Genomic DNA, 56,288 nt, shown 5'->3' on the forward strand with positions numbered 1-56,288 from the left:
CAAAAAAAAGCCCGGACACAAGGTCCGGGCCAGTCCAACAGGGAGGTGGTGATATAACCCGATCACCGGCGGGATGAGATAAGTTCCGGTGGCTGGGTTTGGGAGGCAACCCAACCACCGGAGGAGTACTACGCCACTAATCTATAGCCACCGGATTCGGTCACAAGAAGGCGGGCATTGGACGGATCTGGTTCTATTTTTTGACGAAGACGGTAAATATGTGTCTCTAATGTGTGCGTGGTCACACCTGCATTATAGCCCCAGACCTCGTGCAACAGTACGTCGCGGGCAACAACGCCTTCCGTGGCGCGATACAGGAACTTGAGGATATTCGTCTCTTTCTCCGTCAGGCGCACCTTCTTGTCGTCTTCGGTGACAAGCATTTTCTGGGCAGGCTTGAACGTATACGGCCCAAGCTGGAAGACGGCGTCTTCGGACTGTTCATGGGTGCGCAGCTGGCTGCGGATACGGGCCAACAGGACGGGGAACTTGAATGGCTTGCTGACATAGTCATTGGCGCCGGCATCCAGACCCAGAATAGTGTCTGCGTCACTGTCCTGCGCGGTCAGCATCACGATGGGGCATTTGACCCCCTGCTTGCGCATCAGACGGCACAATTCGCGTCCGTCAGTATCGGGCAACCCAACATCTAGGATCATCAGGTCATACAGACCTTCCTTGGCTTTCACCATTGCACTGGCGCCATCATCGGCTTCGAAGACGTCAAAGTCCTCGGTCATCAGCAACTGTTCACCCAGTGCTTCGCGCAGATCATCGTCATCATCGACGAGTAGAATTCTTTTGAGTTGTCCCATGACATCCTCCTTCGTTTCGAGACTAGATTTGTGCCGAACAGCGCGTTTGAGCAAGATGCGGTGCGAAATTTCACACGGACGTGTCTGTCCGCTGCCAATTGTTTCACTTTCGCACGGAATGAGACTATCTGCTGTAACAAAGGAAGGTATCACCAATGGGATTCTCGCCCGATGTTACAGAGCGTCTGGCCCGCGCCCGCGCCGATTTGCGCATGGGCGTGCCGGTTGTCTTTGACAACGGGCTGGTCATCCTTGCGGCTGAGACGCTCGATTCCACCCGGCTTACGGCATTGCGCAGTCTGCCGGGTGATCCGGTTCTGGTGATTACCGGATGGCGAGCGCAGACATTGAAGGCCCGCGCCTATGACGGTGATGTGGCCCGGATCCGGTTGCCGGCGGATGCGGCCTTGCCCTGGATCAGGGCTGTTGCCGACCCCGCCGATGATTTGCGCAACCCGATGAAGGGCCCTCTGCAATCCCTGCGAGAGGGGAGTGCGGCGATGCACCGGGCGGCAATTGCCCTGTGCAAGGCCGCCCGTCTGCTACCCGCCGCCCTGACGATTGAGGTTGCCGATGCCGCAGCATTTGCTGCTGCACAGAACCTGACATTGATCCCCGCTGACGCCATGGACAATGATGCGCTAAGCCCGTTGCATCCGATCATCTCAGCCCGTTTGCCGCTGGAGGTGTCCGACGCAGGCCGGCTGCATATCTTTCGGCCCGATGACGGGGCAGAGGAACATTACGCCGTCGAAATTGGACACCCTGATCGGGCAAAGCCGGTTTTGTCGCGGTTGCACTCTGCCTGTTTTACTGGGGATCTGTTGGGGTCGTTGAAATGCGATTGTGGTCCGCAATTGCGCGGGGCGCTGGCCCAGATGGGGGCCGAGGGGGCCGGGGTCCTGCTCTACCTCAATCAGGAAGGGCGGGGCATTGGGCTGGCCAACAAGATGCGCGCCTATTCGTTGCAGGATCAGGGGTTTGACACGGTTGATGCCAACCATCGCCTTGGATTTGAAGACGATGAACGGGACTTTCGCATTGGGGCCGATATTCTGAAACGCCTTGGGTTTGATGCAGTCCGTCTACTGACCAATAACCCTGCCAAGGTTGACCGCATGCAAGCTTGCGGGATTCGCGTGTGCGACCGGGTGCCCTTGAAGGTCGGGGAAAACCGGCACAACCACGACTACCTTGCGACAAAGGCCGCGAAGTCGGGGCATCTGCTGTAAGATCGTTTGCGGCATGGTAAATGGCATTTCTGCCGCTGACAGGCCTGACACATCGCGATATGACGACAGGCATGAAAGCTACCGATCTCGTTGTGACCCCGACCCATTTGCGGTTTCTCAATCGCCGCTTTCCCTGCACCATTGGCCGTGGTGGTCTGACCGACACAAAGGCCGAAGGTGACGGTGGCACACCGCGCGGGGTTCACCGCCTTGTGGGCATGCTTTACCGGGCGGACAGAATGGGAAAGCCCGCCGATTGGGCCTTGCCAATTGGGCCGCATGATCTTTGGTCGGATGATGTTTCCGATGACGACTACAATATGATGGTGCGGGCGCCGCACCCGTTTGGCCATGAAAAGCTGCGCCGGTCTGATCCGATGTATGATCTGATTATTCTGACCGACTGGAATTGGCCTTATGCGGTCAAGGGACGGGGATCTGCGATTTTCATACATCAATGGCGTGGTCCGGGGCGGCCAACGGCCGGATGTGTCGCACTTGCGCGCAAGGATCTGCGGTGGATTGCTCCGCGTATTACCTATGGTACACGTCTTGTTATTCGATAACGCGCAGGTTGCGCGTATCATGCTGTCAAACACAATAAAGGCGGCACAATGAAAGACGAAGGCCCAGTTATGACCTCCCAGGATATTTCCCGACTTCCCTACCGGCCTTGCGTCGGGATCATGCTTGCCAATCCGCGTGGGCATGTCTTCGTCGGGCAGCGGATGGACCGGGATCAGGACGCATGGCAGATGCCGCAAGGCGGTGTCGACAAGGGGGAAGGCACCGTAGATGCCGCGCTGCGCGAGCTTGAAGAAGAAACAGGCGTGACCCCCGACCTTGTTGCGGTCGAGCGCGAATCGACCGGTCTGATCCGCTATGACCTGCCTGCGGCGCTGGTCCCGAAGATGTGGAAGGGCCGGTATCGCGGGCAGGAGCAGAAATGGTATCTGATGCGCTTTCACGGCATGGATACCCAAATCAACATCCAGACCGCGCATCCGGAATTTTCCGCATGGAAGTGGTTACCGGCTGATCAGTTGGTCGGCGCGATTGTGCCGTTCAAACGTGCCGTCTACGAACAGGTCCTTGCGGAATTTGCCGCCAGCCTGTGAGCATAGAGCAGATGAAGGGATTTGCGTGATGAAATCAGCGATACTTGCGACATGTTTCCTTGCGATTGGCAGCCAGGCCGTGGCGCTGAGTTGTGTGCGTCCCGATCCCATAGCCACCTTTCAGACAGTGGCCGCCGCGCCTGAGCCGTATTTTGTGCTGCTCGGTGTGCTTGAGACAGGCGACAGCAAATTGCCGCCATCCATTCGGAATGGCGGCGAAGGCGAACCGGAACCGATCAGCGGGTATTTCCGGGGGAAGGGGCTGACCAAGCAGGGCTTTACCGCCGATTTCATGCGCCCTTTGGATTTGCAGATCGGCTGTGCGGGCCCGTGGTGCGGGGCGGCACCGGGAAATGTCGATGCGGTTTTCTTTGTCCGCGCCGATCAGGACCCGATCACCGCGATCGCTGGCCCTTGCGGCGGCATGATCTTCCCCAACCCCGATCAGGCGACGCTGGATGCATTGACCACCTGCATGCAGGGTGGGCCGTGCTCAGCGCAAACGCTCCAATAGACGCAAGGATGCGTAGCCGTCAGCAGGCAGGCCGACGCTTTGTTGGTAGCGCCTGATCGCGGCGCTGCTATTGGGGCCGATTTTTCCATCGACCCCGCCGGTTGAGAAACCCGCTGCGGTCAGGCGCTGTTGCAGCTCGACACGTTCAGCCCGGCGCAGGCTGCGCTCGCCCGCGGGCCAGGGTGTCTGCAGCGCGCCCATGCCGCGAATCCGGTCACCCAGATGGCCAACCCCGATGATATAGGCCTGCGCGTTGTTGTAGCGCGAAATCACCGTGTAGTTCCGAAAAATCAAAAAGGCGGGACCGCCCGCACCTGTGGGGGTAATCAACGAGGCATCACCATAATTCGGAACAACATTGCCATTGGTTCCCCGGACGCCCAATTGTCCCCATGCGGCCGGTGATCTGCTGCCGGTCTGCCCGTAGTTGAACCCGCCCGGCAACCGGACCTCGACCCCCCATGGTTGCCCCTTGCGCCAGCCAAACCGGCTGAGATAGGCAGCGGTTGATGCCAGTGCGTCGCTTGGATCATCTGACCATATGTCACGCCTGCCATCGCCGGTGAAATCGACGGCATAGGCTTGGTAGGACGTGGGTATGAACTGCGTATGGCCCATCGCACCGGCCCAGGACCCTGTCATGTTCTGTGGTGCCACATCCCCGCGCTGCAGGATGGCGAGGGCGGCGATCAACTGCTGCTCAAAAAACCGACCCCGGCGGCCGTCAAAGGCCAAAGTGGCCAATGTCGATATCAGTGGTACATCGCCGCGCCGCTGCCCGTAATTGCTTTCCATCCCCCAGACGGCAGTGACGATATGGGGGGGCACGCCATAGGTCGCCTCGATCCGGGAGAGAAGATCACTGAACTGTTGTACCAGAATGCGCCCGTTGGTGATCCGGGCGTCAGATGCGGCGGTTGCCATATATTCGGCCAGCGGTTTGACGAATTCAGCCTGGTTGCGGTCGCGGCGGATGCTGTCAGGCAGATATTGCACATTGGCAAAGGCCGCGTTGAATGTCCGGTCCGAGATGCCAGCCGCGCGCGCCCGCCCGCGAAACCGGTTGATCCAATTTCCGAAACCATTTGCATGGGCGGTGGCAAGGCCCGGCGCAATGATACCAAGCCCTGTGGCTACGATAAACTGCCTGCGATCCATGTCGAACCTCTGTTCGTTATTTTTGACAACACCTAGCGCAACGGCAGGACGAGTAAAATCAACTCTGGGCGCTGTCGCGGCTTTCTGCCGTCATGGCAGAAGGTTCCGGCCAGCATGATGACAACACGTCGATTGCTTCGCGCAGCATGGGGATCCGACGGGGCCGGAAACTACGGCTTGTGATCGCAAGATTGCGCATCCGATCAAGCCGGAAATTCCGGTAGGCCTTGCGCAGGTGGCACCAGCCGATCAGGTTATGAGTTTCCTTCAGAAACACGATCCCCAGCGGATCGACGCATCGCTGGGTTGGTGTGCCGTGGACATCAACGTAATCAATCTGGATTGTCCGTTCGTCCCAGGTGGCCTGCCGCAATGCGCGCACATCAATGGTGGGCTGTGGCGGGCGGATGATCCGATCCGCGGCCAGAACCGCATATTTCAATCGGTGTGCCTGTGTGTCGGGCAACCGCGCCTGCAGCTTGGTCAGCGCGTTTTTTGCAGCCCGCGCCAGATGCGGGTCCGCGATGGCCTGCACGTCGCGTAGCCCCAGCACAATCGCTTCGATTTCCTCGTCATCGAACATCATCGGGGGCAGGGCGGCATCTTCGGTCAATGCATATCCGTAACCTGCGGTGCCGTCGATGATTGCGCCCAACCCGCGCAACGCCTCGATATCGCGGTAAAGCGTGCGCAGCGAAACGCCCGTGTCCTCGGCCAGTTGGGCGGCTGTCACAGGCGGCGCGTGGCGGCGCAGTGATTGCATCAACTGAAACAGGCGGGCGGTGCGGGACATACGATGACGATATCATTCCTGCCAAAAACTGTCAGTACCCGGCTGTAGGTAGGTGTCAATCAATCAGGAGGTCTCGATGATCACGCTTATCACCTACCAAACCGGCTTTGGCGAAAGCAGTTTCAGTCCGTTCTGTGTCAAGGCGATGTGGCTTTTGAAGGCAGCAGGTGTTCCATGGGAAAGAGAGGACAGCAACGATCCGCGAAAATTCCCGAAAGCAAAGCTGCCCGCAATCCGTACAGAGGGGCAGATCATCGGCGACAGCCACAATATACAGGCGTATCTGGAACGCGGCGGCGCTGACTTTTGGGGACCGGTCGCTGCGCGTGACCGGGCTGCCGGGCATGCGCTGATCCGCATGGCAGAGGAGCATATGTATTTCCACGTCGTGCTGGACCGTTGGGGTAATGACGACTTTTGGCCATTGATCCGAGAGGCCTATTTTGCCGCAATACCCGCGCTTTTGCGCAAACCCATCACCGGTCGGATCCGCAAGAACCTGTTGCAGGGGCTGTCCGCGCAGGGCCTTGGCCGGTTCACAACCGAGGAACGGATGGCGCGGCTGGAACCGGATTTGGCGGCCATAGCCGCGTTTCTGGATGGGCGTGATTACCTGCTTGGGGATGTGCCGACCTTGCCCGATTATTCGGTTGCGGCAATGCTGTCTGCAGGTCTGGCCGCACCTATTCAGACGCCGTTGCGTCGCCGGTTGCAAAGCGATCCGGCGCTGACAAGCTACGTCAAGCGGATCAGGGACAGGATGGATGGCGCATGAGACAGTGTTTTGAAAGTGATGCGGTCAGGGCCGTTTTTGACGGCATGCCCGCGCATGATCGCGAAACGGCGCTGTGCTTGCGCGATCTGATTTTTGCGGTTGCGGCAGAAACGCCGACCGTCGGGCCGGTGGAAGAAGCACTGCGTTGGGGGCAGCCCGCCTATTTGACCCCGAAAACGAAATCGGGATCGACGCTAAGAATAGGTCTTATTCAGCAGGGTGGATGTGCCATCTTCGCACATTGTGCGACGGATATCATCAGCACCTATGCCGCCATGTTCCCCGGATGCGACCAGATCGAAGGGAACCGCGCGGTAGTCTTCACATCCGCCGACGCCATCGAGCCAGCGCGGCTGCGGTTTTTGATCTATCATGGGCTTACCTATCATCTGAAGCTGTCCTGACTTCAGCATTGGCGCCGATTGCGGCAAGACAGTGACTGCCGCTACCACCAGTCATGGCAAAACCATGGCTTTGTTTCGAAATTGCACACAATTCCCGTTTTACGTGCAATACTGTCCCGATGTGAAGCGTCCGTGAGTGTTGGCTTCAGATATTGTCGTAGGAAATCGGCGCGTAGATTGCAGGGCGATTCTCACGCATTGTCAGCTTGTTCCCCTGCATCACCACATCCCTGGTGATGCCAAGCAATGCCGCGTCCAATTGAACGGTGCTGCAATCATCACAGCCGCCCACCGCATCAAGCCAATGCTGGTTCGACTGTTGCTGTACCATCTGACGTCCAACCATCTCCAAATGGCTGTTCCGTTCGCTGGCGCTAAAATCAGCATGAGCATTCATAACGGCTCTCCCGACTGGTTAACTGACCATCAATGTCACCGGACAATGCGGCCTTTCCGTGTCGGGCATGGAACCGAATTGGACAAAGTTTGCGGCTTTTGAGGTCGTGGCCCCGCCCAAAATAGGAAAATCCGAACAGTGAGAGTAGGAGGTTCCCATTGTTGCAGGAACGCTGACAGATGCTGGGCCGCCCCGCGCAGCAGCGGGCAGCGACCTATTTGCGGGTCCGCTTTACCTTGCGCGCGGTCTTGGCCGCCTTTTTGCGCGCGCTGCCGGCCTTGCGGCGGGCGGGTTTGCCACGCCCGCGTGTCGGGCCGCGCGGCATTGTCCGCCCCTCGAGCCTGATCAGTTCGACGATCAGCCCGCCGGTTGTTGGGCTGACTTCGGCAAGTCTGACGCCGACGCGCTGGCCAAGTCCGATGATCTGCCCGCTATCTGCCCCCATCAATGTCTGGGTGTCGGGGTCATGGTGAAAATACTCTGACCCCAGCGTGCGGATGGGGATCATTGCATCTGCGCCGGTTTCATCCAGCTTCACAAACACCCCGAATTTCGCGATGCCACTGATCCGGCCTTCCATTTCGGCGCCGACCCGATCGGCCAGAAACGCAGCCAGGTATCTGTCTGTCGTATCGCGTTCGGCTGTCATGGACCGGCGTTCGGTGTCGCTGATCAACTTGCCGGTATCCGCAAGATGTTCCACATCCCAAGGGGACAGACCGTCATCACCCCAACCATGTGCGGTGATCAGGGCCCGATGCACGATCAGATCAGCATAGCGCCGGATGGGCGACGTGAAATGCGCGTAAGCCCGCAGCGCCAGCCCGAAATGCCCGAAATTTTCGGGATTGTAGTAGGCCTGCGTCATGGATCGCAGCGTGGCCATATTGACCAATTCGGCCTGTTCGGTTTCAGCCGCCTGTGCCAGCAACCGGTTCAGATGGGCGGTCTTGAGAACCTGTCCCTTGGCCAGCACCAGGCCTGACGCATTTGCAATCTCGCGCAGGGCGTCCAGCTTGTCGGGGCTGGGTTCCTCATGGACCCGAAACAGCAGTGGCGACTTGCGCCCGATCAGTGTCTCGGCGGCGGCCACATTGGCCAAGACCATGAATTCCTCGATCAGTTTATGCGCGTCGAGCCGTTCCTTGAAGTTGACCGACGTCACCTTGCCATCATCGCCCAGAACGATCTGGCGTTCGGGAAGGTCCAGCTCTAGCGGGGCGCGCTTGGACCTGGCTTTGGTCAGCGCATCGTAGGCCGCGTAAAGCGGATGGATCACATCATCCATCAACGGGGCTATCTTGTCATTGGGGCGCCCATCCATGCCTGCTTGCACGTCTTCATAGCTGAGCGAGGCGGCCGATTTCATAAGCCCGCGGTGGAATGCGTGCGATATCTTGGTGCCGTCCGCGTCGATCCGCATGGCGACGGCCAGACAGGCCCGTTCAACCCCTTCGTGCAGCGAACACAGATCACCTGACAGTCTGTCCGGCAGCATGGGTACAACCCGGTCCGGGAAATAGGTAGAGTTGCCGCGCTTGCGCGCTTCGCGGTCTAGGTCTGATCCGGGCGTGACATAGTGGGCCACGTCGGCAATGGCGACCCAGATGACGAAACCGTCGCCGTCGCGTTCGACATAACAGGCATCGTCATGATCGCGCGCATCCCAAGGGTCGATCGTGATCAGGGGCAGGTCACGCAGGTCCTTGCGGCCATCCAGTGTGGCCGGTGCTGCATTGTCGGCTTCGGCGACGACATCATCAGGGAAATGGTCGAGAATGCCGTGCTGATGAATGGCAATCAATGAGACCGCGCGCGGCGCAGACGGATCGCCAAGACGCGCCACGATCCGTGCTTTGGGCAGCCCCATGCGCCCCTTTGGGCCGGCCTGTTCAGCCTCGACCAACTCCCCATCCTTGGCGCCACCGGTTGCATCGGCTGCAATGGTCCACTGCTTGTCTGACCCCTTGTCGATGGGCAGGACGCGCCCGCCCTCGGATCCTGCGCGGAAGACCCCCAGAATGCGTTGCGGATTGGTGCCGATGCGGCGGATCATGCGGGCGGTGTGGGAATGGGTCTCGGTCGCGTCAACGGTCAGGCGGCCCAGGATACGATCGCCCTTGCCCAACGCAGGGTCCGAGGCGCGAAGCATCATCAGGATCACGGGTTCAGGCCCCTTGCCGGTCCATTCCAGTGGCCGGGCGAACAGGTCGCCATCTGTATCGGGGCCGGTGATTTCCAGCACCGAGACCGGGGGTAATTCCTCGGCATCGCGGTAGGACGACCTGCGCTTGGCCAGCTTGCCGTCTTCCTGCAGTTCCTTCAGCAGCCGCTTGAGGTCGATACGCGCAGCCCCTTTGATCCCAAAGGCCTTGGCGATATCGCGTTTTGCAGTCTTGGTTGGGTTTTCAGAGATCCATTGCAGGATTTCCGATTTCGAAGGGATGCGAGTCATGTCCCCGCCTAACATGGGTCAGACGGGGCGTCATCCAATTTGCTGAAGATGGCTCAGAACAAGTCGATACGCGGGCAGGGTTTGGTATCACCCTTTGCCCAAGCCTGAATTGCGCGTGTGAACACACCGTCGCCAATCGGGGCATAGGTGGTGACACGCGCGCCGGATGCTGTTGGGACGACATCGGCCATAACGCGCGGATACCAGCCCGGATTGCCAACATTATTAGGGCTGTTATGCTCGACGACGAAACTGCGCCCTTCCGTGCGCGTCCGATAATTGTCAAAGAAATTTGCATTCATCGTGATGCCGCGCGTCATTTGCGTATGTGACCCAAAGTTCATGCAGGACCGACCGCGATTGGCGATCGTCGACATCACGGCAGAAGCGGAACGCGCAACTTCGATGGTCTCGCTGCGCACGCCTGTATGGTTGCGGAGTTCATCGGTCGTTTGAGGGAACGAAAGACATCCAGCCAGGGTGGTGCAGGCGGCGGCAAGAACAAGTTTTTTCATCATCATCGCTCGTTTATTGGTGTCCATATGCGGGCTAGCCCCGTAAAATGGCGAAAACTTGGCAGGGGTGAGTTGATTTCAGGCGCCTGTCTGACCGCCTGATCAGGCGAAATAGTTTGTCAGAATACGCTTGTAGATCGCCTTTAACTGGCCGATCTGGTCCACGGCCACCCGCTCATCCACCTGATGCATGGTTTTACCTACCAGACCAAATTCAACCACGGGGCAGTGGTCTTTGACAAAGCGGGCATCTGATGTCCCACCTGATGTTGACAGCGCCGGTGTCACGCCTGTTTCCGCCGCGACGGCGGCGCTGACAAGGTCGGACAAATCGCCCGGCGGCGTCAGAAAGCTTTCGCCGGAAACTTTCACCTTGATATCCACATCGACGTCGAATTCCTCGGTCACACGCCCTGCTTCTTCGCCCATCCAATCGACAATCGCCTGGCTGGAATGGGCGTCATTGAACCGGACATTGACTGCCGCTGTGCAGGATGCCGGAATCACATTTGTGGCCGGATTGCCGGTATCCATCGTGACGACCGCAAGCGTTGAGGGGTCAAAATGCGCCGTTCCTTCGTCCAGCACATGGGATGACAGGCGGTCAACCAGTCGGGCCAGCGCAGGGATCGGGTTTTTGGCCCGGTGCGGATAGGCCGAATGCCCCTGCACCCCGCGTATCGTGAACCAGGCGGTCAATGACCCACGCCTGCCGATTTTCATGGCCTCACCCATCACGTCAGGGCAGGTGGGTTCACCCACCAGACAGACGCTCATCGCTTCGCCCTGCTGCTGCATCCAGTCCAGAAGGGCGGTGGTGCCGTGCAGCGCATCCCCTTCCTCATCCCCGGTGATCGCCAGAACGACAGCCCCGTCGGGCGGTGTTTCGGCGACAAAGTCAATGGCGGCGGCGGCAAAGGCCGCAACCCCGGATTTCATATCCGTCGCGCCCCGCCCATAAAGGTAGCCGTCCTTGATTTCGGCCCCAAATGGCAGAACGGACCAGTCATTTTCATTGCCCAGCGGAACAACATCGGTGTGGCCGTTAAAGCCGAATGTCCGGTTTGCCCCCTTCCGGCCCCAGCGCGCATAAAGGTTCGGCACGCCGCCGCGATCCACCCGTGCGCAGTCAAACCCGTTTTCGGAGAGTAACTTTTCCAGCAAAACCAGCGCGCCACCCTCGGCTGGCGTGATGGACGGACAGCGGACAAGGTCAGCGGTCAGTGCGACAGGATCAATCGGGGGCATGCGCAGTCTCCTTTTCGACATCGCTAAAGGCAGGTTGTGACGGATGCAATTCCTGATATTGGACGTCAGAGAACTTTGGTCTTCACGCCACAAGTCTGACCTGAATTCAGACAACGACGACGGCGACCTTCGGGCAGATCGCGGTGAAGGCCTCAAGAGAGCCCCATTCAGCCGAATGCTGCGATCTGCACGAATGTTAGTTCCTGACCATTGCGATTTGATCGTTTGCGTTCAATCGCTACAATCAGCGAATGCTAAAGTTTGACGAGAAAACGGCGGAATTGCTCGAGATCGCGTACCAGGGTGGCGACGTAACGCGACGCCGACGTAAAGCATTTGATGCGCTGCATCTTTCAAAGGGTGACACAGTCATTGATATTGGGTGCGGAAACGGGCTTTTGACCGAAGAGATTGCGCGCGCTGTCGACCCGACTGGTCGGGTCATTGGTATTGATCCAAGTGAAGATATGCGTTCTCCAGCTTCTGCACGCTGTGCTGCATTTCCGACCGTAGATATCAAGGGTGGCTTCGCCGATGAGCTTCCATTGCAGGACGGAGAGGCAGACAAAGCCGTCGCGGTACAAGTCCTTGAGTATCTCTCGGATATTCCATCAGCTATTCGAGAAGTTCATCGCGTATTGCGCGCAAATGGCAGGTTTGTCGCGGTGGATACTGGATGCAAAACACTTGATTGGTTCTCCGAGGATGAAGATCGGATGCGACGCGTTCAGAAGGCGTGGGATCATCACTATAAAGAGCCGCGGGTCGCGGCCCTTTGGCCTCGCTTCGTGCGGGATGCCGGGTTTGTTGCCGTTGAAGTCGAGCCCTTCACATTTTGCGATACAACCCTTCGTCCGGACGGCATTGCTTTCATGCTTTTGCATTTGATGTCGCGATATGCGGCGGAGAACGGGCACCTAAGCGCTTCGGAAACCAAACAATGGTTTGATGAACAAATTAGTCTGGCACAGCAGGGGCGGTTCTTTTTCTCACTGACTTATTACCGGATGAGTGCAATCAAAGCCTAGAATGCCGCGGAACAACAGCGAGGGGTCGATTTGACAGATACGATTTCAGGTGGGTGCAAATGCGGCGCAGCTCGTTATCGCGGAGAACTCGCCGATGTTTCAATGTTTCGTTGCTATTGCCGCGATTGTCAGCAACTTACCGGAGGCGGGCATTCTGAAATGGTCCCGTTGGTGGCAGAGACATTTAAGGTCGATGGCCCCAGAACTGAGTATCAGATGATCGGAGGCTCAAATCGCCCGACTTGGAGCAGCTTTTGCCCCACCTGTGGCTCTCCACTGACCCGTCGCAGTGAGCGAATGGCGCAATGCGTGTATGTTCACGCGTCATCACTTGATGATCCGAGCAGATATACGCCGAGCCGGATAATCAATGCCAATGCAGCACAACCATGGGACAAGCCTTGTTCGAAGCAGTAGACAGGGTCGCGAAGCTAAAATTCATACGTTTTTGCCATAGGCGCAAAACCGCAATTTCTGCGGCGCCAACCGAAAGCTGACTTTCGCACAACCGCCGCGCACGGCTGGTTTGTTCCGCTCTGCTGCTATTGGCGTGGGTGTTGATGAGATTCAGGAAATCTGCTGCACCCTGTCAAAGGTGCCCGGTGTTCCACACCTATTTGCAACGCTCTGCCACTTATGAGTATCGGCGCGCCATCGGTTCAATGGTCTGGCCTATGTCAGCTTTTCAAGCATCCTGCGCGCATAGTCGGGTTCGACTGACCACGCGCATGCGACCTCCCACGCGATGATCGCGCGCTGCTCTGCCGGCGAAATCGCCGCAAGCTGACCGATGTCGAAAACCGCGAGGTCCCGCCGACATTCATCCCAGTCCAGAACCGCAATGCGCCCGTCCGAGGTTACGAGCAGATTACTGCTATTCAGATCTCCGTGCACAATCGTCTGTGGCCATCCTTGCAACTGTCCCCAGGCCTCGCGGCATTTAATCACGGCGTCGTTTGGCATGGCTGTCAAGTCCACATCGCCGCCGATTTCGTCGCGCAAGAGGTCTTGGGATGACAGAAAGCCGGGTCGTTGCAGGATATCCCGTGCAAGCGCGTGAAAACGCGCAACCTGATCCGCGATCGTACTCATTTCATCTGGACCGGGATGCGCGCCGGCCACAAAGGGTTCGCAGGTCCATCCCTGTTCCACCAGCCGTCCTGCGGCGCTGCGCTTGAGCGGTGGCACGATGAACCCACTTTGGCGCGCGCAATCCTGAACGGGGGTTAACCAAGCGAGGGCCTCGGGGGCGCGGCGGGTTGATTTGAAAACCCAATTGGGTTCCGGCCCAACTGTGCGATAGACGATATTTCGATGACCACCGCCGAGCGGCACGCGTTCGGCGGCAATGCCCCATTCCGCCATGGGCGGGTATTGTGCCATCATATCAGCCGGGCCGGTCACGGCATTCCGACGGTTTTTTTATGTTTCGTCTTCATCAAAGAACGGGGTCATTTGGGCCACGATCACGCTGTTTTCATCCAAGGCGCGCTGCATCAAGGCGCGTTCCTCGTCCGAGATATCATGCCCTTCGGCCAGACGTTCATCCAACGTGCCATAGCCCGAGACATCCAGCGGGGCCAGGTCGGCCTGCTTGAGGATGGCGACGGTTTCGCGCACGGCTTCGGCTTCGTCCACGCCGCTGGCGTAGCACATCAGCGCGCCGCCGGTTGCATCGGCGGGCAAACCATCACCTGCATTTCGGCCCACTTCGACCAGCAGGGTGTAGACCTTTTGTTTTGAGATTTTTTTCGCCATTGCAATACCCTGGTTCCGGCTACTGCATGCGCTGCAGGCCAGCCGGTGTCAATCAAGGCAACTACTGCTTGCATTGACCATAGGTAAAGGGGAGATAGGTGAGCAGGGGTAGAGGAGCATCAATGTTCAGAAGTTTGCTGTTGGCCATCATGCTGTGGTGTGGGCTGTCGCTGGGCGGGCCGGTGCTGGCGCAGGAGCCCGAAGGCATTGATCGGGAGCTAACCGTCGCCACGGTGACCCGCGCGCCGTTTTCGATGGTTGAGGATGGCAAGGATGTCGGCTTTTCCATCGCGCTGTGGGAAAAACTGGCCAGCGAAATAAACCTGTCCTACCGTTTTGTCCGATACGAAACGTTCAGCGAAATGATTGCAGCCGTCGAAAACGGTGATGCAGATGCGGCCATCGCAAATATCTCGATCACCGAAGACCGCGAGACCCGGATGGATTTCACCCAACCGATCTTTGAAACCGGTCTGCAGATCATGCTGCGCGGCGAGGGGAATGGCACCTTGTCCTTGATCAAATCCATCCTGTCGCCAAGGCTGCTGCTGGCCGTTCTTTTCTTTCTGGCCGTGACCTTGGGGATCGGCATGCTGATGTGGTATTTCGAACGCCGCAAGCAGGACATGTTTGGCAAGACGGCCCGCGATGCGGCTTTCCCGGCCTTCTGGTGGGCGCTGAATGTGATCATCTCAAGCGCGCACGAAGAAGAGACCCCGAAATCCCCCATGGGCAGGGTCTTTGGGACGATCATGTTGATTTGCAGCCTGTTCCTGATCTCCTTTTTTACCGCCAACATCACGGCTGCGTTGACCCTGAACGCGATCTCGGAAGATGTCAGCAATATCAGCGACCTGGATGGGCGACGGGTTGGGACGACGGCCGGATCGACGACCTCTAGCTATCTGGATCTGCGCGGTATCCAGCATCGCCAGTACGACACGCTGGACGCATTGTTGCAGGCCTTCGAGACCGATAGCATCGACGCCGTTGTGTTTGATGGCCCGATCCTTGCCTATTACCTGCGCACCACCCAGCCCGAAGATGTGCGCCTGATCGAACGGTTCTTCCGGCGCGAGGGCTACGGGATCGCGCTGCCAACCGGATCGGTGCTGCGCGAACCGCTGGACCGGGCATTGCTGAATGCGCGCGAGAACGGGGCCTATGACGAATTGCGCGCCGCGTGGTTTGGCGCGGCATATAGCAACGATTAGGCCTTGGCGTCGTTTATGGCTTTTCTTCCCAGCGTGATCGGACGGCCCAGATCGTCGAGACGATGATGACGATCTGGAAGGGCGCGTAGATCAGCACCATCAGCAGCAGGATGCGCCAGAACAGGGTCAACTGCATGATGATGGTCAGCGTCACAGCGGGCAGGAACAATAATGCCAGCAACAGCGATATCAGGACCACATCTGCGGCGACAGGCAGCCATGCCTCTTTGAACGAAGGCCGGATGCCCGCAGCGATACGCTTGCGCGCGATTATGCGGCTGATCAGCACCTAGTCGCGCAGCAGTTCGTTGATACCGGTCTTGGAGCGCGTCCGCGCGTCCACCCGTTTGACGATCACCGCGCAATAGAGATTGATGTCATTCTTGGACGGCATGGAGCCGGCGACCACAACCGAATATGGGGGGACTTCGCCATACATGACCTCGCCAGTGTCGCGATCCACGATCTTGGTGGATTGCCCGATGAACACGCCCATGCCCAGCACCGAGCCTTCGCGCACGATGCAGCCTTCAACGACCTCGGACCGGGCGCCGATAAAGCAATTGTCTTCGATGATTGTGGGTCCGGCCTGCATCGGTTCCAATACACCACCAATGCCGACGCCGCCGGACAGATGCACATTCTTGCCGATCTGGGCGCAGGATCCGACCGTGGCCCAGCCGTCAACCATGGAACCTTCATCCACATAGGCGCCCAGATTGACGAAAGATGGCATCAGGACCACGCCTTTGCCGATAAAGGCCGACCGGCGCACAATAGACCCGGGTACTGCGCGAAAGCCGGCCTCGCGCCATTGATTGTCACCCCAGCCGTCAAATTTTGACGGCACCTTGTCCCACCAGGTCGATCCGCCATTGCCGCCCGGGATCTGTTCCATGTCGTTCAGGCGGAAGGACAGCAAGACGGCTTTCTTGGCCCATTGGTTCACGTGCCAACTGCCATCATCCTGCTTTTCAGCAACCCGCAAAGCACCACTATCAAGGGCGTTCAGCGTATCCTCGATCGCTTCGCGTGTTTCGCCTGTAGTGGCGGGAGACACGGTATCGCGGGCCTCCCATGCGGCTTCGATGGCGGTCTCCAGGGCAGCGTTGGACATCAGTGTCTCCGTTCATGAATTTCGGCGCTATGTAGCCCGGCGTTGCCAATCATTCAACGCCACTTGATTGAACAACCCATCGACGGGGTCTGATCAGCAGGGCCGCGTCCTGTTGCAGCAACAAGCTGCATGGCATTCAGCAGCTCGGGGACCCGATTTGCAGGATCTTTCATGCCTGCATCATCAATACGGCCCCGATATTGCAAGCCGCCGCTGGCGTCAAAACCAAAGAAATCGGGCGTGCAGACCGCGCCATAGGCCTGCCCCACAGATTGATCTTCATCCACGAGATAGGGGGCGGTCAGGCCATGCTGCCGGGCGAAGCTTTCCATGTTGTCAGGACTGTCGGCTGGATAGGCGGCATAGTCGTTGGACATGATGCAAGCCACACCAATCCCGTCTGCCTGAAGGGTTTTGATATCTGCAGCCAATCGGTCGATCACAGCAATAACATAGGGGCAGTGATTGCAAATGAAGGCCACCAGCAATCCCTTTTCCCCCATGATGTCGTCGCGTGTGTGGCGTACGCCGTCCGGCGTTTTGAGGTCGAAATTCGGGGCCTTCCAGCCAAAGTCGCAGATCGGTGTATTCAGCAGCATCGTGTCCTCCGGTGGTTTGACCAAAATCCGTCATGGACCAGTTTGGCCGCGTGGGCCGCTTGTTTGCAACCGCATTGCATCTTGCGCCCGAAGCGGCGACGTTAGACGAAAGCGATTTAAGGAAAGACGCGCAATGAAAGACGACAGGCACCATCCCTTCCGCGATAGCCATCAAGACCGCGAGGCTGCCAGCCATATTCCCGATACGCCCCAGACCCGCGCGCCGTCCTATGCGTTGGCCTTTGCCGACGAGGATTTCATGTGCCGCGAAGAATTGCGCCCGGTGCGGCTGCAATTGGAGTTGCTGAAACCGGAAATGCTGATGAATGAGGCGGGGATCAACTCGACCATCGTTTTATTTGGTGGCGCGCGGATCCCTGAACCAGCAAAGAAAGAAACTGCCCGCACGCAAACGCTGGCTGATCTGACGAAATACTATGCCGAGGCGCAGCGCTTCGCCGAAATGATGACCCGCCGTTCCATGGAAAAGGGCGGGACCGATGATGTCATTGTGACCGGCGGCGGCCCCGGTGTGATGGAAGCAGGCAACAGGGGCGCGGCCGAAGCAGGCGGCAAATCTATCGGTCTGAACATCGTGCTGCCCCATGAACAGGCCCCAAACCCCTATGTGACGCCGGATCTGTGCTTTAACTTCCACTATTTTGCGATCCGCAAGATGCATTTCTTGATGCGCGCGTCGGCGATATGCGTATTCCCGGGCGGATTTGGCACGCTGGACGAGATGTTCGAGGCGCTGACCTTGATCCAGACCGGACGTATGGCCCGGGTGCCGTTCCTGCTATTCGGGCAGTCCTTCTGGGAAAAGATCATCAATTGGGATGCGCTTGCCGATGCGGGGACAATATCGCAGGACGATCTGGCGCTTTTCCGATTTGTTGAAACCGCCGAAGAGGCGATCAGCGCGCTCGATAATTGGGAACATAAAGGCGAAAAGCGCGGGGTGATCCCCGGGCGCTAAGCTGCGGCCTTACGCGGTGGTCGGCACTTCGAGGCATTGCATCGGGGGCAATTCAGGGTGGCGGATCGCCTGAATTGCGGCCTTTGCCAGAAAATCCCCGGCGGAACCCACGGATTCCGCCATCGTCAGGATGTCAGAGCGGACCAGTTTCAGAAACGGAACGGCCTCTTTCGCAAAAACGTCGGTTTCGCGACCGACGGTATGTCCGGCCGCCTCCAGTCCAGCAACTGCGGCGAGCGCGGCACCGGTTGATGCGGTGATGATCGCGTCGGTCTGGGGGTGTGCGCCGATATGTGCGGTGACACCGGACGCCACGACATCATTTGGGCTGTCGCTTGTGACATTGTCGAGAATGAACAGGTGTTGACCATTGGCCTGCGCCCGGTCGCGCAGACCCGCCACAAGATGCAGCGCATAGCTTTGACGCAGGGGCGGGGCCACAACGGCCACATGTTTGCGGCCACGGGTATGCAGCAGATCCATCGCCTGCCGGCCGTAAATCTCATTGTCAAAGTCGTAATAGGGGTGCTGGTCGGCCCAATCGCTGCGCCCATGTGTGGCGAAGGGAAATTTCCGCTCCATCAGGTAGGATACGCGCGGGTCCTGCGGTTCGATCTGGTTCAGGATCACGGCGTCAGCGGATTCTGTTTCGACGACATAGCGCACGGGCTTCATGATATCGCCTGAGGGGGCATAGGGGGTCACGTTCAAATGATACCGGGTCCCTTCCAACCCACCGGCGACGGAGGAAATCAACCTTGCGGTGTGATTGTCATGCTCGGTTGACATGATCAGGCTGATGACATTCGTGCGGCCGGTCCGCAGGCGGACGCCCGCCCGGTTCGGAACATAGCCGATCTCATCAGCAATCTTGCGGATCAGTTTCTTGGTATCCTGTCCGATATCGGGCGCATCGTTCAGCGCGCGTGAAACAGTGGGCACGGCCAGCCCGCTGATCTTGGCGATCGTCTTGAGGGTGGGCTTGGTCTGGCTCCCTGATATCGTGGGGCCTGCTGCAAGTGCAGCTTTCTTGTCTTGCATAGGTTGCGGGCCCCCGTTTTCGCCGCTGGCGTCGTCGCGCGCAAGCTGCATGACCCAATAGCTGAGCGAATTCAGCTGCTTAAGGGCATGTTTGCGTCGTGACCCCAATGTTGCGCAAAAAGTCTTGCGAGGTCAATCTAAATCGTTATAGGCTCTACTACAACGATTTAGAACCAGGGAGGAGAGAATCGTGAGACTCACAACAAAACTGTTGGCAGCGACCGCTATGGTCAGTGCATCCGCCGCTTCTGCGGTCGAACTTGAGGTGACACATTGGTGGACATCTGGGGGCGAAGCGGCTGCTGTGGCCAAATTTGCTGACGCATTTAACGCGACTGACCACACATGGGTTGACGGCGCAATCGCCGGTTCCGGTGGTACAGCCCGCCCGATTATTATTTCCCGTATTCTTGGCGGTGACCCTATGGGCGCCACGCAGCTGAACCACGGTCGCCAGGCTGAAGAGCTGATCGAAGCCGGCCTGTTGCTTGACCTGACAGATGTGGCCGAAGCCGAAGGTTGGAAAGACCTGGTGAACCCATCATCGCTACTGGACGCCTGCACGCTGGATGGCCGCATCTATTGCGCGCCTGTTAACATTCACTCTTGGCAGTGGATGTGGCTGTCGCATGACGCATTCGCAAAGGCCGGTGTCGATGTACCCAGCAACTGGGACGAGTTTGTCGCTGCCCGCGACGCCCTTGAAGGGGCCGACATCATTCCGCTGGCAATGGGTCAGCAGGGTTGGCAGCAATCCGGTGCATTTGGTGTGATGGCGGTGGCCATTGCAGGCCCCGACGCATGGCTGGCCGTGAACCGCGACCAGGACGTTGATGTGGCCGCCGGTCCTGACTACGCGAAAGTCTTCCAGGCTGCTGTTGATGCCCGCGAAATGGCGGCCAACAGCAATGTGCAGGACTGGAACCAGGCGACCAACCTTGTGATCACTGGCCAGGCTGGCGGACAGATCATGGGTGACTGGGCACAGGGCGAATTCTCTGTCGCGGAATCTGTCGCTGGCGAAGATTATTCCTGCCTGCCGGGTCTGGGCGTGAACCAGATCCTTGATACAGGCGGTGATGCTTTCTACTTCCCACTGCAAGACGACCCAGAAGTCGAAGCCGCACAAAAAGAGCTGGCTGCACTTCTTCTCAGCCCTGAAGTTCAGGTTGATTTCAACCTCGCCAAAGGGTCGTTGCCTGTGCGTGGCGACATCGACCTGTCGGCGGCCAATGACTGCATGCAGAAGGGTCTGGAGATCCTTGCATCCGGCGGCATTCTGCCATCGGGTGACATGAACCAGTCTGCTGACACATCGCAACAGGTCGAAGACCTGATGGCGCAATTCTGGTCGTCGGATATGTCGGCCGAGGAAGCGCAGGAAAAATATGCGGATATCATCTCCCGCGCTGACTAAGCTTATGCTTTGACAGCAGGCCCGGCATTGCGTTGACACGTGCCGGGCCAACCATCCAACACATTTTTCTAGATGGAGCCGGCACGATGACCGTGGCCTCGGACCCCCCTGCGCGCACCGCAAAGCGGCCTAACAGGTTGTTCAAAAACCTGTCAGCCAAGATTGCCTCGATCCCGATGATCCTGACGGCATTGGTCGTCTTTGTCGGCGGCACCAGCTGGACAGTCGTCTACTCCTTTACAAGCTCGCGCATGTTGCCCCGCGAGAAGTGGGTCGGTTTTGATCAATATGCCCGGTTGTGGGAAACCGACCGCTGGATCATTTCCATCAAGAACCTCGCGGTTTACGGGGTCTGTTCCATGATCCTGACACTGACCATCGGGTTTTGCCTGGCGGCCTGTCTGGATCGGAAAATTCGGTTTGAAAGCGCGTTTCGCACGATCTTTCTGTATCCCTTCGCCCTTTCATTTGTTGTGACCGGCCTTGCGTGGCAGTGGATCTTGAACCCGCAATTCGGCTTTCAAAGCGTGGTGCGCGATTGGGGGTGGGAAAGCTTTACCTTTGATCCGCTCAACAATCCCGACATCGTCATGTTCGGCTTGCTGATTGCAGGTCTGTGGCAGGGGACCGGATTGATCATGTGCATCATGCTGGCGGGGCTGCGCGGTATCGACGAAGATATCTGGAAAGCGGCCAAGGTCGACGGGATCGGCACCGTCAAGACCTATGTCATTGTGATCATTCCGATGATGCGCCCGGTTTTCATTACCTCGCTGGTACTGATCGCCTCAGGGATCATCAAATTGTACGACCTGGTGGTCGCGCAAACCAATGGCGGCCCGGGGCTTAGCTCGGAGGTGCCTGCAAAATACGTGATTGAATATATGTTCCGTGCGCAAAACCTCGGGCAGGGCTTTGCGGCCTCGACCATGATGCTCTGCTCCGTCGTGATCATCCTGATCCCATGGGCCTACCTTGAATTCGGAGGCAAGAAACGTGGCTGATATGACTGTAAATGGGCCCGCGGGACCCAAGCCAAAGCGGCGTTTCTCGCGGGCGAATATCTTTCTTTACGGCACGTTGATTGTCGTCAGCATGTACTACCTGTTGCCGCTCTATGTCATGATCGTCACGTCACTGAAGGGGATGCCCGAAATCCGGCTGGGCAATGTGTTTGGCCCGCCACTAGAGGTGACATTCCAGCCCTGGGTCAAGGCATGGTCAGAGGCCTGCACAGGGCTTGATTGCACCGGATTGTCCAAGGGTTTCTGGAATTCCGTTCAAATCCTGATCCCGTCGGTGATCCTGTCCATCGCGATTGCGTCGATCAATGGCTATGCGCTGTCATTGTGGAAGTTCAAAGGGTCCGAGGTGTTCTTTACCATTCTGATTATCGGGGCCTTCATCCCGTATCAGACCATGCTTTACCCCATTGTGATCATGCTGCGTGAAATCGGGCTGATGGGGGACCTTGGTGGGCTGGTTCTGGTTCATACTGTCTTTGGGATGCCGATCCTGACGCTGCTCTTCCGAAACTACTTTGCGTCTGTCCCCGAAGAGCTGTTCAAGGCCGCGCGGGTTGATGGGGCCGGGTTCTGGCAGATCTATTTTCAGATCATGTTGCCCATGGCGCTGCCCATCTTTGTTGTGGCGATCATTCTGCAGGTGACAGGCATCTGGAACGACTTCCTGTTTGGGGTGATCTACACCAAACCGGCAACTTATCCGATGACTGTGCAGCTGAATAACATCGTGAACTCGGTGCAGGGCATCAAGGAATACAACGTCAATATGGCGGCCACACTTCTCACCGGCCTAGTGCCACTTGTCATCTATTTCGCATCCGGAAAACTGTTTGTCCGGGGCATCGCAGCAGGGGCCGTTAAGGGATGAGCTACTCCGTCGAAATCAAGAAACTCGATCTGGCATTCGGGGCCGTCAAGGTATTGCAGGGGCTGGACCTGAATATCAACGAGGGTGAATTCCTTGTGCTGCTGGGGTCATCGGGGTGCGGCAAGTCGACCTTGCTGAATTGCATTGCGGGCCTATTGGAGGTCACCGATGGGCAGATCTTCATCAAGGGCGAGAATGTGACCTGGGCCGAACCGTCCGAGCGGGGCATCGGTATGGTGTTCCAATCCTATGCGCTTTATCCGCAGATGACGGTAAAGGGGAACCTGTCATTCGGGCTGAAGAATGCCAAGGTGCCCAAGCCCGAGATCGAAAAGCGGGTCGCGCGCGCGGCCGAGATTTTGCAGATCGGGCCGCTGCTCGACCGCAAGCCGGGCGCGCTTTCCGGTGGGCAACGTCAGCGCGTTGCAATCGGCCGGGCGCTGGTGCGGGATGTGGACGTGTTCCTGTTCGATGAGCCGCTCTCGAACCTTGATGCAAAGCTGCGGGTTGATCTGCGGGTCGAACTCAAGCGGCTGCACAACCAGTTGCAAAACACCATGATCTACGTGACCCATGACCAGGTCGAGGCCATGACATTGGCCGACCGGATTGCTGTCATGAAGGGTGGCGCGATCATGCAGCTTGGCTCGCCCGACGAAATCTACAACAAACCGCGCAATCTTTATGTGGCCGACTTTATTGGCAGCCCTTCGATGAACTTCCTCGAAGGTCATCTGGAGGATGGCAGTTTCAAGGTCGACGACATGGTCATGCCGATGACGGGTTATGAATTCATGACGCCGCAAACGGCCGACCGACCCGCCGTTATTGGTATCCGCCCCGAACATGTGGTGACCGGGGAACTTGTGCGCAACGCGCCGCTGCAGTTCAACGTCGATGTTGATCTGGTCGAGCCCATGGGCTCTGACACGCTGGTCTATGCCAAACTGGGGCAGCATATTTTCCGGATTCGCATGGATGGGCAGGCCGTCGTGAAGGCGGGTGACAGCATTCCGGTGGGCATTGATCCATCACGGGCCTCGCTTTTCGATAAAGCGACCGAGGACCGACTATGATTGACCTGTCAGGTCAATGGAAACTTGTGGACGACAGCGGCGCCTATTCTTGCGACATGATGATGCCCACAGACGGGATCAGCGCACTTCACGATGCGGGGCTGATCCCTGACCCCTATTGGGGCCAGAACGAATATGATCTGCGGTGGATTTGCGAACGCGACTGGACAGCGACCCGCGAGGTAGAGTTGACCGAAACAGATGTCGACCTTGTCCTGTCCGAGGTTGATACCGTTGTGACGGTGCGCGTGAACGACAAAATTGTTCTGGAATCTGACAACGCGTTTCGAACCTACCGCGTCCCTCTGGCCGGTGCCGCGCAGGTCGGGGGCAATACAATCAGCGTGACGTTTCACAATGTGGTCGCTGCAGGTGCCGCGCGGCAGGCGGCCCATCCGTTTCCGTTGCCGAACAGCGCCAACTGCCCAATCCCCAATGGGAATATGCTGCGCAAACCAGCCTGCGATTTCGGCTGGGACTGGAATATCGCGCTGGCGCCGTTCGGGATTTACGGAACTATGGAAATTGTCCCATCCGCAGCGGCCCGGATCGACCGGTTGATGATTGATCAGGATCACGCGGATGGACGGGTCGACCTGCGGATCACCGCATACCTGGCCAATTACGCAGGCGATGTGACGGCACAGATCGGCGGCCAAACTGTCTCGGGACCGGTGGTTGATGGTGTCTGCGAGCTTTTGGTGCGGATCACGAACCCCGAATTATGGTGGCCGGCGGGGCAGGGCGCGCAACCGCTCTATGATCTGCAGGTGACCGCCGGTTCGGTCCGTGCGACCCGACAGATCGGCCTGCGGCAACTGGAACTGGTGAATGAAGCCGACGATATCGGCCTTGGCTTCAAATTCCGGATCAACGGGCGTGATGTGTTCTGCAAAGGGGCCAACTGGATACCCGCCGATGCCTTGCCCGGCCGGATTTCGGACGAAAAGACGAAGGCCCTGCTGCAGTCCGCAGTTGATGCAAATATGAACATGGTCCGCATCTGGGGCGGTGGCCGGTACGAGCCTGACAGCTTTTATGCGGCCTGCGATGCGCTGGGTCTGCTTGTCTGGCAGGACTTCATGTTTGCGTGCAACCTCTACCCGTCTGACGACGCATTTCTGGAAAATGTCCGGGCAGAGGTGGCTGACAACGTGTCGCGCATTCACCATCATGCCTGTCTTGCGGTGTGGTGCGGCGACAATGAACTGATCGGGGCGCTGGGCTGGTACGATTGTTCGATCAATGACAGGGACCGGTATCTGGTCAATTATGATCGGCTGAACCGGGCGCTGGAGGTCGCATTGAAACAGACCCATCCGGCGGCGGTCTGGTGGCCCTCATCCCCATCGCCGGGGCCAATGAATTTCGGTGATGCCTGGCATGATGACGGTTCGGGTGACATGCATTTCTGGTCGGTCTGGCACGAAGGGCGTGACTTTGACCACTACCGGGATGTCGGCCCGCGTTTCTGTTCCGAGTTCGGATTTCAGAGCTACCCGTCGATGATCGAGATTGACCGGTTTGCAGCCCCCGAAGATCAGAACATTGCCGCACCCACGCTTGAAAGCCATCAGAAAAACGACGGGGGGAATGCGCGGATTGCGGAAACCATGTTCCGCTATTTTCGCTGGCCGCAGAGATTTGAGGATTTCGTCTATCTCAGCCAGATTCAGCAGGGGCTGGCGATCAAGACTGCCGTCACCCAATGGCGCAGCATCGCGCCACGCTGCATGGGAACGCTGATCTGGCAGTTGAATGATACCTGGCCGGTCTGTTCCTGGGCGTCACTGAACCATCAGGGCGACTGGAAGCTGATGCATCATATGGCACAGGCATTCTATGCGCCGGTTCTGGTAACGGCCGTACCAACCGGCAGTGCCTATGTCTTGCGGGCGGTCAATGATGGGCCGGTGCAGAAAGGCATGACGGTCACGGCCTTTGCGGTGAATATGCAGGGGCATCTGCGCGAGTTGGCGAATGTGAAATGCACAGCCACAGCCGATGCCACGGATGTCGTCAGCATCCCGAAATACGAGATCGGGGCGCAGGAAATGCTCTATTTTACCTGGACAACCGATAGCCGCGAAGCCGGGCATGACTGCTTTGCACCGCTGCCCTACAAGGCCTATGACATCGCGCCCGCAAATCTATCCATGCAGCAAGACGGCAATCAGCTGACATTGAAGGCCGGCGGATTTGCGCATTTTGTGGCCGTTGAGGCCGATATACCCGGGCGGTTTGACCGCAATGTACTGACCATGTTGCCGGGTGCCGAGGTGCAGATCGCCTTCACGCCCATGGATCCAGCTGCCACCCCCCGTTTCACGCTGCGCGATCTGCACAGCGCGACCTACACCTAACGCCGCAAGGACATCGCGATGCTGCATATCTCATATCAACTTTACTGCTCCCGCAACTTTCCACCCATTGCCGAAACGTTGAAAATGCTCGCCGATACGGGCTTTCGCGAGGTGGAAGGTTATAACGGTCTTTTTGATGATCTGGACGGCTTGAAGGCCGCGCTTGATGCGACCGGTCTGACAATGACAAGCAGCCATATCGGCCAAAACCTGATTGCGGACGATCCGGCGGGGATGCTGGCGACGATCAAGAACCTCGGGATCAAAAAGGTGTTTGGCCCGCATCTTGCCGCGGATGAGCGTCCGGCCGACGCGGCAGGATGGGCGGCCTTTGGGACCAGGCTGGCCGAGATCGGCAAACCATTGCAGGACGCTGGCATCACATTCGGGTGGCACAATCACGATTTTGAACTGGTTGCGCTGCCGGGGGGCGAATATCCGCTGGATCTGATCATGCAAGGATCCGATGACCTGAGGCTGGAACTTGATCTTGGTTGGGTGGTGCGGGCCGGGCACGACCCTGTCACCTGGATCAACAAATATCAGGGCCGCATCAGTGCCGCCCATGTCAAGGATGTCGCCCCCGCGGGGCAGTGTCTGGACGAGGACGGATGGGCCGATGTGGGTCACGGTACGATGGATTGGGCGGCCATCCACGCCGCATTGCAGGCTGCTGGTTGCGATCACTATGTCGCCGAGCACGACAACCCAAATAATCACACGCGGTTTGCGACCCGTAGTCTTGCCGCGATCAAAGAATTCTAAGGAACGAATATGACACAACTTGGCGTTGGCATCATCGGATGCGGTAACATTTCGACGGCCTATTGCCGTCTGGCCCCGATGTATCAATCACTGTCGGTGAAAGCGGTGGCTGATATCAACATGGCAGCCGCCGAGGCGAAGGCCGCAGAATTCGGGTTGCGTGCCGATACCGTCGATGACCTGCTGCGGGCGCCGGATATTGATGTGGTGGTCAACCTGACGATCCCGGCGGTGCATTTTGAGGTGACGCGCAAGATCCTCGAGGCGTGCAAGCATGCCTATTCCGAAAAGCCGCTTGTCTTGACTTTGGCCGAGGCTGAGGAGCTGCGCGCATTGGCCGCCGCACGCAACCTACGGGTCGGATCGGCCCCGGATACGTTCCTGGGTGGGGCGCATCAGCAGGCGCGGGCGGCAATTGACGCAGGTGAGGTCGGAAGGATCATTGGTGGCACCTGCCATGTGATGGGCCACGGTATGGAAGGCTGGCACCCAAACCCGGATTTCTTTTACCAGCCGGGCGCCGGGCCGGTTCTGGACATCGGGCCTTACTATGTGACCAACCTTCTGCAACTGGTGGGGCCGGTCAAATCTGTCGCTGCGCTGACGACGACAACTTTTGCCGAACGCACGATCGGCAATGGCGACCGTCTGGGTGAAAAGGTGCCGGTCAATACGCCGACGAATATTCATGCCCTGCTGGAATTCGTGAATGGTGCCACGATCACCCTTGGCGCAAGCTGGGATGTGTGGGCCAATCGGCACGGGCATATGGAGCTTTACGGCGAAGATGCCTCGCTTTTTCTGCCGGACCCGAATTTCTTTGGCGGCGTGGTCGAGATCGGCGGGCAGGATCAGGCGATCCAACCACTGCCTGCATGGGATCATCCGTTTGGCGTTCCCAATGATGATGAAGGGCGCGCGAATTATCGCTGTGCGGGTCTTGCCGATATGGCGACGGCCATTGATGTAGGCCGGCCGCATCGCTGCGGCGTGGATCTGGCCGTGCATGCGGTGGACGTCATGACCAGCATTCTGAAAGCCGGCGAAGAAAAGCGCTTTGTCGAACTGACAACAACCTGCGAACGTCCTGCCGCGCTGTCACCTCAAGAGGCGCGCGCCCTGCTGGCCTGATCGCTGTCGGCCAGATACATTGTTCGTGTTCCCAGCCCGGTATGCGGGTCAATTGCCCGGCGCTGTTGTGCGGTCGGCACCGTCGCGCATGGCACCGCCGTCATGGACATGGCGGACATGACGCCGCGCGGTGCGATGGGTTGGCCAAAACGACGCATCAGCCGGGCGTAGCTATGGCCCAAATCGGCGCCGTTGCACAGGTGGTTACCTGATCTGTCATAGATGCTGAGACCACCACCGCGCCGGGCGAGGGAATACCCCTTTGCCCACAACCGCGCCTTAAGGTCATCCCAATCGGCGGCATCTGCCAGATCGCGCGATACGTCTTCGCGTAGCGGTGCCAATTGCACCCCAAGGCGATCCGCCCGTGCCTTGGCCCGGTTGCGCAGATCCTTTCGCAAGGCCGCGCGCAGCACGTCACCAATCGCGTCTTCATTGCGGCCACATAAGTGGTCGAGCGCATCAACAAGTTCGGGGGGCAAGCCAAGCGTAATCTGTTTCATGGCCCCCATCAAAAACGGTGGCCATGAAGATTTAATTAAAGTCCGGTCTCTTTTGCGATCTGGGCACGGGATTTGCGCGCACGCTCTGTCGCGGATTTCAGTTGGCCGCAGGCTGCCATGATGTCTTCGCCCCGTGGTGTGCGGATTGGCGAGGCATATCCGGCCTGATAGACAATCTCGGCAAAGGCTCTGATCCGGTTGTTGGACGAGCGTTTGTAGGGGGCGCCGGGCCATTCATTGAACGGGATAAGATTGATCTTGGCCGGGATCCCGTCGATCAGCTTGACCAGACGGCGGGCATCGGCGTCGCTGTCATTGATCCCGTCCAGCATCACATATTCAAATGTGATACGCTCGGAATTCGACACTTTCGGATAGGCGCGCAAGGCGTCCAGCAGCGTTTCAATGTTCCAGCGCTTGTTGATTGGCACCAGTTTGTCGCGGATGTCATCGGTTGTCCCATGAAAGGACACCGCCAATTGGCAGCCGATTTCCTGCGCCGTGCGCGCGATTTCAGGCACAACACCGGAGGTCGACAGCGTGATCCGCCTGCGCGACAACTGAATGCCGTGCGGGTCCATCGCGATTTTCATCGCGTCGCGCACGTTCTCGAAATTATAAAGCGGCTCACCCATGCCCATCAGAACGATGTTGGACAAAAGCCGGGTTTCGTTGCGCCGGGCGCCGGGTTCCGGCCATTCGTCAAGGTCATCGCGCGCCAGCATAACCTGCCCGATAATCTCGGCCGCTGTCAGGTTGCGGACCAGCTTTTGGGTGCCTGTATGACAAAACGAGCATGTCAGCGTACAGCCGACCTGCGAAGAGATACACAGCGTCCCCCGGTCGGTTTCGGGGATATAGACCACCTCAACCTCGTGGCCGCCTGCAATCCGGCACAGGTATTTGCGCGTGCCGTCATCGGATATCTGACGGGTCACCACCTGGGGAATGTCGAGCGTGAATGTCTCAGCCAGCAAGGCGCGATAATCCTTGGACAGGTTGGTCATCTGATCGAAGTCGCGCACGCCCCAGTGATATATCCATTGCCAAATCTGGCCGGTGCGCATCTTGGCCTGCTTTTCGGGGGTGCCGATTGCAATCAACGCATCACGCATCTGGTCGCGTGACATCCCGATCAGGTTTAGCGGCCCGTCGGTTGCCTTGCGGGGGATGGTCAAGACGTCTTGTGTGATTGGGGCCTTGGCGTCCATTGGATATGCTCTTTGTGAAGGATCAGATGCTGCATATAAAAGACATAGGCCGCTTTCACAAGAAAGCGGCCTAAACATCTATGCCAGGTCGGTGCGTCGCCGGTAATCTAGCTCGCGCAGCGTTTGCCTGCCTCATCCACGGCGGCAGTAAAGCCAAGCAGGCTGAAACGGTCCTGGGTCTGGGTCCCGCGCCCGGACCGGCCGGTGACAACAGCGTCTGAGCCGCGTTTCATCGCGGCCACGAATTTTGCATCATCCTCGGGTGTTGCTGGCCATGCTGTTTCGCCTTCGGTGAACATCTGGAAGGTCGTGTCACCAACTTTCATCTCAACAGTGGATCCGCTGGCAAAGGGATATCCGCCTGCAAACATGACCTGACCTGTGACGCCCTCGCCCGGACGGTAGAACACGATCAGGCGAATATCGCCCCGGCGCACGGTCACAACCTCACCGTCGCGTGTGTTCACACTTTCCTTGGGTGCCGAAACGGCCCAGCATTCCGTTGGGTCGTTTTCAACAAAGACGCTCCAATCCGTGTTGGCGGCAACACGATTTTCACTTTCCTGGGCGACACTGGCGCCCGCACACATGATCGCCAAAGCGACACTGATCACGCGCGAAATTTTCATACTCATCTCACAGCCTCCAAGCTGTCCTTGCCTCTGGATGTCCCCGCAACCTGTCGGTGCATCTGATGGCACCTTTTCGGCTAGCGGCAACGCTTTCAACTCGATAGCCATAGAGGTAGCAAAAAACCGCCCCTTTGGGAAAGCCCCAAACGGCGACTGCGGCAGATGAAACCCGAGATGGCTTAAAAAAGGCGAAATAAATGGCAAATCCGGTTGATTTGGTCGAGGTCTGGCGGGGCGATCTGATTGAATCGGTGCATCAGGGGCATGCAGTGATCTGTGATGCAAAGGGCCAGATTACCGCCGCCTGGGGGGATCCGGCGGCGCTGATCTACCCGCGCTCATCGTGCAAGATGGTCCAGGCCCTGCCGCTGCTGGAAAGCGGTGCGGGCCGTGATCTGACGGATGCGCAGCTTGCGCTGGCCTGCGCCTCGCATGATGCGGCGGCGATCCATGTTGATGGGGTCGGTGCGTGGCTGCGGGATATGGGGCTGACGGATGATGATCTGCGTTGCGGGCCGCAAATGCCCCGTGATCCCGATATCAGGCGTGCCCTGATCAAGGCGGACCAGCCGATCTGCCAGGTCCATAACAATTGTTCAGGCAAGCATGCCGGCTTTCTGGCGTTCAGCAGACATCTGCGCGCAGGTCCCGAATATGACCAGATTGACCACCCGGTGCAGCAAGCCTGCAAAGCCGCGTTCGAGGAGGTCACCGGCGAAACCAGCCCGATCTTCGGGAGTGACGGCTGCTCTGCCCCGAACCATGCCTGCACGATGCATGGCCTTGCGCGTGCGATGGCTTTTTTCGCGGCGGCCGACGATCACAGCGGTGTCAGGGCGCAGGCGGCGGAGCGGCTTGTTGATGCAATGACAACCTTTCCCGAGCTTGTTGCCGGCGAAAATCGGGCATGCACTAACCTGATGCGCGCCATGGGCGGCAAAGTGGCCGTCAAGACGGGGGCAGAGGGTGTCTTTGTCGCAATCATTCCGGCGTTGCGCCTGGGCGTGGCTGTCAAGATTACTGATGGGGCCACGCGCGCAAGTGAATGCGCGATTGCGGCGATCCTCGTGCGTCTGGGGGTATTGGACGCAGCGCATCCGGCGGCGAAGGCCCGGATGATGCCGGATCAGACAAACCGGCGCGGCATCGTGACAGGTGTGATCAAACCCGCCCCCGCCTTGCTGGCTGCGTTCTAGGGTCCTGACCCTAAAAGACGACAGCCCACAAAGCGGCAAGGGCAAATACGCCCCACCAGCAATGCCACAGAACCCGAACGGCCATATCCACATGGTCCGGGGTCAGGTCGTGTTCTCCGCCAGCGTTGACAAAAGGCTCGTCTCTGACGGTGCCGTCATAACTGCGCGGCCCGCTCAGCGCGATATCCAGCCCGTGGGCCAGCGCGGCCTCTGGCCATCCTGCATTGGGTGAGCGATGCAGCGGGGCCTCTTGCAGGATCGGCCGCGGGTCAGGGCGGCCTGTCACCAACCAGATCAACGCAGCTGTCAGACGGGCAGGGATCAGGTTCAGCAGATCATCCAGACGGGCAGAGGCCCAGCCAAATGCCGCGTGACGTTCGGTGCGGTAGCCGATCATGCTATCCGCGGTATTCACGGCCTTGTAGATCAGCAGCCCGGGCAAACCCGCAACCCAGAACCAGAAAATCGGCGCAATCACACCGTCGGACAGATTTTCCGCCGCACTTTCGATCGCGGCCCGGGCGACCTGGCTGCGGCTCATGTCTTTGGTATCACGACCGACCACCATCTGCACCGCACGCTTACCGTCACCAAGGGACAGACGCAGCGCATCGCCAACCCGGGTGATATGGGTGACAAGGGATTTGTGGGCCAGCAGAATGCCAAGGACAATCACGTCAACCACGCCGCCGGGCAATTGTTCCAACACCCATCCGACGATTGCTGCCGCAATGCAGATCTCGACAATTGTCATGGTCCCCATCAGGCGCTGTTGGTCACCCTTGTTGAAACTGCGATCACACCAGTTAATCAGGCGCCCGGTCAGAACCGCCGGATGTGGGACGCGGTCCCACAGCCATTTCGGCTCGCCAAAGATCGCGTCAAGGATCATGCCGAACACTAGGATCATAGCGCCGCCTCTAACTGCGCCCAGCGATCTGGTGCGGGAAGGCCCAGACGGATCCATTCCGGCGCATAGGGGAAGACCCGCGACCAAACCTTGCCTGCGGCAAGGTGCCGTTGCGAGGCTTGCGCATCCTTGACCTGATAAAGCTGGAACAGCGATGTCCCGCCCAGCACCTTTGCACCCGCGCGCTGTAGCAGTGCATCCAGCCGGTCTGCATCGGCGGCCAACCGTTTGCGGGTATCATCGGCCCAATGGGGATCTGACAAGGCATTGGCCCCGATTGACAGCGCCGGACCAGAAATCTGCCAGGGTCCCAAAAGATCACCCAGCCGATTGATGATCGCGGGATCACCGATTGCAAATCCCAGCCGCAAGCCAGCCAGCCCCCAGAATTTCCCAAAGCTTTTCAGGATGACTGTTCCGGGCTCTGCCGCGCGCGCGATCATTGTCTGTGCGGGCATTACATCACAAAAGCTTTCGTCGATAATCGTCAGTGGGGCGGTCAGTGCGGACGCCTCCCACAGGTAGCCGTCAGGATTGTTGGGATGGACCGCCACAAGGGCATCGTTTGCATCTTCTGCCAATGTCCAGCCCGCAGCCAGAAATGCGGCGCCGTGTTCGTTATATGTGGGGCCCGGAATGTTAACCTGCCCCGGGCCCGCAACCTGTGGCAGTGCCGCAATCAGGGCAGAAGCGCCCGCCGCGCCGATGATTGCGGCGTCTGCCGGGACATTCCAGAATGCCCGGGCGAGATCGTAAAGGCGGGCGAAGGCAGCCTTGTCAGGCAGGGCGGTCCAGGCTTCTGTTGCAAGATGGGGCAGGGGATATGGGACGGGGTTGATCCCGGTCGACAGATCAAGCCAATCCGCCCGGGTTCCGCCATAACGGGTGATGGCTGCATCCAGATCACCGCCATGATCCCGGTCCATCCTCATTCGTCAGCAGGTAGCGGGGGGTGACGGGTCACAAAGTGACCTTTGATGGCCTGCGGCCATTCGCGATAGGGGACCTGGCCGGTTTCGCTTTCCGAATGGGCCATCGCATAGGCGACGATCCCTGACGCTGCCTCTGCATTGGGTTCAAATGCGCCCAAGGTGTAATTCAGTTTGCCATTGGCCTGAATAGACACGTTGCATGCCCCCTTGCATCCCATCAGGCATGAGACACGGCGGGTTTTGACATGTTCCAGACCTGTTGCGGCGGCTTCGACCAAAACGGCCAGGGATTCGCCATCTGTCTGCGCCATATCACCGGTTTCCCAGCCCTCGCGCTTGCAGGTGTCGCATATCGTGATCCATGTTTTCATTGATTCTGCCCGTTTTTCATCGCCGCATATCAAGCGGATTATTGCCGCTTTCACAAGCTTTCGTGATCACACATGTCTTTTCGGGCAGTTCCCGTTCGTCGTTAACGCTTCGTTAGGGATTTGAGCCGAGTGGTTGTATAACAAATTTTTTACAAGTTGTTCACTTTGGGTTAAACTAGTGCGAGCAAGTGGGGGAACCATGAAAGTCCTGATCGTCCAAAGCAATGTTACTCTCGGGCAGCTGTGGAAACGGCACCTGGAGCGTTTGGATGCGGACGTTATTCATGTGCATTCCGGCTTTGACGCCATCAATCAGATCGAATTGCAAGATTTCGATGTGATCGTCCTTGATCTCTTCCTCAGCGAAGGCAGCGCGCTGACCGTGGCCGACCTCGCCGAGTTTCGGCAGCCCGATGCCAATGTTGTCTTTGTGACGGATACAACCTTCTTTTCGGACGGGTCGATCTTTCATCACAGTTCAAACGCGCGCGCCTTTATCGAGACAAGCACGCCGCCAAAGGATCTGGCGGCGATCGTCGATTATTACGGACGCCCTAGCCCCGACCGTGTGGCGCTTCCCAATTGATCTGAGGATTGATCGGAACAATCCGGTTCGGATTGATGCTTTCATGGCTGTAGTGATAGTGCCGCACGATGTGATCCATGTTCACCGTCTCGGCCACACCGGGCCACTGATATAGCTCGCGGGTGAAGCCCATGATGTTGGGGTAGTCCATGATCCGCTTGCGGTTGCATTTGAAATGCTGGTGATAGACCATGTCAAACCGGATCAGCGTGGTCCACAGCCGCCAATCCGCCTCGGTGATCTGGTCGCCCATCAGATAGCGGTTCTGGCTTAGCCGATCTTCCAGCCAGTCAAGTGTGTCAAACAGCGGGTATACAGCCGCCTCATAGGCGTCTTGCGTTGTGGCAAAGCCCGATTTGTAGACCCCGTTATTCAGCGTGTCATAGATGCGGGCGTTCACCTCTTCGATGTCGTCCCGCATCGCTTCGGGCCAGTAGTCATCGGTGTTGCCGGTCAGATCGTTGAAGGCGCTGTTGAACATCCGGATGATCTCTGACGATTCATTCGACACGATGGTGTTTTTCTGCGTATCCCACAGGATCGGGACAGTGACCCGGCCAGAGATCTGCGGATCAGCCTTGATGTAGATGTCGCGCGCATAGGGCAGCCCAAAAAGCTGATCGCCCGTCGCACCCTGATCATCAGTTTCGAATGTCCAGCCTTCGGACAACATATCGGGGTGCACGGCCGAGACGCCGATATGTGCGGTCAGTCCCTTGATCGCGCGAAACACCAGTGTCCGGTGGGCCCACGGGCACGCGTAAGAGACGTAAAGATGGTAGCGCCCGCTTTCGGCCTTGAACCCGCCACCGCCGGACGGTCCCGGGCTGCCATCCGCTGTGATCCAGTTGCGAAATTTCGCGTTGGAGCGTTTGAACGCCCCGCCAGTGGATTTCGTATCATACCAAACGTCATGCCAGACGCCGTCAACCAGTTGGCCCATTGCGATGCTCCTATTGCTAAAGAAGGAGGTAGCGCAATTGCGTGAGTGAACCAATACGGACCGAGGCGCAGGGACCGTGCGTCATTGCACATAGGGTGGGGCCGGGCATGCATTCGTGGCCGGCACGCACCTGCACAAACGGGGGGTGTCGCCGTCAGAATTTTGGGAGGCCGGTTTAAACGCGCCTGGACCCTTTCGCTGCCATTGGTTTAAGGGAGCGGTCATCCGCAGACCGAATACGTTTGATGACGGGATAGAAAATGAAACGTTTTGCTGCGTTGCTGCTATGTATATTGGTGACGCTTGGCTGCGCGTCGCAACGATCGCCCGAAGAATTGCAGGCTCTTCGTGAAATGGGACCCCGGGATGTTGGGGTGCGGTCCCCATCAAATGGTGATCGTATCCTGGCAAGTCTTCGCCCGTTTACACAAAGTGGCACTGTACAGACCCTGCAACTGGAAATGCGTATTCCGCGCGAGTGGTCTGGCAAGTCTGCGGATGTTCAGATTGCCGACGGTGACTATCGCGCGCTGCGGGAGGCGATCAGCCGGGAAACCGCTGTGGATCTGGCAACCGGATTGCGGATTGGGCAAGCGATTGCCCGACATACATTCTGCCGATCCGGACCGGTCGCCTTAAACACCGGCATGACCCGATGGTCGGCCGGTCATCCGCGCGATGCCCGGACCGCCATACCACCGGTTCGGTTCGAGGATCGCTTTCAGCCGTCGATCATTGTCAGCCTGACTTGCGATGCGACAAACCCATACATGTCCGCCGAGAAACTTGCGCAGGCCAGAAGGCCTGCGCCAACCGTTGCTGAATTCCGTGCCATGACCGTTGGGCGCACATCACTGTCGTTTTCACAGCAGCATGGGACGCAGATTGTTTATATTGCGCCCAACGGGGCCAGCTATCTTTGGTATCCAGGCAACCCGCGCGTGGTTGTCGGCAAATGGCGTATCACCCCACCACGGGCGCCCGCCCCTTATCCGTTGATCTGTTTTGATTACGGCACCCCGTCGGTTGACATCATCACAGGGACCCGCGGAACAGAGCGTTGCATGTCGCCAGGCAATTACCTGGGCCTCGAGAAAGAGGCCCGAAACGGCGACTTGTTTGGTTTGGCCGTAGCCGGCATTCCCTTTGTCCTTACCAATGACCAGCGCTACAGCATGGCCGCACTGTTGGGGCGGTCTCGCTAGGGTCCGGACCCTAATCCACTGGCTGTCACCTTGCAGTTTTGGCGACTTTCAGAACCGCCGGGCATGCTTGCCCGGTTTGGGGGCCTTTGCCGTCCCTTCGTCGTGATAGGTCGTTTATCCGTTTGCCCCGGCCCCTGCCTCGCCTTATACGTTGACCCAGACGAAGCCCGATGTGGCCAGAACGGTTGGAGGTGCGGCGGTTGACCCAAAACGGGGACCAAACACCACGTCGTCAAATCCCGGATCATCCGGGCCTCTGGTCGTGACATGAAACGGAGGACCCGATGCGTATTTTGCTGTCTCTGATGCTGGTTTTTGCAGGCTCTGCTGCTGTGGCACATCCCGGCCATTGGGCAGATGTGGCCGGGCACGACCATTGGGTCGCGGGCGCCGCGATTGGCCTGGCGGGTCTTGCCGCCATCTGGGGCGCGCTCAAGGGCAAAAAGGCGAAAGAAGACACAGCTGACGACGCACCTGAAGAGGAAGCCGCATGAAAACCGGTGTCATGATCTGCGGCCATGGCTCGCGCAGCCAGTCGGCGGTGGATGAATTTGCCGTCCTGGCGGAAAAGCTGCCCGCCTATCTGCCTGACGATTGGCTGACGGATTATGGCTATCTTGAATTTGCCAACCCGGTGATCCGTGATGGCTTGGACAAGTTGCGCGCGGCGCGATGTGAGCGCATTCTGGCGGTGCCTGGCATGTTGTTTGCCGCCATGCATGCCAAGAATGATATTCCCACCGTCCTGAACACCTATGCCGCAAAACACGGGATGCAGGTCAGCTATGGCCGAGAGCTGGGTGTGGATCCCAAGATGATCGCCGCCGCTGCGGGCCGCGTGCAAGAGGCTGTGGACCGGGCCAATGCGGATCTGGGTGACCTCCCTCTGGAGGAGACCTGTCTGGTGGTTATTGGCCGTGGCGCATCCGACCCGGACGCCAATGGCAATGTGTCCAAGGTTGCCCGTCTTATCCAAGAGGGCATGGGCTTTGGCTGGTGCGAGGTTGGCTATTCCGGTGTGACCTTCCCGCTGGTTGAACCTTGCCTGCAGCATGTGACGCGGCTGGGCTACAAGCGTGTTATTGTCTTCCCGTATTTTCTGTTCTCCGGCATTCTGATTGACCGGATTTATGGCTTTACCGATCAGGTGGCAGCCGAATACCCCGACATTGATTTTGTGAAAGCCGGTTATCTGGGTGATCATCCGAAAGTACTAGAGACATTCGCTGAGCGCATCCTCGAGCAAGACAGCGACACCCCGCCCCCCAATTGCGGGATTTGCGGGTACCGTGCGCAGGTGCTGGCGTTGGAAGATGGCGGTCACCACCATATCAGCGTCGCAGACCGCGCCCATCCTGCCTTTGGGGCGGTGCCGCCGCCCACTTGCGTTTTGTGCAAATACCGCACCCAGGTGTTGGGATTTGAGGGCGAAGTAGGTGCCGTGCAGGAAAGCCATCATCATCATGTCGAAGGGCAGGGGGCCAATGCGCCGGGCTCAAACGTCGCTGATTGCACGTTATGTGATACGTTCTGCACCGGGCTTTGCAGGCTGGAGGCGCAGCATGATCACCACCACCATCATCATGACCACGATCATGATCATCATCACCACCACCATCATGCGGTCTACCCTCATGCCAAACACCCGCACGGGCCCGAAAGCGCCCGCAGACCTGTCAAAACCTGACGATCATCTTGCCAAAAATACTCCCGCCGGAGGCGTCGACGCTATCCGCACAGACCACAGGCCTGCAAATGCGCCCCTATGAAACCGACCCCGCCGCAATCTACGCGGCCAGTTTTGCGACCGTGCGGGCAGAGGCGCGGCTGGACCGGTTTGCACCCGCACTGCAGCCTTTGATCACGCGGCTGATCCACTCCTGTGGCATGATCGAGGTCGCGGATCGGTTGGTGTTTTCGCCCGATGCTGTCACCGCTGGTCAGGCGGCCCTGGCGGCAGGTGCGCCCGTGCTGTGTGATTGCGAAATGGTGGGTGCGGGGATTATTCGCAGGTATTTGCCGGCCGCGAATGATGTGATTGTGACCTTGAATGATCCATCCGTTCCGGACCGGGCCAAAGAGATAGGCAATACACGGTCGGCAGCAGCGGTAGAGCTCTGGCGCGACCGGATAGAAGGCGCTGTCGTTGCCGTCGGCAATGCGCCGACAGCCTTGTTTCATTTGCTCGAATTGATCGACGGGGGATGGCCGAAACCAGCGGTCATCCTGGGCTTTCCGGTGGGTTTCATCGGTGCGGCGGAAAGCAAGGCCGAACTGGCCCGCGACCCGCGCGGTTGCGCGTTTGTTGCCCTTCGCGGGCGCAGAGGCGGGTCGGCCATGGCCTCGGCTGCGGTGAATGCATTGGCTGCGGGGTTGCCGGAAGATGTCTGATCCCTGGTTGCATATTGTGGGCATCGGCGAAGACGGCATGGATGGTCTGGTGCCAGCCACGCGCGCCGTGATTGAGGCCGCCGAGATTATCATTGGCGGTGACCGGCATCATGTGCTGGCAGACAATCTGACCGCCGAGCGTCTGGCCTGGCCGCACCCTTTTGATGCATTGATCGAGACGATCAAGGGCCTGCATGGCCGTCGTGTTGTTGTTCTGGCCACGGGCGATCCATTGTGGTTTTCCGTCGGCGCCAGGATCGGCCGCGCGATTGACCCCTCCCAGATCACCTATCATCCACAATTATCGGCCTTTCAGCTTGCGGCGGCCCGGATGGGCTGGTCCCTGCCGGATGTGGAAACATTGACAGTGCATGGCCGCCCGGTTGAGCAGATGATCGCATTCATTCAACCGGATGCGCGCCTGCTGGTGCTGACCACAGGCGCCGAAACACCGGCGCAGATTGCGCGATTTCTGACCGAACGCGGCTTTGGCCAATCAAGGATGACAGTCCTTGCTGCGATGGGTGGCAAAGATGAGGCGCGTTTCGACGGGGTGGCCGATAGTTGGGATCATGTGGTTCCCGCGTTCAACACCTTGGCTGTGGATTGTATTGCCGCCCCGAATGCGGCCCTGCTGCCCCGTGTGCCGGGATTGGCGGATGATCTGTTTCAATCTGATGGCACGATGACCAAGCAAGAGGTGCGTGCGGCCACGGTGGCCAAGCTGATGCCGATGCGGGGCGCGCTTTTGTGGGATATCGGCTGTGGCTGTGGGTCGGTCGCGATTGAGTGGATGCGCGCGGCCCGCTACGCCCGTGCTGTGGGGATTGAACCGCGTGCGGACCGGCGTGCAATGGCGGCGGCAAATGCGTTGGCGCTGGGCGCACCGAAGCTGGAGCTGGTGGATGGCGAGGTGCCGGATGCTTTGGAGGGATTGGCGGCACCTGATGCGATTTTCATCGGGGGGGGCTTGAGCCGTCAGACGTTTGAAGCGGCGTGGGATACGTTGCGTCCGTTAGGCCGGATGGTGGCCAACGCTGTGACGTTGGAAAGTGAGGCAGAGCTGATCGCTTTGCATAAGGCTTATGGCGGTGATTTGGTCAAGCTGTCGGTGCATCGCGCCGAACCTGTGGGTCGCTTGACAGGCTGGCGTCCGCTGATGCCTGTGACCCAGTGGAGTTTGGTAAAGCGATGACTGGAGACGCTCGGTTGGCGCCATCGCCCCTCCCGCCATCCCGTGGCACGCTTTATGGCGTAGGCTTAGGCCCGGGTGCGCCGGATTTGATCACTTTGCGTGCGGCCCGACTGATTGAGCGCGCAGCGGTGGTCGCCTATCCGACATTGGCGGGCGCTGACAGTTTTGCCCGATCTATTGCAGCGGAGTTGATTGCCGACAATGCGCGCGAGATCGTCATGGATGTCCCGATGTCGGTGGAGCGTGCGCCTGCGCAGGTGGCTTATGATCAAGGTGCTGCCTCTATTTCGGACGCTCTGGATGCGGGTGATGATGTGGTGTGTCTGTGTGAGGGTGATCCGTTTTTCTACGGCTCATTTATGTATTTATTCGCCCGTTTGTCAGATCGCTACCGGGTGGAGGTGGTGCCGGGTGTGACATCGGTCACCGCCTGTGCGGCCCGCGCGGGAATGCCGTTGGCGGCCCGCAATGAACGGTTGACCGTGTTGCCCGGACCCTTGCCCGAGGAAGAGCTGCGTGCCCGGATCGAAGGCGCTGAAAGCGTTGTGATCATGAAGGTGGGGCGGCATTTGCCGAAAATTCGTGCTGTGATTGATGGGTTGGGGCTGACGGCGTCGGCTGTATATGTGGAGCGCGCCACATTGCCGGACGAGGTTGTGTTGCCACTGGCGGATGCACCCGAAAAGGCCCCCTATTTTTCGATGATTTTGCTGACTAAAGGGGCTGATCCATGGCTTTGAAACCTGTTGTTTTGGCCTTGTCCCGGTCAGGCGAGCCTGTGGCGCACCGTGTGGCCGACGCGTTGGGCGCACAGGTGCATGGTCGTGCGGGCCGAGTGGCGCAGGCGGACGCGTTTTTTCCCAACGCGCTGGATCACGCGCGCGATTTGTTTGCGGCGGGTGTGCCGATTGTGGGGGTCTGTGCCTCGGGGATATTGATCCGGGCTGTCGCCCCTCTCTTGGCCGACAAGACGACTGAGCCGCCGGTGATTTCAGTGTCCGATGATGGGGGTGTGGTCGTGCCATTGCTGGGTGGCCATCGTGGGGCAAACCGCTTGGCCGCGCAGGTCGCTGAGGCTCTGGGCTCTGTGTCTGCCGTGACGACTGCGGGCGATGTGGCCATGGGGGTGGCTCTTGATGCCCCGCCTGCGGGCTATCGCTTGCAGAACCCTGGGGATGCCAAATCGGCAATGGCGGCGTTGTTGTCGGGTGGTGGCGTTGCCTTGTCGGGTGAGCCGTTCTTTGCGCAGGATTTGCCTGTGGGTGATGATCTGGAGATTTGCGTGGCGGAGACGCCTTTGGCGGGGTCCGCGGCACGTCTTGTCTATCATCCGCAGTGCTTTGTGTTGGGGCTGGGCTGCGCCCGCAATGCCGACCCGGAGGCGATGTGGACCCATGTTCAAGCCATCCTGAAAGAGGCGGATATTGCCCCCGGTGCCGTGGCCTGTGTCGCATCGCTTGATCTGAAAGCGGATGAACCTGCGATCCTGGCTGTGGCGGATCGCCTGGGGGTGCCGTTCCGCGTGTTTTCCGCGGCAGAGCTGGAGGCTGAAGCCGGGCGATTGGCCAACCCGTCTGATGTGGTGTTTGCCGAAGTGGGCTGCCATGGCGTGGCCGAAGGTGCGGCACTTGCGTGCGCCGGTGCGGACGCTGTTTTGACCGTTGAGAAGGTCAAGACGGGTGAGGCGACCTGCGCCATTGCCCGCGCGCCGGAGCCTGTTGTGACGATGCGCGGCCGCGCCCGTGGTCGATTGTCAGTCGTGGGCATCGGACCGGGCCAGGCGGCCTGGCGAACGCCCGAGGTGTCAAAGCTGGTGGCGGAGGCCGACGAGCTGGTGGGCTATGGCCTTTATATCGACTTGCTGGGGCCTTTGGCTGTGGGCAAGGACCGGTCGGATTTTCCCTTGGGTGGTGAGGAGGATCGGTGCCGCTATGCGTTGGAGCAGGCGGGCAAGGGCAAGAATGTTGCCTTGGTCTGTTCCGGTGATGCGGGGATTTATGCGATGGGGGCGCTGGTGTTTGAATTGCTGGATCGTGGCCCGGACCAGATGGGCGTATCGGATGCTGCGCGCCGGGTTGAGGTGATTTGTTCGCCGGGGGTGAGTGCGTTGCAAGGGGCGGCGGCCCGTGCGGGTGCGCCTTTGGGCCACGATTTCTGTGCCATTTCCTTGTCGGATTTGCTGACCCCGCGCGAGGATATCGTCAAGCGGTTGAAAGCGGCGGCTGAAGGAGACTTTGTGATCGCTTTTTATAACCCGGTGTCAAAACGGCGGCGGACCTTGTTGGCGGAGGCGCGCGATATATTGTTGGCGCATCGTCCCGCCGATACGCCTGTGATGCTGGCCTCGTCCTTGGGTCGCCCGGAGGAGGAAATCCGCTATCGCCGGTTGGATGCGCTAGAGGTGGATGAGGTGGATATGCTGACTGTTGTGTTGGTCGGGTCATCGCATTCACGTTTGGCGCAATTGGGTGAGGGGCCGCGGATGTTTACGCCGCGTGGCTATGCCCGCAAGATTGATGGGGATCTGGCCGGGTGACGCTGTTTCGCTGGCGCGAAAGGCGCCCCACCCTGCCTTCCCGCATGGAGAGTTGAGATGACGGTTTACTTTATTGGTGCGGGCCCGGGTGATCCGGAATTGCTGACGCTGAAAGCGGCCCGGGTGATTGGCGAATGTCCGGTCTGTCTTTATGCTGGATCTCTGGTGCCCGAGGCTGTTGTGGCCTGCGCCCCGGATGATGCGTTGGTCATGGATACCGCACCCATGACCCTTGATGACACCCATCGTGTGATTGTTGCGGCCCATACAAAGGGGCAGGATGTTGCCCGGGTGCATTCGGGTGATCCATCGCTATATGGCGCGATTGCCGAACAAATCCGGCGGCTGAAGGCTGACGGGATTGCGTATCAGATTATCCCCGGTGTGCCTGCTTATGCAGCAGCTGCGGCCGCATTAGGAACCGAATTGACGGTGCCGGAGGTTGCGCAGTCAATCGTCCTCACACGCATGTCGATGAAATCGACCGGGATGCCCGAAGGTGAGACCCTGGCGAATTTTGCGCGGACGGGTGCGACATTGGCCATTCATCTGGGTATCCGTGCCCTGCGCGAGATTGAGCGGCAGCTGGCGCCCTATTATGGCGAAGATTGTCCGGTCGCCGTGATCTATCGCGTCGGCTGGCCGGATCAGATGATCATTCGTGGCACATTGATGGATGTGCGCGAAAAGGTGCGTGCCGCCAAGATTACCCGCACGGCGCTGATCCTGGTTGGTCCCGCATTGAACGATTCGCATGGGTTTCCGGACAGCGCGCTGTATGATGCGGCCAAACCACATGTGCTGCGACCGCGTGTGAAGCCAGACATATAAGGCTCTTGTGCCTTGTGCCGCAGTGCGGCGGATTATGTCACTTGATATTTACCTTTGCAGGTCCATTCTTGGCATATGTCTGGAGGGGACAGTAACGATGTATGCATTTTTACCAGAAGCGATCCGTCAGGGTCTGGAAGACGCCCGCAAGGCGTCGTTGAAGCGCAAGGACCGCCTGTCTGTTCATGATGGGTCGGAAACTTACCGGATCAGACGGTTCTGGGATAGTGGCTTTGCACTGGATCTGGACGCGTCCGACAAATTGCGCGGGCATGTTGATATCTATGACGGCCCGCGACACCTTTATCAGTGTCTGGTTGTGTCATCGGTTTCGGACGCGCATGAGCATGTGTTCGAGTTCAAATGGCTGACACCGGTCGCAACCGCACCTGCGGCTGATTTCGTGCGACCGGATTTTGTTCCAGCCGGGTTGATTGATCTTCAAAACTGATTGTCGTTCCACGGTTGCAGCGCTAGGTGGTGGCTCAGAACTTCGAACCCATACTATTGCGGACGAGATGGCAAAGACGGACGTGACTGGGAGTTTCGCGAAGCGAGTGACGATCCAGCGGCCGTGCTTAAGTGTGTCGAACGATTACTCTTCGAGGTTTCGCCGCAGATAGATCCTTAGGTCAACCGATCGCAGCATTTTTTGGGCTGCGTTGGGTGGGAAGCTGGGCCTTGACGCTTTCCAGATTATTCGTTGACTTCCGGCGGCGTCATGTATCCAGCATCAACGATGCCGGATCGACAGTGGCGTCCTGCTTACCGAAACCCGCTAACTGCCTATAGAAATCGGTCGACCGATGTACAGCGCCGGCGTTTGAAAAAGTTTCACGCGACTGCGCAGCTCGGTCATCGTTCAATGAAAACAGTTTTTGGGTCCCTACTTAATCAATCGATTGAGTCACAAAAAATACCGTGCCTAAAGTGCGTTCCATACGCCCTGGGGGCGCGATCCATGAGTGTAGTGCATTCTCGTCAAAAGCGGGCCATGCGGGGGTGCCTTGCCAAATCACGGTCGTCAGCCGAATTCTGACCGACAGGGTATCATCAAAACGTGCAAACAATGTGCAGGTTTCGGCCCCTGGCGTGGCCAGATGCGGGGCAAGCGACGGGGCACACCGCACAAAAATGGCGCCCCGAACAAGGTCAGGCCATCCGGCTCAAGATATGTTAGGCGACCGTCATGCAGCGCCTTTGCCGCCGGGCGGTCGGAGATCGTAAACCGCTGCGGGTCGGGCTGAACCATCGGCCGCGCCATAAGTGCGGCATCATGTTTGCCGTGCGGCGTATCAGTTAGGGCAGTGTCAAAATCGGGAACATTCAGGGGAAACGCAGCGCCGGTCGCATCGGCTATCTGGGTGATAGGAATGTCCGACGCTACACACACTTTCGCACCGCCAAGGGCGATACCGGTTTGGTTTTCGTCGCATTCATTCAGGTCTGCTTGGCTGGGCAAAGTGACCACACACAAAGCAGTCATAAGTGTTATACTGAAAAGTACACCGCGCAAGACGCTTCCACAAAACAAATTTGTCGATATCGCAAGCGGGTTATTTCCCTCGATTATGATGAACTGGATTCTAAGTTTCCCGCACCGCGCGGAAGGACCTCAATGGTTAGTTGAAAGCTCGCTACGGCCGGGTTGTCCATCATCTTTTTCTTGCAAACTCTCTCGTTGTCAGATCTCCTACAGCCGAACCCAGTCTTTTATTGTTGTCGTCCTTCGACCACGCATAATGGGTCCTGACCCTAGGTTGTGTTGACATTCGGGATTCCCAGAAGGGGCTGTTTGTGATTCAAGCTGGGTACTGTGCAGGAAGCCAGCATGATTGAGCGGGCAAGAACTAAGTGACAGTGTCTGGACGAAGCTGGAACCGCATTTGCCCGGCAAACAGACGGACCCAGGACGGAGCGGTCAGGACAATAGAAAATTCATGGAAGCCATTCTTTGGCTTGCGAGAACCGGAGCGCACTGGCGGGCCCTACCGGAGCATTTCGGGAAGTGGAATTCGGTCTATATGCGCTTCAATCGCTAGTGCCGGGACGGGGTGTTTGATCGTCTTTTCAATGCGATGGCAGATGATCCAGACTTCGCGTATATCGTTTTGGACAGCACCTTCGTTCGCGCCCACCAGCACAGCGCGGGCGCGCAAAAAGGGGGGCTGAAGCTCAGGCGTTAGGACGCTCACGGGGTGGGATCAGCAGTAAAATCCACCTTGCGACCGATGCGCATGGCAATCCAGTCCGCCTGATCCTGACGGGTGGACAGCGCAATGACATCACCCAAATTGAACCTCTGCTTCAGGGGCTGAAAGCCGACTTTGTTCTCGCGGACAAAGGGTATGATGGTGCGCAGGCAATACACGCAATCGCTGCGGCGGGGGCGACCCCGGTCGTTCCGCGTCGCACCACGACGACATCGTGGGGCGGGTGCGATGCAGTACTCTATAAAGACCGTAACGCCGTCGAACGGTTCTTCAGCACCCTCTCGTTGCTGCAAGCAGCAACTGCCGGGCAATGGATCAAACACTTCCGCCGCATCGCCACCCGCTATGATAAACTGGCCCAAAACTATCTAGGCTTCACAAACCTCGTCTGTGCCCTCAAATGGTGTACCTGAATGTCAACACGACCTAGGGTTTTTCGTGCCTCGGCCAGTACGCTGAAGTGCGTTTCATTGACGTATTTGTTACGGAGCTTTCCATTGAAGCTTTCGATGAATCCGTTTCGAGCGGGCTTTCTCGCCAGCTTCCTGTTCATCGATCATCTGGATGATTTGTTCGGCGGTAAATCTCGGCTGCATTTGTCCGTCCCTGTGTTGGCCGGACGTTATGAAAGGCTGGGGCAGATTTGGCAGTCAGGTCATTTCCTGGAACTGCAGCAAGCCGACAGCATTGCCGCGATTTCAACGCTGCTACGGTACCGTCCCCGAGGTCATCAGAGTACGTTTTCGTTATTCAAGCAGGCCTCCGTCATCGTTCCGGACCCTGAACCAGAGTTTACGCCAAATGGAAGTCGCCAAGGACTTAATGAAGGGCCAAACCGCTTCAGTTGCGGAGCACCAGCACCGATGTTTTTGCGTGCCGCACGACGCGAGCGGCGTTAGACCCTAACAGGTAGTCCCGCAGCGCAGGCTGGTGCGCGCCGATCAGGATCAGATCAATCGCGAGCTTGTCAGCCAGATCAATGACCTTGTCATAGACCGTGCCTGTCAGCGCGTAAGTGTTCGCGGACAAACCAGCCGCATTCACGGCCTCGTCAAGGGCCACTTGAACCGCGCTTTTGCTTTTGGCCTCGAAATCGTCATCAAAATAGGACCCGACGATGGCCATGCCGACATTGGGCACAACTGTCACCACATGCAGGTCGCTGTTCCACGGCGCGGTCAGCGTCTTGGCGGCTTGCAGTTGTCGCTGTGTCTCATCCGTAAGCGAGACATCGACAGGGACGAGAACTTTGCTGAACATCGGTTTCTCCCTAGAAGGCCGGTTGGGTTGCGCGCCCACGCTGCAGGAAGACAATCAGTGCCAGAAGCAGGAATGCGGGGATGAAGAAGATTTCTTTGGGCATCCGCTCGTTTTCGATGGCGACCGTGGCGATTTGCGCGGGTTCATCGCCGTAGAAATCATAGTCGTTTGCCAGCGTGTCGAAATAGGGCGTTCCGGGGAATGGTTCGTCCAGGGTCAGCATGTCACCATCTTCGAACACGGTCAGGCCGGCGGCTTCCAATCGCTCCAACCCGGTGCCTTCTGTCTCGGGTGTGAAGACCACTGTGATATTGCCGACGATCCCTGTGTCGAAATCAGGTGCCGAAATTTCCAACCGTGCATTGCTGCCACTTGGCAGTTCCTGCAGGGCTGCAAGCGCCGCCGGACCTTGATGATAAGTGTATTTGTCCTGCCACTGGTCCAGCCAGAAATCCGGTCGGAACAGCATGAAGACGATCAACAACATCACCCCTGCTTCCCATTTGCGGTTCTTGGCGATGAAATACCCTTGGGTCACCGCGGCAAAGACCAGCATCGCAACAAGGGAGACAAAGAAGACAAAGACCGCCTTGGCGGGCCCCACATTGATCAGCAGCAAATCCGTGTTGAAGATGAACATGAACGGCAGCAGGGCTGTCCGGATGTCGTAGGCAAAGCCCTGCACCCCTGTCTTGATCGGATCACCCCGGCTGATCGCCGCTGCCGCGTAGGCCGCGAGGCCGACGGGAGGTGTATCATCCGCCAGAATGCCGAAATAAAACACAAACATGTGCACAGCGATCAACGGCACAATCAGCCCAGACTGCGCCCCGACGGACACGATGACCGGGGCCATTAGTGAGGACACCACGATATAGTTGGCTGTGGTCGGCAGGCCCATCCCCAGGATCAACGACAGTACCGCCACCAGCACAAGCAGAATGATCAGGTTGCCGCCCGAGATAACCTCGATCACCTGGCCGATGATCTGATGCGCCCCGGTCAGGGAAATGGTGCCCACGATGATGCCCGCGGCCCCGGTTGCTACGCCGATCCCGATCATGTTGCGCGCGCCCCCTTCGAGGCCCGCGACAAAGTCACGGAAACCCGCGACGGTCTGATTGGCAAAATCGGATTCGCCCCGGAAAATCGCCTTGAGTGGTCTGTGGGTCAGCGCCACGATGATCATCGCAATGGTGGCCCAGAAGGCCGAGAGGGCAGGCGATAGCCGGTCGAGCGTCTCTGTTCGCACCATCAGGTTCCAGACCAATACGAAAATAGGGAGCGCAAAATACGCCCCGCCCAGGAAGGTAGGCGTCAGCCGTGGTGCTGCGACCGCGGTTGCATTGGGGTCATCAACCTGCACATCGGGGTAACGTGATGCGATGTAAACCAGCGCCAGATAGGCGACCCCCAACAGGACAAGGGCCGCATAGACCGTATTGCCCGGCATCATGGGTTCCAGCATCGCCCGAAAGCCGATCACAAGGAAGGTAATCGCGGCCATGCCGATGAAGCCGCTGATGAACAGGATCAGGATCATCACCACACCGATATGGCGCCCTGGCTTTTTCAACCCTTCCAGCCCCATCTTCAGGCTTTCCAGATGCACGATATAAAGCAGGGCGATGTAGGAAATCACCGCAGGCAGGAAGGCATGCTTGACGACTTCGATATAGGGAATGTTCACATATTCGACCATCAGGAAGGCCGCGGCCCCCATAACGGGTGGTGTCAGTTGCCCATTGGTGGACGATGCCACCTCTACCGCGCCCGCCTTTTCACCGGAAAAGCCGATCCGCTTCATCAGGGGGATGGTGAAGGTCCCGGTGGTCACAGTGTTCGCAATAGATGAGCCAGAGATCATGCCCGTCATCATCGAGGACAGGACCGCTGCCTTGGCCGGACCGCCCCGTAGGGCGCCCAGCAGGGCGATGGCCACCTTGATGAACCAGTTGCCGCCGCCCGCCTTTTCAAGAAGCGCCCCAAAGAGCACGAAGAGGAAAATCATTGACGTCGAAACGCCCAGAGCGACCCCGAAGACCCCTTCGGTCTGCATCCAGTAATGGCCCATCGCCTTGCTGAAAGACGACCCGCCGTAATTTGTAATACTGCCGACCCATTCGGAATACCCGCCAAAGAATGCCAGCGCGAGGAACATCGACGCAATGATCACAAGCGGCAGTCCCAGCGAGCGGTACACAGCGATCATCAGAACCACCATGCCGATACCGGACATGACGATATCCGTTGTGGACCACAGGCCCGGACGGGTCGCAATTTCGAACCTGTTCACAACCAGATAGAGACAGGCCACCGTTCCAAGGATCGCAAGGATCCAGTCATAGGTGGGGATACGGTCCCGGTGCCCAAAGATCGGAAAGGCCAGCGTGGCCAGAACAATGGCAAAGGCCAGATGCACGTAGCGCGCCTGTGCAACAATATTGGCAAAGTCACTGAAACCTGTTGCCTGCGCCAGAACGCCGGGCAGCTTGGAGGCAATATAAAGCTGAAAGAGCGACCAGATGATGCACAGGGCGAAAATCATCTGCATGGCAAAGGGGCTGGCTTGGCGGGCGCCGGTATCGGCTTCGGCCACCATGTCTTCGGCGGTGCGTGTCTCGGTCAAATCTGGTCCCCCTGCAGATGCACTGGCGATGTGCAAAATGTGGCAACCGCCCCCCATGTTGCGGGGGGCGGTCGCGTTGTTTCTAGGCCGTCAGAACGACGGTCCTATTCCATCAGACCAAGCTCTTTATAGGCTTTTTCTGCGCCGGGATGCAGTGGTGCAGACAGCCCGTCGCTGACCATCTCGCTGGCTTCCAGATTTGCAAATGCAGGGTGCAATCCGCGGAAATCATCCAGGTTCGACATCACGGCCTTGGCAACCACGTAAGCCACATCATCGGACACCTGCGCAGAGGTCACGAATGTCGCCCCAACACCAAAGGTTGTTGTGTCTTCATCAGTGCCCGCATACATGCCGGCAGGAATAGTCGCCACGCGGTAGTAAGGGTTGTCGTTCACAAGCGCATCAACAGGCGCGCCGGTGACAGAGACCAGTTTCACGTCACAGGTTGTTGTCGCTTCCTTGATTGCGGCAGCCGGGTGACCGATCGTGTAGATCATCGCGTCGATATTATCGTCGCAGATCTGCTTGGCCATTTCAGAACCTTTATACTCTGTCGCGAGGGCGAAATCGTCCATAGTCATCCCGAAGGCTTCCATGACAACTTCCATTGTGGCGCGCTGGCCAGATCCGGGGTTGCCGACATTCACGCGCTGGCCTTTGAGCTCTTCAAAGGATGTGATGCCGCTATCGGCACGCACGATCAGTGTGAATGGCTCTGGATGGACCGAGAACATCGCGCGGACATCAGGGAACGGGTTGTCTGCAAACTGCGATGTGCCGTTATAGGCATGGTACTGCCAGTCAGATTGGGCCACGCCGAACTCTAGCTCGCCCGCCTTGATGGTGTTGATGTTGTAGACAGATCCACCGGTCGACTCGACTGCGCAGCGGATCCCGTGATCCTTGCGGTCGCGATTGACGAGGCGACAGATCGCGCCGCCGGTTGGGTAGTAGACGCCTGTGACGCCACCGGTCCCGATTGAGATGAATTGCTGATCCTGTGCGCTTGCCGCGCCGCCGAATGTAAGTGCGGCGGCCGCAATGGCGCCACCGATAATGTTGAGATGTTTCACGAAATACTCCCTTTTTCGCTGCGGGCTTTTGCGCACCGCTTGGCAGAAGGTTCGCGAAACTGCCCAGTGATGTCAAACTTTGAAAAGCAATTGTGCAGAATTCCTATGCTTTTTGGGGTTGGCTGCGCGCAGATCATCGTAGGTGTGCCTCGCATTTAGGACTTGCTTGTACGCAGTGCGGTGGATTCCCTGTGCCGATCATGCCATGCCTATACAAAGCTTGGACCCCGACGATCACAAAGGTAGTCACCCCATGAGCCACGTCTTTCCGCGCCAAATTGCAGCCCCTCCCGTCAAGGCCGTCAGCGGCGAGGGGTGTTATCTGATTGATGACAGCGGCAAGTGGTATTTCGATGGGTCAGGGGGCGCGGCGGTGTCCTGTCTTGGCCATGGCGATGCCGCCGTAATCAAGGCAATACAGGACCAGGCGGGCCAGCTTGCCTTTGCGCATACGGGCTTTTTCACCAGCGAACCGGCGGAAAAACTGGCGGATCTGCTGATCGCGCAGGCCCCGGGGGATCTGGATCGCGTTTATTTCGTCTCTGGTGGGTCCGAGGCGGTCGAGGCTGCCTTGAAGCTTGCCCGGCAATACCATCTGGAACGCGGCGCCCCGGACCGGCGCCATATCATCGCGCGGCGCCAAAGTTATCATGGCAATACGCTTGGGGCGTTGGCCACCGGCGGCAACGCCTGGCGGCGGGCGCAATTCGCCCCGATCCTGATTGATGTCAGCCATATCGCCCCCTGTTACGAGTACGTCGAAAAAGACGCGGACGAGACCGCGTTCGACTACGGGCAACGCGCCGCCCAAGAGTTGGAGGACGAAATCCTGCGCCTTGGGCCGGACACGGTGATGGCCTTTGTGGCTGAACCGGTTGTGGGTGCAACAATGGGGGCAGTCCCCGCGGTCGAAGGGTATTTCAAACGTATCCGCGAGATTTGCGATACATATGGCGTCTTGCTGATCCTTGACGAGGTCATGTGCGGCATGGGGCGCACGGGACATTTGTTTGCCTGCGAGGCGGATGGTGTGACGCCGGACATCCTGTGCATCGCCAAGGGATTGGGCGCGGGCTACCAGCCGATTGGTGCGATGTTGTGTACGGATGCGATCTATCAGGCACTCGCCGCAGGTTCGGGGTTTTTCCAGCATGGTCATACCTATATCGGCCATCCGGTCGCCTGTGCCGCCGGTGTTGCCGTGGTGGACGCGATCTTGAGCCGCGGGTTGTTGCCCCGGGTGAATGAGATGTCGCAAAAGCTGCGCGGTGCGCTGCATGACGCGTTTGGCCAGCACCCGAATATCGGGGATATCCGGGGCAGGGGTCTGTTTCTGGGTATGGAATTTGTGGCTGACCGGGCAGACAAGACACCGTTTGCGCCGGGCCTGAACATTGCTGGCCGTTTCAAGGCGGCCGCCTTTGAGGCCGGGTTGATCTGCTATCCGATGCGCGGCACCCGTGACGGCCAGTATGGCGATCATGTCCTGCTGGCGCCGCCTTTCATCATGTCGGATGATCAGGTCGGCGAGATCGTCGACAAGCTGAAACGCGCGGCAATTGTCCTCGATACAGCCTAGCGACGTTATTCGGCGGCAATCTTGTCGCGCAGGAACCGGCGCAGGATCTTGCCGGATGCAGATTTCGGGATTTCGTCCACAAACCGTATTTGATGCAGCTGCTTGTAGGAGGCCAGCGTTTTGTCGAAATGCGCCATGATCGCGGTTTCGTCCGGCCCCCCTTCGGCCGCGACGACAAAACCGATGGGCAGCTCGCCTGCTTCCGGGTCGGGCAGACCGATCACGGCGGCATCGGTGATGCCGTCCATACCAACCAGCGTGGCCTCCAGCTCGGCCGGGGCCACCTGAAAGCCCTTGTATTTGATCAGCTCTTTCAGCCGGTCCACAATGAACATGTAACCATCGGCGTCAATCCGGGCGATATCGCCGGTGCGCAGCCAGCCATCATCCACAATGGTTGCGGCGGTGGCTGAGGGATTGTTCAGATAGCCCTGCATCACCTGCGGACCCTTGATCCACAATTCACCTTCCTGTCCGGCAGGCAGATCAGCGCCGGTTTCGATATCGACAATGCGACAATGGGTATTGGGAACAGCCTGCCCGGACCCGCCGGGTTTGTTGGCGGCACCCGGGGTCACGTGTGACACCGGGGCCAGCTCTGTCATGCCGTAGCCCTGCAACGATGTGCAGCCAAGCCGGGCCTCGACCGCATTGGAGAGTTCCGCACCCAATGGCGCCGCGCCGGAAAACACCTGTTCCAGCGCGCTGAGGTCGTAGTCATCCACAATCGGATGCTTGGCAAGCGCCAGTGCGACCGGTGGCACGATCCACATGCGCCGCGACTTGTGATCCTGACTGATTTGCAGGAACAACGGCAGATCAAAACGCGGCAAGGTCACCACGGCCCCACCACCGGCAAGATGCACATTCATCAAAACTGTCATACCATAGATATGGAAGAACGGCAGAAAGCCTGCCGCAACCTCGCCTTTCCGAAAGCCCCCCGCAGCGATGATCTGATCGCAATTGGCCACAAGGTTGCGGTGCGATAACATGACGCCCTTGGGCAGCCCGGTCGTGCCTGACGAGTATGGCAGCACAACCGTATGCTTATCGAGGTCAACGGGAACCTGTGCGTTGATGGGATCACCCATGAGGCCCAGAAACTCAGGTGAGCCGATTGCGATCACGCCGATATCACCGGCGGCTTCCTGTGCCGTGCCCACAAAATCGGGAATGGTGATCAGCAACTCGGCTTGCGAGTCCGCCAGCTGATGTTTGATCTCGGGGGCGGTGTAGGTTGGGTTCAGTGTCGTGATTGTTCCCCCAGCCCAGGCCACCGCATGGAAAATCACACAATATTCCGGGATGTTCGGGGCCATCAGCGCAACAGTATGCCCTGCACCGAACCCCGCCTGGGTCAGACCGCCCGCCAACCGCTTGACCTGATCCATGAAAGCCGCAGTCGTCATCGTGCGCCCTGTGGGGCCGTCCGTCAGGACAACGTCGTCGGGGCGGTCAATCAATCCTGCAAAAACCCGTTCGGTGATGGACTGATCGGTAAGTGGGACGTCGGCGAACGCGCTGCTGAATATGGTCATGGGGGATCCTCCTGTCGGGCGAACATGGCACAACGGGTGGCAACCTGCCTAGGGTCGGACACGACTAATTCCGCGACGCCTGTGCAGATTTCATGAAGTATCAGTCAAACTGGGGGCCCGGTCTGCGTGGGTCATGCCCCTTACGTCATCCGACAGGTCTGCTTTAGCGGACGCCGATAGCGGCCAGCGCCTTGCTGAGTTCGGGGGGCAGGGCCTCTTCGCTTTGTCGGCCTTGGGGCAAATCGGCAGGTGCGTCGTCCACGCTCAGATATCGCCAGCCCTGAAAGGCGCGTTTTGGTGTCGCCGCAACCCTGATCAATCCGGGTTTGCAGCAGATGGCGCAGCGCCGGATGCCATCGGCCCCGATATATTCGTCAAGCCGCAAAACGGGTTGCCTGCACAGGATGACGCCCTTGATGACCCAGAAAATCGAGCCCCCGTTGACAATCTCGTCGCCGCGTTTCGGCCACATCCGGGTGATGTGACGAGGCAGGCCGTCATCCGACTGCGCCCGCTTTGTCGATTGCCAGGCGGCCAGGCCTGCGACGTCTTCGGTGCCGACGGAAAGTTTGAGCAGATGAACGGTCTTGGTCATTTATCGTTTATCCCCCCCCGGATTATGATAACAAATAGGCCTGCCTGGTCGATATTCAACGTGATCAGGGGTATCGGTGTATATGGTGGTTTTCTTGAGTTCAACCACCATATATGGTAAGTATGGCCGTCAATCTAACATCCTGGCGGTCTGAATATCAGGGCTTTCCGCGAATCCCTCATGTGAAAAGGACGACATTCCTCATGTCTCGTTTCTCTGCCCCAATTGCTGAACAAATCTGGGATATGAAATACCGGTTCAAAGAGGCTGATGGCACGCCGATTGACGAAACGGTTGAGGATACCTGGCGCCGGATCGCACGCGCATTGGCCGCGGTCGAGAGTGACCCGGCCGCCTGGGAGGATCGGTTTTACGACGCTTTGGCCGATTTCAAATACCTGCCCGCTGGCCGGATCACCGCAGGTGCGGGCACTGCCCGCTCGGTCACCTTGTTCAACTGCTTTGTCATGGGAACGGTGCCTGACAGTATGGGTGGTATCTTTGATATGCTCAAAGAGGCGGCGCTGACCATGCAGCAGGGTGGCGGGATCGGCTATGATTTCTCGACCATTCGTCCCAAGGGCGCGGGTGTCAAAGGCGTGGCAGCGGATGCATCCGGCCCGCTGTCGTTCATGGATGTCTGGGATGCGATGTGCCGCACGATCATGTCCGCGGGATCCCGCAGGGGTGCGATGATGGCAACAATGCGCTGTGACCATCCGGATATCGAGGCGTTCATCACGGCCAAGTCCGATCCGGCCCGTCTGCGTATGTTCAACATGTCGGTACTGGTGACGGACCCATTCATGGATGCGGTCAAGGCGGACGGGCCGTGGGATCTTGTCTTTGATGGCGAAACCTATCGCACCGTGCAGGCTCGCGATCTGTGGGATGCGATCATGCGGTCAACCTATGACTATGCCGAACCGGGTGTGATCTTTATCGACCGTATCAACCAGATGAACAATCTGAGTTACTGCGAGACAATTGCTGCAACCAACCCATGTGGTGAGCAGCCGCTGCCGCCTTATGGCGCCTGCCTGCTTGGCTCGATCAATCTGGCCCGTCTTGTGACGGACCCGTTTGGGGATGCGGCTGCGCTGGACGATGACGCGCTGACAGAACTGGTCGCCACAGCCGTACGGATGATGGATAATGTGGTCGACGCATCCCGTTTTCCATTGGCGGCGCAGCAGGCCGAAGCGCAGGCAAAGCGCCGCATCGGGCTGGGCATTACCGGACTGGCGGATGCGCTGCTGATGGTCGGTCTGCGCTATGGCTCGGAGGAGGCGGCGCGTCAGACCGATCGCTGGATGCACGCTATCGCCCGCGCCGCTTATCTGGCCTCTGCGAGCCTGGCGAGCGAGAAAGGCGCTTTCCCGCTGTTTGATGCTGACGCGTTCCTGGCGAGCGGCGCAATGCAAGACATGGATGAGGACGTAAAAGATGCTATCCGTCAAAAAGGCATACGAAATGCGTTGCTGACGTCAATCGCGCCAACCGGTACGATCAGCTTGTATGCAGGCAACGTCTCTTCCGGAATCGAGCCCGTGTTTGCCTATGCCTACACCCGAAAGGTTTTGCAAAAGGATGGATCGCGGACCGAGGAAGAGGTTGTCGACTATGCCGTCCAGCTGTGGCGTGATTTGAAAGGGGACGCGCCCCTGCCAGATTATTTTGTCAACGCGCAGACGTTGGCGCCGCTTGATCATGTGCGTATGCAGGCGGCCGCGCAGAAATGGATCGACAGTTCGATCTCCAAAACAATTAACTGCCCTGAAGACATCAGCTTTGAAGACTTCAAGGAAGTATACATGGCAGCCTGGGATCAGGGCTGTAAGGGCTGCACCACGTATCGTCCGAATGATGTGACCGGATCCGTTTTGTCAGTGTCAGAGGAGGCCTCGCCATCAGAGGTTCCCGATCAGGTCCGGGACGGCGACGAAGGTGCTGAGGTGGTCTATATGTCCGAACCGCTGGATCGGCCACAGGAGCTGGACGGGGCGACCTACAAGCTGAAATGGCCTGATTCAGAGCATGCCATTTACATCACTGTAAATGATCTGGTGATTGCTGGACACAGGCGCCCATTCGAGGTGTTCATCAATTCCAAGAATATGGAGCATTTTGCCTGGACCGTCGCGCTGA

General features: G+C 58.5%; 56 protein-coding genes and 2 pseudogenes (1 of these 58 only partly in view). 32 read left to right on the top strand and 26 right to left on the bottom strand.

The genetic code is table 11. The features are described from left to right. Window positions 1-128 precede the first annotated feature (128 nt). Window positions 129-815, bottom strand: a complete 687-nt coding sequence (locus tag AABB31_RS18610; RefSeq protein WP_342076721.1) for a response regulator transcription factor — start codon at window positions 813-815, stop codon at window positions 129-131. A gap of 155 nt (window positions 816-970) precedes the next feature. Here AABB31_RS18610 and ribA point away from each other — a divergent pair, with 155 nt between their 5' ends. From ribA to AABB31_RS18630, 4 genes are all read left to right on the top strand, one after another. Beyond that, entirely contained in the window at window positions 971-2,047 is a 1,077-nt protein-coding gene (ribA, locus tag AABB31_RS18615; RefSeq protein ID WP_342076720.1) for a GTP cyclohydrolase II, read from the top strand. Between the two features lie 71 nt (window positions 2,048-2,118). Continuing rightward, window positions 2,119-2,613 carry a L,D-transpeptidase family protein gene (locus AABB31_RS18620; RefSeq protein WP_342078942.1) on the top strand — a complete coding sequence of 165 codons (495 nt, stop codon included), beginning with the start codon at window positions 2,119-2,121 and terminating at the stop codon, window positions 2,611-2,613. A gap of 48 nt (window positions 2,614-2,661) precedes the next feature. Further along, entirely contained in the window at window positions 2,662-3,165 is a 504-nt protein-coding gene (locus AABB31_RS18625) for an RNA pyrophosphohydrolase (protein WP_373635135.1), read from the top strand. Between the two features lie 28 nt (window positions 3,166-3,193). Next, window positions 3,194-3,679, top strand: a complete 486-nt coding sequence (locus tag AABB31_RS18630; protein ID WP_373635136.1) for a hypothetical protein — start codon at window positions 3,194-3,196, stop codon at window positions 3,677-3,679. Here the strand turns inward: AABB31_RS18630 and AABB31_RS18635 are convergent. After that, window positions 3,659-4,837, bottom strand: a complete 1,179-nt coding sequence (locus tag AABB31_RS18635) for a lytic murein transglycosylase (RefSeq protein ID WP_373635137.1) — start codon at window positions 4,835-4,837, stop codon at window positions 3,659-3,661. The genes AABB31_RS18630 and AABB31_RS18635 overlap by 21 nt on opposite strands. Window positions 4,838-4,895: 58 nt before the next feature. Then, entirely contained in the window at window positions 4,896-5,630 is a 735-nt protein-coding gene (locus AABB31_RS18640) for a YafY family protein (protein WP_342076716.1), read from the bottom strand. A gap of 76 nt (window positions 5,631-5,706) precedes the next feature. Here AABB31_RS18640 and AABB31_RS18645 point away from each other — a divergent pair, with 76 nt between their 5' ends. Further along, the gene (locus tag AABB31_RS18645; RefSeq protein WP_342076715.1) at window positions 5,707-6,405 is read left to right on the top strand and encodes a glutathione S-transferase family protein; all 699 of its coding nucleotides are present in this window, start codon (window positions 5,707-5,709) and stop codon (window positions 6,403-6,405) included. After that, entirely contained in the window at window positions 6,402-6,809 is a 408-nt protein-coding gene (locus tag AABB31_RS18650; RefSeq protein ID WP_342076714.1) for a DUF1801 domain-containing protein, read from the top strand. Before AABB31_RS18645 ends, AABB31_RS18650 begins: the two co-directional genes overlap by 4 nt. A 145-nt stretch (window positions 6,810-6,954) precedes the next feature. Here the strand turns inward: AABB31_RS18650 and AABB31_RS18655 are convergent, their stop codons facing one another. The 4 genes from AABB31_RS18655 to dapE form a co-directional block, all read right to left on the bottom strand. Then, a complete protein-coding gene (locus tag AABB31_RS18655; RefSeq protein WP_342076713.1) occupies window positions 6,955-7,140 on the bottom strand; it encodes a hypothetical protein in 186 nt (61 codons plus the stop codon). A 280-nt stretch (window positions 7,141-7,420) separates the two neighbouring features. After that, window positions 7,421-9,661, bottom strand: a complete 2,241-nt coding sequence (rnr, locus tag AABB31_RS18660) for a ribonuclease R (protein ID WP_373635139.1) — start codon at window positions 9,659-9,661, stop codon at window positions 7,421-7,423. A gap of 53 nt (window positions 9,662-9,714) precedes the next feature. Beyond that, window positions 9,715-10,182 carry a hypothetical protein gene (locus AABB31_RS18665; RefSeq protein ID WP_342076711.1) on the bottom strand — a complete coding sequence of 156 codons (468 nt, stop codon included), beginning with the start codon at window positions 10,180-10,182 and terminating at the stop codon, window positions 9,715-9,717. A gap of 96 nt (window positions 10,183-10,278) precedes the next feature. After that, window positions 10,279-11,424, bottom strand: coding sequence for a succinyl-diaminopimelate desuccinylase (dapE, locus tag AABB31_RS18670; RefSeq protein WP_342076710.1), 1,146 nt, complete (start codon window positions 11,422-11,424; stop codon window positions 10,279-10,281). A gap of 251 nt (window positions 11,425-11,675) precedes the next feature. Between dapE and AABB31_RS18675 the strand changes: the two genes are divergently transcribed. Continuing rightward, window positions 11,676-12,452: a methyltransferase domain-containing protein gene (locus AABB31_RS18675; RefSeq protein ID WP_342076709.1), complete on the top strand. Its 777-nt coding sequence runs from the start codon at window positions 11,676-11,678 to the stop codon at window positions 12,450-12,452. A gap of 102 nt (window positions 12,453-12,554) precedes the next feature. Next, a complete protein-coding gene (locus AABB31_RS18680) occupies window positions 12,555-12,869 on the top strand; it encodes a GFA family protein (RefSeq protein WP_373635816.1) in 315 nt (104 codons plus the stop codon). Between the two features lie 255 nt (window positions 12,870-13,124). Here AABB31_RS18680 and AABB31_RS18685 read toward each other — a convergent pair whose 3' ends face one another. Both AABB31_RS18685 and AABB31_RS18690 read right to left on the bottom strand, forming a co-directional pair. Then, on the bottom strand, window positions 13,125-13,817 hold the full coding sequence (locus AABB31_RS18685; RefSeq protein WP_342076708.1) for a phosphotransferase: 693 nt from the start codon (window positions 13,815-13,817) through the stop codon (window positions 13,125-13,127). A gap of 57 nt (window positions 13,818-13,874) precedes the next feature. Beyond that, complete coding sequence (locus AABB31_RS18690; RefSeq protein ID WP_373635140.1) at window positions 13,875-14,210, bottom strand: hypothetical protein; 336 nt, start codon at window positions 14,208-14,210, stop codon at window positions 13,875-13,877. 122 nt (window positions 14,211-14,332) lie between these two features. On the opposite strand from AABB31_RS18690, the gene AABB31_RS18695 reads away from it, so the two are divergent. Continuing rightward, window positions 14,333-15,424, top strand: a complete 1,092-nt coding sequence (locus AABB31_RS18695) for a transporter substrate-binding domain-containing protein (protein ID WP_342076707.1) — start codon at window positions 14,333-14,335, stop codon at window positions 15,422-15,424. A gap of 13 nt (window positions 15,425-15,437) precedes the next feature. On the opposite strand, the gene AABB31_RS18700 is transcribed toward AABB31_RS18695, so the two are convergent. The 3 genes from AABB31_RS18700 to AABB31_RS18710 are packed head-to-tail and all read right to left on the bottom strand — an operon-like array spanning window position 15,438 to window position 17,140. Next, a complete protein-coding gene (locus tag AABB31_RS18700; protein ID WP_373635141.1) occupies window positions 15,438-15,713 on the bottom strand; it encodes a hypothetical protein in 276 nt (91 codons plus the stop codon). Further along, window positions 15,714-16,541 carry a 2,3,4,5-tetrahydropyridine-2,6-dicarboxylate N-succinyltransferase gene (gene dapD, locus AABB31_RS18705; protein WP_373635142.1) on the bottom strand — a complete coding sequence of 276 codons (828 nt, stop codon included), beginning with the start codon at window positions 16,539-16,541 and terminating at the stop codon, window positions 15,714-15,716. A gap of 53 nt (window positions 16,542-16,594) precedes the next feature. Beyond that, window positions 16,595-17,140 carry a thioredoxin family protein gene (locus AABB31_RS18710; RefSeq protein WP_342076706.1) on the bottom strand — a complete coding sequence of 182 codons (546 nt, stop codon included), beginning with the start codon at window positions 17,138-17,140 and terminating at the stop codon, window positions 16,595-16,597. Window positions 17,141-17,273: 133 nt separating this feature from the next. On the opposite strand from AABB31_RS18710, the gene AABB31_RS18715 reads away from it, so the two are divergent. Then, window positions 17,274-18,119: a TIGR00730 family Rossman fold protein gene (locus tag AABB31_RS18715; RefSeq protein WP_342076705.1), complete on the top strand. Its 846-nt coding sequence runs from the start codon at window positions 17,274-17,276 to the stop codon at window positions 18,117-18,119. 9 nt (window positions 18,120-18,128) lie between these two features. Here AABB31_RS18715 and AABB31_RS18720 read toward each other — a convergent pair whose 3' ends face one another. Further along, window positions 18,129-19,268, bottom strand: a complete 1,140-nt coding sequence (locus AABB31_RS18720; protein WP_342076704.1) for a LacI family transcriptional regulator — start codon at window positions 19,266-19,268, stop codon at window positions 18,129-18,131. 82 nt (window positions 19,269-19,350) lie between these two features. Here AABB31_RS18720 and AABB31_RS18725 point away from each other — a divergent pair, with 82 nt between their 5' ends. From AABB31_RS18725 to AABB31_RS18755, 7 genes are all read left to right on the top strand, one after another. After that, window positions 19,351-20,577, top strand: a complete 1,227-nt coding sequence (locus AABB31_RS18725; RefSeq protein ID WP_342076703.1) for an ABC transporter substrate-binding protein — start codon at window positions 19,351-19,353, stop codon at window positions 20,575-20,577. 86 nt (window positions 20,578-20,663) lie between these two features. Then, window positions 20,664-21,581: a carbohydrate ABC transporter permease gene (locus AABB31_RS18730; protein ID WP_373635144.1), complete on the top strand. Its 918-nt coding sequence runs from the start codon at window positions 20,664-20,666 to the stop codon at window positions 21,579-21,581. Between the two features lies 1 nt (window position 21,582). Continuing rightward, window positions 21,583-22,470, top strand: a complete 888-nt coding sequence (locus AABB31_RS18735) for a carbohydrate ABC transporter permease (protein WP_342078939.1) — start codon at window positions 21,583-21,585, stop codon at window positions 22,468-22,470. Continuing rightward, window positions 22,467-23,546, top strand: a complete 1,080-nt coding sequence (locus tag AABB31_RS18740; protein WP_342076702.1) for an ABC transporter ATP-binding protein — start codon at window positions 22,467-22,469, stop codon at window positions 23,544-23,546. The genes AABB31_RS18735 and AABB31_RS18740 overlap by 4 nt, the downstream gene beginning before the upstream one ends. Beyond that, window positions 23,543-25,909, top strand: coding sequence for a glycoside hydrolase family 2 protein (locus AABB31_RS18745; RefSeq protein WP_342076701.1), 2,367 nt, complete (start codon window positions 23,543-23,545; stop codon window positions 25,907-25,909). Before AABB31_RS18740 ends, AABB31_RS18745 begins: the two co-directional genes overlap by 4 nt. Before the next feature lie 18 nt (window positions 25,910-25,927). Beyond that, the gene (locus AABB31_RS18750; RefSeq protein WP_342076700.1) at window positions 25,928-26,674 is read left to right on the top strand and encodes a sugar phosphate isomerase/epimerase; all 747 of its coding nucleotides are present in this window, start codon (window positions 25,928-25,930) and stop codon (window positions 26,672-26,674) included. 9 nt (window positions 26,675-26,683) lie between these two features. Beyond that, window positions 26,684-27,805 (top strand): Gfo/Idh/MocA family oxidoreductase, encoded by a 1,122-nt coding sequence (locus AABB31_RS18755; RefSeq protein ID WP_342076699.1) that lies wholly within the window; start codon window positions 26,684-26,686, stop codon window positions 27,803-27,805. Here AABB31_RS18755 and AABB31_RS18760 read toward each other — a convergent pair. The 3 genes from AABB31_RS18760 to AABB31_RS18770 all read right to left on the bottom strand — a co-directional run bounded on the left by AABB31_RS18760 (window position 27,778) and on the right by AABB31_RS18770 (window position 30,154). Continuing rightward, window positions 27,778-28,308: a hypothetical protein gene (locus tag AABB31_RS18760; RefSeq protein WP_342076698.1), complete on the bottom strand. Its 531-nt coding sequence runs from the start codon at window positions 28,306-28,308 to the stop codon at window positions 27,778-27,780. The two genes, AABB31_RS18755 and AABB31_RS18760, sit on opposite strands and share 28 nt — an antisense overlap. A 35-nt stretch (window positions 28,309-28,343) precedes the next feature. After that, a complete protein-coding gene (gene rlmN / locus AABB31_RS18765) occupies window positions 28,344-29,519 on the bottom strand; it encodes a 23S rRNA (adenine(2503)-C(2))-methyltransferase RlmN (protein ID WP_342076697.1) in 1,176 nt (391 codons plus the stop codon). Window positions 29,520-29,626: 107 nt separating this feature from the next. Further along, window positions 29,627-30,154: an invasion associated locus B family protein gene (locus tag AABB31_RS18770; RefSeq protein ID WP_342076696.1), complete on the bottom strand. Its 528-nt coding sequence runs from the start codon at window positions 30,152-30,154 to the stop codon at window positions 29,627-29,629. A gap of 194 nt (window positions 30,155-30,348) precedes the next feature. On the opposite strand from AABB31_RS18770, the gene AABB31_RS18775 reads away from it, so the two are divergent. Further along, complete coding sequence (locus AABB31_RS18775) at window positions 30,349-31,347, top strand: asparaginase (RefSeq protein WP_373635145.1); 999 nt, start codon at window positions 30,349-30,351, stop codon at window positions 31,345-31,347. A gap of 10 nt (window positions 31,348-31,357) precedes the next feature. Here AABB31_RS18775 and cbiB read toward each other — a convergent pair whose 3' ends face one another. Genes cbiB through AABB31_RS18790 form a run of 3 tightly spaced genes read right to left on the bottom strand, consistent with a single transcriptional unit; the run spans window position 31,358 to window position 33,560 of the window. Next, window positions 31,358-32,257 carry an adenosylcobinamide-phosphate synthase CbiB gene (cbiB, locus tag AABB31_RS18780; RefSeq protein ID WP_373635146.1) on the bottom strand — a complete coding sequence of 300 codons (900 nt, stop codon included), beginning with the start codon at window positions 32,255-32,257 and terminating at the stop codon, window positions 31,358-31,360. Beyond that, window positions 32,254-33,189, bottom strand: coding sequence for an aminotransferase class I/II-fold pyridoxal phosphate-dependent enzyme (locus AABB31_RS18785; protein WP_342076695.1), 936 nt, complete (start codon window positions 33,187-33,189; stop codon window positions 32,254-32,256). The genes cbiB and AABB31_RS18785 overlap by 4 nt, the downstream gene beginning before the upstream one ends. Beyond that, window positions 33,186-33,560: a DUF1636 domain-containing protein gene (locus tag AABB31_RS18790; protein WP_342076694.1), complete on the bottom strand. Its 375-nt coding sequence runs from the start codon at window positions 33,558-33,560 to the stop codon at window positions 33,186-33,188. The genes AABB31_RS18785 and AABB31_RS18790 overlap by 4 nt, the downstream gene beginning before the upstream one ends. A gap of 199 nt (window positions 33,561-33,759) precedes the next feature. Here AABB31_RS18790 and AABB31_RS18795 point away from each other — a divergent pair, with 199 nt between their 5' ends. Continuing rightward, window positions 33,760-34,146 (top strand): response regulator, encoded by a 387-nt coding sequence (locus tag AABB31_RS18795; RefSeq protein WP_342076693.1) that lies wholly within the window; start codon window positions 33,760-33,762, stop codon window positions 34,144-34,146. On the opposite strand, the gene AABB31_RS18800 is transcribed toward AABB31_RS18795, so the two are convergent. Continuing rightward, the gene (locus AABB31_RS18800; RefSeq protein ID WP_342076692.1) at window positions 34,115-35,089 is read right to left on the bottom strand and encodes a glutathione S-transferase family protein; all 975 of its coding nucleotides are present in this window, start codon (window positions 35,087-35,089) and stop codon (window positions 34,115-34,117) included. The genes AABB31_RS18795 and AABB31_RS18800 overlap by 32 nt on opposite strands. A 260-nt stretch (window positions 35,090-35,349) precedes the next feature. Here AABB31_RS18800 and AABB31_RS18805 point away from each other — a divergent pair, with 260 nt between their 5' ends. The 10 genes and pseudogenes from AABB31_RS18805 (at window position 35,350) to AABB31_RS18850 (ending at window position 45,873) form a co-directional block, all read left to right on the top strand. Next, window positions 35,350-36,294, top strand: coding sequence for a hypothetical protein (locus tag AABB31_RS18805; RefSeq protein ID WP_373635147.1), 945 nt, complete (start codon window positions 35,350-35,352; stop codon window positions 36,292-36,294). Window positions 36,295-36,578: 284 nt separating this feature from the next. Beyond that, on the top strand, window positions 36,579-36,788 hold the full coding sequence (locus tag AABB31_RS18810; protein ID WP_342076690.1) for a DUF6732 family protein: 210 nt from the start codon (window positions 36,579-36,581) through the stop codon (window positions 36,786-36,788). Continuing rightward, window positions 36,785-37,981 carry a sirohydrochlorin chelatase gene (locus tag AABB31_RS18815; RefSeq protein WP_342076689.1) on the top strand — a complete coding sequence of 399 codons (1,197 nt, stop codon included), beginning with the start codon at window positions 36,785-36,787 and terminating at the stop codon, window positions 37,979-37,981. The genes AABB31_RS18810 and AABB31_RS18815 overlap by 4 nt, the downstream gene beginning before the upstream one ends. A 68-nt stretch (window positions 37,982-38,049) precedes the next feature. Next, complete coding sequence (locus AABB31_RS18820) at window positions 38,050-38,685, top strand: precorrin-8X methylmutase (protein ID WP_342078938.1); 636 nt, start codon at window positions 38,050-38,052, stop codon at window positions 38,683-38,685. After that, window positions 38,678-39,880, top strand: coding sequence for a precorrin-6y C5,15-methyltransferase (decarboxylating) subunit CbiE (gene cbiE / locus AABB31_RS18825; RefSeq protein WP_373635148.1), 1,203 nt, complete (start codon window positions 38,678-38,680; stop codon window positions 39,878-39,880). The genes AABB31_RS18820 and cbiE overlap by 8 nt, the downstream gene beginning before the upstream one ends. Further along, a complete protein-coding gene (gene cobI, locus AABB31_RS18830; protein ID WP_342076688.1) occupies window positions 39,877-40,620 on the top strand; it encodes a precorrin-2 C(20)-methyltransferase in 744 nt (247 codons plus the stop codon). Before cbiE ends, cobI begins: the two co-directional genes overlap by 4 nt. After that, window positions 40,611-42,416 (top strand): precorrin-3B C(17)-methyltransferase, encoded by a 1,806-nt coding sequence (gene cobJ / locus AABB31_RS18835; protein WP_342076687.1) that lies wholly within the window; start codon window positions 40,611-40,613, stop codon window positions 42,414-42,416. The genes cobI and cobJ overlap by 10 nt, the downstream gene beginning before the upstream one ends. Before the next feature lie 57 nt (window positions 42,417-42,473). Further along, window positions 42,474-43,247, top strand: coding sequence for a precorrin-4 C(11)-methyltransferase (gene cobM / locus AABB31_RS18840; protein ID WP_342076686.1), 774 nt, complete (start codon window positions 42,474-42,476; stop codon window positions 43,245-43,247). Between the two features lie 97 nt (window positions 43,248-43,344). Continuing rightward, entirely contained in the window at window positions 43,345-43,698 is a 354-nt protein-coding gene (locus tag AABB31_RS18845) for a hypothetical protein (protein WP_342076685.1), read from the top strand. Window positions 43,699-45,082: 1,384 nt separating this feature from the next. Continuing rightward, window positions 45,083-45,873, top strand: a pseudogene (locus tag AABB31_RS18850) (IS5 family transposase). A gap of 14 nt (window positions 45,874-45,887) precedes the next feature. Here AABB31_RS18850 and AABB31_RS18855 read toward each other — a convergent pair. Further along, window positions 45,888-45,992, bottom strand: a pseudogene (locus AABB31_RS18855) (integrase core domain-containing protein); the annotation flags it as partial. On the opposite strand from AABB31_RS18855, the gene AABB31_RS18860 reads away from it, so the two are divergent. Next, complete coding sequence (locus tag AABB31_RS18860; RefSeq protein ID WP_342078958.1) at window positions 45,958-46,359, top strand: hypothetical protein; 402 nt, start codon at window positions 45,958-45,960, stop codon at window positions 46,357-46,359. The pseudogene AABB31_RS18855 and the gene AABB31_RS18860 overlap by 35 nt on opposite strands. Here AABB31_RS18860 and AABB31_RS18865 read toward each other — a convergent pair. The 3 genes from AABB31_RS18865 to AABB31_RS18875 all read right to left on the bottom strand — a co-directional run bounded on the left by AABB31_RS18865 (window position 46,301) and on the right by AABB31_RS18875 (window position 50,425). Next, the gene (locus AABB31_RS18865; protein WP_342076684.1) at window positions 46,301-46,720 is read right to left on the bottom strand and encodes a universal stress protein; all 420 of its coding nucleotides are present in this window, start codon (window positions 46,718-46,720) and stop codon (window positions 46,301-46,303) included. The genes AABB31_RS18860 and AABB31_RS18865 overlap by 59 nt on opposite strands. Window positions 46,721-46,730: 10 nt before the next feature. Next, a complete protein-coding gene (locus AABB31_RS18870) occupies window positions 46,731-49,322 on the bottom strand; it encodes a TRAP transporter permease (RefSeq protein ID WP_373635817.1) in 2,592 nt (863 codons plus the stop codon). Window positions 49,323-49,453: 131 nt separating this feature from the next. After that, the gene (locus tag AABB31_RS18875) at window positions 49,454-50,425 is read right to left on the bottom strand and encodes a TAXI family TRAP transporter solute-binding subunit (protein WP_342076683.1); all 972 of its coding nucleotides are present in this window, start codon (window positions 50,423-50,425) and stop codon (window positions 49,454-49,456) included. A gap of 253 nt (window positions 50,426-50,678) precedes the next feature. Between AABB31_RS18875 and AABB31_RS18880 the strand changes: the two genes are divergently transcribed. Continuing rightward, the gene (locus AABB31_RS18880; RefSeq protein WP_342076682.1) at window positions 50,679-52,004 is read left to right on the top strand and encodes an aspartate aminotransferase family protein; all 1,326 of its coding nucleotides are present in this window, start codon (window positions 50,679-50,681) and stop codon (window positions 52,002-52,004) included. A gap of 5 nt (window positions 52,005-52,009) precedes the next feature. Here AABB31_RS18880 and AABB31_RS18885 read toward each other — a convergent pair whose 3' ends face one another. Together AABB31_RS18885 and AABB31_RS18890 are read right to left on the bottom strand one after the other, a co-directional pair. Next, window positions 52,010-53,545 carry an AMP-binding protein gene (locus AABB31_RS18885; protein ID WP_373635150.1) on the bottom strand — a complete coding sequence of 512 codons (1,536 nt, stop codon included), beginning with the start codon at window positions 53,543-53,545 and terminating at the stop codon, window positions 52,010-52,012. Between the two features lie 163 nt (window positions 53,546-53,708). Then, a complete protein-coding gene (locus AABB31_RS18890) occupies window positions 53,709-54,140 on the bottom strand; it encodes a DUF1489 family protein (protein WP_373635152.1) in 432 nt (143 codons plus the stop codon). A 203-nt stretch (window positions 54,141-54,343) separates the two neighbouring features. Between AABB31_RS18890 and AABB31_RS18895 the strand changes: the two genes are divergently transcribed. Then, window positions 54,344-56,288, top strand: partial view of an adenosylcobalamin-dependent ribonucleoside-diphosphate reductase gene (locus AABB31_RS18895; RefSeq protein ID WP_342076679.1) — the 5' portion only. Its footprint extends 338 nt past the window's final position; 1,945 of the gene's 2,283 nt are visible here — the first part of the coding sequence; its start codon is at window positions 54,344-54,346; its stop codon lies beyond the right edge, outside the window.

This window comes from Yoonia sp. SS1-5 (assembly GCF_038443705.2).
Classification (GTDB): domain Bacteria; phylum Pseudomonadota; class Alphaproteobacteria; order Rhodobacterales; family Rhodobacteraceae; genus Yoonia; species Yoonia rhodophyticola.

Bases quoted from the DNA above. Each gene is read 5' to 3' on its own strand.
- AABB31_RS18610 (WP_342076721.1), bottom strand. From the start codon at position 815: ATGGGACAACTCAAAAGAATTCTACTCGTCGATGATGACGATGATCTG.
- ribA (WP_342076720.1), top strand. From the start codon at position 971: ATGGGATTCTCGCCCGATGTTACAGAGCGTCTGGCCCGCGCCCGCGCC.
- AABB31_RS18620 (WP_342078942.1), top strand. From the start codon at position 2,119: ATGAAAGCTACCGATCTCGTTGTGACCCCGACCCATTTGCGGTTTCTC.
- AABB31_RS18625 (WP_373635135.1), top strand. From the start codon at position 2,662: ATGAAAGACGAAGGCCCAGTTATGACCTCCCAGGATATTTCCCGACTT.
- AABB31_RS18630 (WP_373635136.1), top strand. From the start codon at position 3,194: ATGAAATCAGCGATACTTGCGACATGTTTCCTTGCGATTGGCAGCCAG.
- AABB31_RS18635 (WP_373635137.1), bottom strand. From the start codon at position 4,837: ATGGATCGCAGGCAGTTTATCGTAGCCACAGGGCTTGGTATCATTGCG.
- AABB31_RS18640 (WP_342076716.1), bottom strand. From the start codon at position 5,630: ATGTCCCGCACCGCCCGCCTGTTTCAGTTGATGCAATCACTGCGCCGC.
- AABB31_RS18645 (WP_342076715.1), top strand. From the start codon at position 5,707: ATGATCACGCTTATCACCTACCAAACCGGCTTTGGCGAAAGCAGTTTC.
- AABB31_RS18650 (WP_342076714.1), top strand. From the start codon at position 6,402: ATGAGACAGTGTTTTGAAAGTGATGCGGTCAGGGCCGTTTTTGACGGC.
- AABB31_RS18655 (WP_342076713.1), bottom strand. From the start codon at position 7,140: ATGGTACAGCAACAGTCGAACCAGCATTGGCTTGATGCGGTGGGCGGC.
- rnr (WP_373635139.1), bottom strand. From the start codon at position 9,661: ATGACTCGCATCCCTTCGAAATCGGAAATCCTGCAATGGATCTCTGAA.
- AABB31_RS18665 (WP_342076711.1), bottom strand. From the start codon at position 10,182: ATGATGATGAAAAAACTTGTTCTTGCCGCCGCCTGCACCACCCTGGCT.
- dapE (WP_342076710.1), bottom strand. From the start codon at position 11,424: ATGCCCCCGATTGATCCTGTCGCACTGACCGCTGACCTTGTCCGCTGT.
- AABB31_RS18675 (WP_342076709.1), top strand. From the start codon at position 11,676: ATGCTAAAGTTTGACGAGAAAACGGCGGAATTGCTCGAGATCGCGTAC.
- AABB31_RS18680 (WP_373635816.1), top strand. From the start codon at position 12,555: ATGTTTCGTTGCTATTGCCGCGATTGTCAGCAACTTACCGGAGGCGGG.
- AABB31_RS18685 (WP_342076708.1), bottom strand. From the start codon at position 13,817: ATGGCGGAATGGGGCATTGCCGCCGAACGCGTGCCGCTCGGCGGTGGT.
- AABB31_RS18690 (WP_373635140.1), bottom strand. From the start codon at position 14,210: ATGGCGAAAAAAATCTCAAAACAAAAGGTCTACACCCTGCTGGTCGAA.
- AABB31_RS18695 (WP_342076707.1), top strand. From the start codon at position 14,333: ATGTTCAGAAGTTTGCTGTTGGCCATCATGCTGTGGTGTGGGCTGTCG.
- dapD (WP_373635142.1), bottom strand. From the start codon at position 16,541: ATGTCCAACGCTGCCCTGGAGACCGCCATCGAAGCCGCATGGGAGGCC.
- AABB31_RS18710 (WP_342076706.1), bottom strand. From the start codon at position 17,140: ATGCTGCTGAATACACCGATCTGCGACTTTGGCTGGAAGGCCCCGAAT.
- AABB31_RS18715 (WP_342076705.1), top strand. From the start codon at position 17,274: ATGAAAGACGACAGGCACCATCCCTTCCGCGATAGCCATCAAGACCGC.
- AABB31_RS18730 (WP_373635144.1), top strand. From the start codon at position 20,664: ATGACCGTGGCCTCGGACCCCCCTGCGCGCACCGCAAAGCGGCCTAAC.
- AABB31_RS18735 (WP_342078939.1), top strand. From the start codon at position 21,583: ATGACTGTAAATGGGCCCGCGGGACCCAAGCCAAAGCGGCGTTTCTCG.
- AABB31_RS18740 (WP_342076702.1), top strand. From the start codon at position 22,467: ATGAGCTACTCCGTCGAAATCAAGAAACTCGATCTGGCATTCGGGGCC.
- AABB31_RS18745 (WP_342076701.1), top strand. From the start codon at position 23,543: ATGATTGACCTGTCAGGTCAATGGAAACTTGTGGACGACAGCGGCGCC.
- AABB31_RS18750 (WP_342076700.1), top strand. From the start codon at position 25,928: ATGCTGCATATCTCATATCAACTTTACTGCTCCCGCAACTTTCCACCC.
- AABB31_RS18755 (WP_342076699.1), top strand. From the start codon at position 26,684: ATGACACAACTTGGCGTTGGCATCATCGGATGCGGTAACATTTCGACG.
- AABB31_RS18760 (WP_342076698.1), bottom strand. From the start codon at position 28,308: ATGAAACAGATTACGCTTGGCTTGCCCCCCGAACTTGTTGATGCGCTC.
- rlmN (WP_342076697.1), bottom strand. From the start codon at position 29,519: ATGGACGCCAAGGCCCCAATCACACAAGACGTCTTGACCATCCCCCGC.
- AABB31_RS18770 (WP_342076696.1), bottom strand. From the start codon at position 30,154: ATGAGTATGAAAATTTCGCGCGTGATCAGTGTCGCTTTGGCGATCATG.
- AABB31_RS18775 (WP_373635145.1), top strand. From the start codon at position 30,349: ATGGCAAATCCGGTTGATTTGGTCGAGGTCTGGCGGGGCGATCTGATT.
- cbiB (WP_373635146.1), bottom strand. From the start codon at position 32,257: ATGATCCTAGTGTTCGGCATGATCCTTGACGCGATCTTTGGCGAGCCG.
- AABB31_RS18785 (WP_342076695.1), bottom strand. From the start codon at position 33,189: ATGAGGATGGACCGGGATCATGGCGGTGATCTGGATGCAGCCATCACC.
- AABB31_RS18790 (WP_342076694.1), bottom strand. From the start codon at position 33,560: ATGAAAACATGGATCACGATATGCGACACCTGCAAGCGCGAGGGCTGG.
- AABB31_RS18795 (WP_342076693.1), top strand. From the start codon at position 33,760: ATGAAAGTCCTGATCGTCCAAAGCAATGTTACTCTCGGGCAGCTGTGG.
- AABB31_RS18800 (WP_342076692.1), bottom strand. From the start codon at position 35,089: ATGGGCCAACTGGTTGACGGCGTCTGGCATGACGTTTGGTATGATACG.
- AABB31_RS18805 (WP_373635147.1), top strand. From the start codon at position 35,350: ATGAAACGTTTTGCTGCGTTGCTGCTATGTATATTGGTGACGCTTGGC.
- AABB31_RS18810 (WP_342076690.1), top strand. From the start codon at position 36,579: ATGCGTATTTTGCTGTCTCTGATGCTGGTTTTTGCAGGCTCTGCTGCT.
- AABB31_RS18815 (WP_342076689.1), top strand. From the start codon at position 36,785: ATGAAAACCGGTGTCATGATCTGCGGCCATGGCTCGCGCAGCCAGTCG.
- AABB31_RS18820 (WP_342078938.1), top strand. From the start codon at position 38,050: ATGCGCCCCTATGAAACCGACCCCGCCGCAATCTACGCGGCCAGTTTT.
- cbiE (WP_373635148.1), top strand. From the start codon at position 38,678: ATGTCTGATCCCTGGTTGCATATTGTGGGCATCGGCGAAGACGGCATG.
- cobI (WP_342076688.1), top strand. From the start codon at position 39,877: ATGACTGGAGACGCTCGGTTGGCGCCATCGCCCCTCCCGCCATCCCGT.
- cobJ (WP_342076687.1), top strand. From the start codon at position 40,611: ATGGCTTTGAAACCTGTTGTTTTGGCCTTGTCCCGGTCAGGCGAGCCT.
- cobM (WP_342076686.1), top strand. From the start codon at position 42,474: ATGACGGTTTACTTTATTGGTGCGGGCCCGGGTGATCCGGAATTGCTG.
- AABB31_RS18845 (WP_342076685.1), top strand. From the start codon at position 43,345: ATGTATGCATTTTTACCAGAAGCGATCCGTCAGGGTCTGGAAGACGCC.
- AABB31_RS18865 (WP_342076684.1), bottom strand. From the start codon at position 46,720: ATGTTCAGCAAAGTTCTCGTCCCTGTCGATGTCTCGCTTACGGATGAG.
- AABB31_RS18870 (WP_373635817.1), bottom strand. From the start codon at position 49,322: ATGGTGGCCGAAGCCGATACCGGCGCCCGCCAAGCCAGCCCCTTTGCC.
- AABB31_RS18880 (WP_342076682.1), top strand. From the start codon at position 50,679: ATGAGCCACGTCTTTCCGCGCCAAATTGCAGCCCCTCCCGTCAAGGCC.
- AABB31_RS18885 (WP_373635150.1), bottom strand. From the start codon at position 53,545: ATGACCATATTCAGCAGCGCGTTCGCCGACGTCCCACTTACCGATCAG.
- AABB31_RS18890 (WP_373635152.1), bottom strand. From the start codon at position 54,140: ATGACCAAGACCGTTCATCTGCTCAAACTTTCCGTCGGCACCGAAGAC.